Annotated in this window: 47 protein-coding genes, 2 tRNA genes, 1 pseudogene and 1 riboswitch (1 of these 51 running past the window's edge); of the genes and pseudogenes, 12 read left to right on the top strand and 38 right to left on the bottom strand. The window is 62.2% G+C overall.

What is annotated here, in order from left to right; all coding sequences use genetic code 11:
* A protein-coding gene (gene rnr, locus MJ643_RS14675) for a ribonuclease R (protein ID WP_013974421.1) crosses the window boundary here: on the bottom strand, nucleotides 1–1,440 show its 5' portion. Its footprint begins 1,137 nt before the window's first position; the window shows 1,440 of its 2,577 coding nt (coding positions 1–1,440); its start codon is at nucleotides 1,438–1,440; its stop codon lies beyond the left edge, outside the window.
* Between the two features lie 271 nt (nucleotides 1,441–1,711).
* Here rnr and MJ643_RS14670 point away from each other — a divergent pair.
* The 4 genes from MJ643_RS14670 to MJ643_RS14655 all read left to right on the top strand — a co-directional run bounded on the left by MJ643_RS14670 (nucleotide 1,712) and on the right by MJ643_RS14655 (nucleotide 4,827).
* Nucleotides 1,712–1,798, top strand: a tRNA-Leu gene (locus MJ643_RS14670).
* 88 nt (nucleotides 1,799–1,886) lie between these two features.
* Nucleotides 1,887–1,973: transfer RNA gene (locus tag MJ643_RS14665), tRNA-Leu, on the top strand.
* Between the two features lie 275 nt (nucleotides 1,974–2,248).
* Nucleotides 2,249–3,262: an extracellular solute-binding protein gene (locus MJ643_RS14660; protein WP_013974422.1), complete on the top strand. Its 1,014-nt coding sequence runs from the start codon at nucleotides 2,249–2,251 to the stop codon at nucleotides 3,260–3,262.
* Nucleotides 3,262–4,827 (top strand): iron ABC transporter permease, encoded by a 1,566-nt coding sequence (locus MJ643_RS14655; RefSeq protein ID WP_013974423.1) that lies wholly within the window; start codon nucleotides 3,262–3,264, stop codon nucleotides 4,825–4,827. The genes MJ643_RS14660 and MJ643_RS14655 overlap by 1 nt, the downstream gene beginning before the upstream one ends.
* A 50-nt stretch (nucleotides 4,828–4,877) precedes the next feature.
* On the opposite strand, the gene MJ643_RS14650 is transcribed toward MJ643_RS14655, so the two are convergent.
* From MJ643_RS14650 to MJ643_RS14565, 18 genes and pseudogenes are all read right to left on the bottom strand, one after another.
* The gene (locus tag MJ643_RS14650; RefSeq protein WP_208209322.1) at nucleotides 4,878–5,534 is read right to left on the bottom strand and encodes a Bax inhibitor-1 family protein; all 657 of its coding nucleotides are present in this window, start codon (nucleotides 5,532–5,534) and stop codon (nucleotides 4,878–4,880) included.
* Between the two features lie 227 nt (nucleotides 5,535–5,761).
* On the bottom strand, nucleotides 5,762–6,136 hold the full coding sequence (locus MJ643_RS14645) for a hypothetical protein (protein WP_013974425.1): 375 nt from the start codon (nucleotides 6,134–6,136) through the stop codon (nucleotides 5,762–5,764).
* 123 nt (nucleotides 6,137–6,259) lie between these two features.
* Nucleotides 6,260–6,682 (bottom strand): annotated as a pseudogene (locus MJ643_RS14640) (hypothetical protein); the annotation flags it as partial.
* A 22-nt stretch (nucleotides 6,683–6,704) separates the two neighbouring features.
* Nucleotides 6,705–7,082 carry a hypothetical protein gene (locus MJ643_RS14635; RefSeq protein WP_015271999.1) on the bottom strand — a complete coding sequence of 126 codons (378 nt, stop codon included), beginning with the start codon at nucleotides 7,080–7,082 and terminating at the stop codon, nucleotides 6,705–6,707.
* A complete protein-coding gene (locus tag MJ643_RS14630) occupies nucleotides 7,079–8,053 on the bottom strand; it encodes a hypothetical protein (protein ID WP_013974427.1) in 975 nt (324 codons plus the stop codon). Before MJ643_RS14630 ends, MJ643_RS14635 begins: the two co-directional genes overlap by 4 nt.
* A gap of 9 nt (nucleotides 8,054–8,062) precedes the next feature.
* Nucleotides 8,063–8,551, bottom strand: coding sequence for a type VI secretion system tube protein Hcp (locus tag MJ643_RS14625; protein WP_031324578.1), 489 nt, complete (start codon nucleotides 8,549–8,551; stop codon nucleotides 8,063–8,065).
* 491 nt (nucleotides 8,552–9,042) lie between these two features.
* A complete protein-coding gene (locus MJ643_RS14620; protein WP_023661521.1) occupies nucleotides 9,043–10,977 on the bottom strand; it encodes a methyl-accepting chemotaxis protein in 1,935 nt (644 codons plus the stop codon).
* A gap of 296 nt (nucleotides 10,978–11,273) precedes the next feature.
* On the bottom strand, nucleotides 11,274–12,566 hold the full coding sequence (locus MJ643_RS14615; RefSeq protein ID WP_013974430.1) for an adenylosuccinate synthase: 1,293 nt from the start codon (nucleotides 12,564–12,566) through the stop codon (nucleotides 11,274–11,276).
* 56 nt (nucleotides 12,567–12,622) lie between these two features.
* Nucleotides 12,623–13,810 carry an ATP phosphoribosyltransferase regulatory subunit gene (locus MJ643_RS14610; protein ID WP_013974431.1) on the bottom strand — a complete coding sequence of 396 codons (1,188 nt, stop codon included), beginning with the start codon at nucleotides 13,808–13,810 and terminating at the stop codon, nucleotides 12,623–12,625.
* A gap of 301 nt (nucleotides 13,811–14,111) precedes the next feature.
* Complete coding sequence (gene hflC / locus MJ643_RS14605; RefSeq protein WP_013974432.1) at nucleotides 14,112–14,981, bottom strand: protease modulator HflC; 870 nt, start codon at nucleotides 14,979–14,981, stop codon at nucleotides 14,112–14,114.
* The gene (gene hflK / locus MJ643_RS14600) at nucleotides 14,981–16,162 is read right to left on the bottom strand and encodes an FtsH protease activity modulator HflK (RefSeq protein ID WP_024087812.1); all 1,182 of its coding nucleotides are present in this window, start codon (nucleotides 16,160–16,162) and stop codon (nucleotides 14,981–14,983) included. Before hflK ends, hflC begins: the two co-directional genes overlap by 1 nt.
* Nucleotides 16,163–16,258: 96 nt before the next feature.
* Nucleotides 16,259–17,560, bottom strand: a complete 1,302-nt coding sequence (hflX, locus tag MJ643_RS14595) for a ribosome rescue GTPase HflX (RefSeq protein WP_169774652.1) — start codon at nucleotides 17,558–17,560, stop codon at nucleotides 16,259–16,261.
* Between the two features lie 12 nt (nucleotides 17,561–17,572).
* Nucleotides 17,573–17,833, bottom strand: coding sequence for an RNA chaperone Hfq (gene hfq / locus MJ643_RS14590; RefSeq protein ID WP_003258160.1), 261 nt, complete (start codon nucleotides 17,831–17,833; stop codon nucleotides 17,573–17,575).
* Between the two features lie 94 nt (nucleotides 17,834–17,927).
* A complete protein-coding gene (miaA, locus tag MJ643_RS14585; protein WP_013974436.1) occupies nucleotides 17,928–18,899 on the bottom strand; it encodes a tRNA (adenosine(37)-N6)-dimethylallyltransferase MiaA in 972 nt (323 codons plus the stop codon).
* Nucleotide 18,900: 1 nt separating this feature from the next.
* Nucleotides 18,901–20,796 carry a DNA mismatch repair endonuclease MutL gene (gene mutL, locus MJ643_RS14580; protein ID WP_013974437.1) on the bottom strand — a complete coding sequence of 632 codons (1,896 nt, stop codon included), beginning with the start codon at nucleotides 20,794–20,796 and terminating at the stop codon, nucleotides 18,901–18,903.
* Nucleotides 20,793–22,223 (bottom strand): N-acetylmuramoyl-L-alanine amidase, encoded by a 1,431-nt coding sequence (locus MJ643_RS14575; RefSeq protein ID WP_013974438.1) that lies wholly within the window; start codon nucleotides 22,221–22,223, stop codon nucleotides 20,793–20,795. The genes mutL and MJ643_RS14575 overlap by 4 nt, the downstream gene beginning before the upstream one ends.
* Before the next feature lie 11 nt (nucleotides 22,224–22,234).
* Nucleotides 22,235–22,708, bottom strand: a complete 474-nt coding sequence (gene tsaE / locus MJ643_RS14570; protein ID WP_013974439.1) for a tRNA (adenosine(37)-N6)-threonylcarbamoyltransferase complex ATPase subunit type 1 TsaE — start codon at nucleotides 22,706–22,708, stop codon at nucleotides 22,235–22,237.
* On the bottom strand, nucleotides 22,696–23,556 hold the full coding sequence (locus tag MJ643_RS14565; protein ID WP_024087813.1) for an NAD(P)H-hydrate dehydratase: 861 nt from the start codon (nucleotides 23,554–23,556) through the stop codon (nucleotides 22,696–22,698). Before MJ643_RS14565 ends, tsaE begins: the two co-directional genes overlap by 13 nt.
* A gap of 65 nt (nucleotides 23,557–23,621) precedes the next feature.
* On the opposite strand from MJ643_RS14565, the gene queG reads away from it, so the two are divergent.
* Nucleotides 23,622–24,686: a tRNA epoxyqueuosine(34) reductase QueG gene (queG, locus tag MJ643_RS14560; RefSeq protein WP_013974441.1), complete on the top strand. Its 1,065-nt coding sequence runs from the start codon at nucleotides 23,622–23,624 to the stop codon at nucleotides 24,684–24,686.
* Nucleotides 24,687–24,793: 107 nt separating this feature from the next.
* On the opposite strand, the gene MJ643_RS14555 is transcribed toward queG, so the two are convergent.
* Nucleotides 24,794–25,405, bottom strand: coding sequence for a trimeric intracellular cation channel family protein (locus MJ643_RS14555; protein ID WP_013974442.1), 612 nt, complete (start codon nucleotides 25,403–25,405; stop codon nucleotides 24,794–24,796).
* Between the two features lie 100 nt (nucleotides 25,406–25,505).
* A complete protein-coding gene (orn, locus tag MJ643_RS14550; RefSeq protein WP_013974443.1) occupies nucleotides 25,506–26,048 on the bottom strand; it encodes an oligoribonuclease in 543 nt (180 codons plus the stop codon).
* A 143-nt stretch (nucleotides 26,049–26,191) separates the two neighbouring features.
* Between orn and rsgA the strand changes: the two genes are divergently transcribed.
* Nucleotides 26,192–27,223 carry a small ribosomal subunit biogenesis GTPase RsgA gene (gene rsgA, locus MJ643_RS14545; protein ID WP_013974444.1) on the top strand — a complete coding sequence of 344 codons (1,032 nt, stop codon included), beginning with the start codon at nucleotides 26,192–26,194 and terminating at the stop codon, nucleotides 27,221–27,223.
* Between the two features lie 189 nt (nucleotides 27,224–27,412).
* Here rsgA and motB read toward each other — a convergent pair whose 3' ends face one another.
* Nucleotides 27,413–28,426 carry a flagellar motor protein MotB gene (gene motB, locus MJ643_RS14540; protein WP_013974445.1) on the bottom strand — a complete coding sequence of 338 codons (1,014 nt, stop codon included), beginning with the start codon at nucleotides 28,424–28,426 and terminating at the stop codon, nucleotides 27,413–27,415.
* A gap of 3 nt (nucleotides 28,427–28,429) precedes the next feature.
* The gene (gene motA / locus MJ643_RS14535; RefSeq protein WP_015272014.1) at nucleotides 28,430–29,281 is read right to left on the bottom strand and encodes a flagellar motor stator protein MotA; all 852 of its coding nucleotides are present in this window, start codon (nucleotides 29,279–29,281) and stop codon (nucleotides 28,430–28,432) included.
* A gap of 130 nt (nucleotides 29,282–29,411) precedes the next feature.
* On the opposite strand from motA, the gene MJ643_RS14530 reads away from it, so the two are divergent.
* The 3 genes from MJ643_RS14530 to asd are packed head-to-tail and all read left to right on the top strand — an operon-like array spanning nucleotide 29,412 to nucleotide 32,674.
* Nucleotides 29,412–30,947 (top strand): HDOD domain-containing protein, encoded by a 1,536-nt coding sequence (locus tag MJ643_RS14530; protein ID WP_024087814.1) that lies wholly within the window; start codon nucleotides 29,412–29,414, stop codon nucleotides 30,945–30,947.
* A gap of 44 nt (nucleotides 30,948–30,991) precedes the next feature.
* Entirely contained in the window at nucleotides 30,992–31,801 is an 810-nt protein-coding gene (locus MJ643_RS14525) for a rhodanese-like domain-containing protein (RefSeq protein WP_208209324.1), read from the top strand.
* 9 nt (nucleotides 31,802–31,810) lie between these two features.
* On the top strand, nucleotides 31,811–32,674 hold the full coding sequence (gene asd, locus MJ643_RS14520) for an archaetidylserine decarboxylase (RefSeq protein ID WP_013974449.1): 864 nt from the start codon (nucleotides 31,811–31,813) through the stop codon (nucleotides 32,672–32,674).
* A 131-nt stretch (nucleotides 32,675–32,805) separates the two neighbouring features.
* On the opposite strand, the gene serB is transcribed toward asd, so the two are convergent.
* Nucleotides 32,806–34,020, bottom strand: coding sequence for a phosphoserine phosphatase SerB (gene serB / locus MJ643_RS14515; protein ID WP_015272016.1), 1,215 nt, complete (start codon nucleotides 34,018–34,020; stop codon nucleotides 32,806–32,808).
* A 135-nt stretch (nucleotides 34,021–34,155) separates the two neighbouring features.
* Here serB and MJ643_RS14510 point away from each other — a divergent pair, with 135 nt between their 5' ends.
* Nucleotides 34,156–35,619, top strand: coding sequence for an AhpA/YtjB family protein (locus tag MJ643_RS14510; RefSeq protein WP_038410174.1), 1,464 nt, complete (start codon nucleotides 34,156–34,158; stop codon nucleotides 35,617–35,619).
* A gap of 158 nt (nucleotides 35,620–35,777) precedes the next feature.
* Here MJ643_RS14510 and MJ643_RS14505 read toward each other — a convergent pair whose 3' ends face one another.
* The 9 genes from MJ643_RS14505 to MJ643_RS14465 all read right to left on the bottom strand — a co-directional run bounded on the left by MJ643_RS14505 (nucleotide 35,778) and on the right by MJ643_RS14465 (nucleotide 45,164).
* The gene (locus MJ643_RS14505; RefSeq protein WP_031324184.1) at nucleotides 35,778–36,488 is read right to left on the bottom strand and encodes a PqiC family protein; all 711 of its coding nucleotides are present in this window, start codon (nucleotides 36,486–36,488) and stop codon (nucleotides 35,778–35,780) included.
* Between the two features lie 172 nt (nucleotides 36,489–36,660).
* Nucleotides 36,661–38,919 (bottom strand): DNA topoisomerase IV subunit A, encoded by a 2,259-nt coding sequence (parC, locus tag MJ643_RS14500; RefSeq protein WP_013974453.1) that lies wholly within the window; start codon nucleotides 38,917–38,919, stop codon nucleotides 36,661–36,663.
* Between the two features lie 10 nt (nucleotides 38,920–38,929).
* The gene (locus tag MJ643_RS14495) at nucleotides 38,930–39,448 is read right to left on the bottom strand and encodes a TIGR02281 family clan AA aspartic protease (RefSeq protein WP_024087816.1); all 519 of its coding nucleotides are present in this window, start codon (nucleotides 39,446–39,448) and stop codon (nucleotides 38,930–38,932) included.
* Complete coding sequence (locus tag MJ643_RS14490) at nucleotides 39,445–40,431, bottom strand: esterase-like activity of phytase family protein (protein ID WP_013974455.1); 987 nt, start codon at nucleotides 40,429–40,431, stop codon at nucleotides 39,445–39,447. The genes MJ643_RS14495 and MJ643_RS14490 overlap by 4 nt, the downstream gene beginning before the upstream one ends.
* On the bottom strand, nucleotides 40,428–42,332 hold the full coding sequence (gene parE, locus MJ643_RS14485; protein WP_015272020.1) for a DNA topoisomerase IV subunit B: 1,905 nt from the start codon (nucleotides 42,330–42,332) through the stop codon (nucleotides 40,428–40,430). The genes MJ643_RS14490 and parE overlap by 4 nt, the downstream gene beginning before the upstream one ends.
* A gap of 35 nt (nucleotides 42,333–42,367) precedes the next feature.
* The gene (locus tag MJ643_RS14480) at nucleotides 42,368–42,976 is read right to left on the bottom strand and encodes a YqiA/YcfP family alpha/beta fold hydrolase (protein ID WP_003258136.1); all 609 of its coding nucleotides are present in this window, start codon (nucleotides 42,974–42,976) and stop codon (nucleotides 42,368–42,370) included.
* Nucleotides 42,977–43,217: 241 nt separating this feature from the next.
* Nucleotides 43,218–44,018, bottom strand: coding sequence for a 3',5'-cyclic-AMP phosphodiesterase (gene cpdA, locus MJ643_RS14475; RefSeq protein ID WP_023660488.1), 801 nt, complete (start codon nucleotides 44,016–44,018; stop codon nucleotides 43,218–43,220).
* An 85-nt stretch (nucleotides 44,019–44,103) separates the two neighbouring features.
* Nucleotides 44,104–44,556 carry a DUF1249 domain-containing protein gene (locus MJ643_RS14470; protein ID WP_016501905.1) on the bottom strand — a complete coding sequence of 151 codons (453 nt, stop codon included), beginning with the start codon at nucleotides 44,554–44,556 and terminating at the stop codon, nucleotides 44,104–44,106.
* Nucleotides 44,547–45,164, bottom strand: a complete 618-nt coding sequence (locus tag MJ643_RS14465; protein WP_024087817.1) for an NUDIX domain-containing protein — start codon at nucleotides 45,162–45,164, stop codon at nucleotides 44,547–44,549. Before MJ643_RS14465 ends, MJ643_RS14470 begins: the two co-directional genes overlap by 10 nt.
* 185 nt (nucleotides 45,165–45,349) lie before the next feature.
* Here MJ643_RS14465 and MJ643_RS14460 point away from each other — a divergent pair, with 185 nt between their 5' ends.
* Nucleotides 45,350–46,096, top strand: coding sequence for an RsiV family protein (locus MJ643_RS14460; RefSeq protein ID WP_023660486.1), 747 nt, complete (start codon nucleotides 45,350–45,352; stop codon nucleotides 46,094–46,096).
* On the opposite strand, the gene cytX is transcribed toward MJ643_RS14460, so the two are convergent.
* Together cytX and thiC are read right to left on the bottom strand one after the other, a co-directional pair.
* Nucleotides 46,065–47,348, bottom strand: coding sequence for a putative hydroxymethylpyrimidine transporter CytX (gene cytX, locus MJ643_RS14455; RefSeq protein WP_038410175.1), 1,284 nt, complete (start codon nucleotides 47,346–47,348; stop codon nucleotides 46,065–46,067). The two genes, MJ643_RS14460 and cytX, sit on opposite strands and share 32 nt — an antisense overlap.
* A 165-nt stretch (nucleotides 47,349–47,513) precedes the next feature.
* On the bottom strand, nucleotides 47,514–49,394 hold the full coding sequence (thiC, locus tag MJ643_RS14450) for a phosphomethylpyrimidine synthase ThiC (RefSeq protein WP_015272025.1): 1,881 nt from the start codon (nucleotides 49,392–49,394) through the stop codon (nucleotides 47,514–47,516).
* Nucleotides 49,395–49,547: 153 nt separating this feature from the next.
* A riboswitch (TPP riboswitch) is annotated at nucleotides 49,548–49,654 on the bottom strand.
* A 160-nt stretch (nucleotides 49,655–49,814) separates the two neighbouring features.
* On the opposite strand from thiC, the gene MJ643_RS14445 reads away from it, so the two are divergent.
* Complete coding sequence (locus MJ643_RS14445; protein ID WP_003258125.1) at nucleotides 49,815–51,251, top strand: TolC family outer membrane protein; 1,437 nt, start codon at nucleotides 49,815–49,817, stop codon at nucleotides 51,249–51,251.
* 115 nt (nucleotides 51,252–51,366) lie between these two features.
* On the opposite strand, the gene MJ643_RS31575 is transcribed toward MJ643_RS14445, so the two are convergent.
* The 3 genes from MJ643_RS31575 to MJ643_RS14430 all read right to left on the bottom strand — a co-directional run.
* A complete protein-coding gene (locus tag MJ643_RS31575; protein WP_330142888.1) occupies nucleotides 51,367–54,654 on the bottom strand; it encodes a S8 family serine peptidase in 3,288 nt (1,095 codons plus the stop codon).
* On the bottom strand, nucleotides 54,600–56,783 hold the full coding sequence (locus tag MJ643_RS31570; RefSeq protein WP_330142885.1) for a calcium-binding protein: 2,184 nt from the start codon (nucleotides 56,781–56,783) through the stop codon (nucleotides 54,600–54,602). The genes MJ643_RS31575 and MJ643_RS31570 overlap by 55 nt, the downstream gene beginning before the upstream one ends.
* Nucleotides 56,780–57,671, bottom strand: an 892-nt coding sequence (locus tag MJ643_RS14430) for a hypothetical protein (protein WP_247726843.1), incomplete at its 5' end; no start/stop codon positions are given. The genes MJ643_RS31570 and MJ643_RS14430, both read right to left, overlap by 4 nt.

Raw genomic sequence — 57,671 nt, 5'->3', positions numbered from 1 at the left:
GGCCGCCAGCATGCATTCTTCGATCAGCTTGTGGGCGTCGTTGCGCACGGTCGGGCGGATTTCCGCGATCTTGCGCTCGTCACCGAAGATGATGCGGGTTTCCTGGGTCTCGAAGTCGATCGCGCCACGGGTGTGACGGGCCTCCACCAGCACCTTGTACAGGTTGTACAGGTTCTTCAGGTCCGGCACGACTGCCTTGTACTCCTCGCGCAGCGCCTTGCCCTCACGGGTGCGGGAGTGCTCGAGCATGCTGCTGACCTTGTTGTAGGTGAGGCGGGCGTGGGAGTGGATGACGCCTTCGTAGAACTGGTAGTCGACCATCTGGCCGGCTTTGTTCATGGTCATTTCGCAGACCATCGCCAGGCGATCGACATGCGGGTTCAGCGAGCACAGGCCGTTGGACAGCTCTTCGGGGAGCATCGGTACCACGCGCTCGGGGAAGTACACCGAGTTGCCGCGCTGCTGGGCCTCGACGTCCAGGGCCGAACCCAGGCGCACATAGCTGGACACGTCGGCAATGGCCACATACAGGCGCCAGCCACCGGAGAACAGGCGCAGCTTGCCCAGCGGCTCGCAATAGACGGCATCGTCGAAGTCGCGGGCGTCCTCGCCGTCGATGGTGACGAACGGCAGGTGGCGCAGGTCGACGCGCTTCTCCTTGTCCTTCTCTTCGACTTCGGAGCGGAACTTGCGCGCTTCCTTGATCACGTCTTTGGGCCAGACGTGCGGGATATCGTAGCTGCGCAGGGCAACGTCGATTTCCATGCCCGGCGCCATGTAGTTGCCGATGACCTCGACCACATCGCCTTGCGGCTGGAAGCGCGGGGTCGGCCAGTGGGTGATCTTGATCTCGACGAACTGGCCGATCTTGGCACCGCCGTTGCGCCCGGCAGTGACCAGCACTTCCTGCTGGATCTTCGGGTTGTCCGGGGTCACGTAGCCGATACCGCCTTCTTCGAAGTAACGGCCGACCACGCTTTCGTGGGCGCGGGAGATGATTTCGACCAGCACGCCTTCACGGCGGCCACGGCGGTCGACGCCAGAGACGCGGGCCAGGCCGCGGTCACCGTCGAACACCAGGCGCATTTGCGACGGGCTGAGGAACAGATCTTCGCTGCCGTCGTCCGGAATAAGGAAGCCGAAGCCGTCGCGGTGACCGGAGACGCGGCCGCAGATCAGGTCCAGCTTGTCTACCGGGGCATAAGTGCCGCGCCGGGTATAGATAAGCTGGCCATCGCGCTCCATTGCACGCAGGCGGCGGCGCAGGGCTTCGATCTGATCTTCATCGTACAGACCGAACTCGGCCGCCAGCTCCTCGCGTGCGGCCGGTTCGCCACGGTCGGCGAGGCGCTGCAGGATCAGCTCACGGCTGGGAATAGGGTTGTCGTATTTTTCCGCTTCGCGAGCGGCCTCGGGATCGAGGGATTGCCAATCGGCCATCAGAAGGGGTTCACCTTGGGGTATATAGATAGGAATTCTGGCATAGGCGTATTGAAACCGGAAATGTCAGCCTTGGACAGCCCCACCGGCGTGTCTGGCGAGGACGAATAGGACTGCGGAATCAACAAGTTGAATTTTTTGAAATTTTTTTTGCTTGGGGGGTTTACAGCCCCCCGGACCGTCCGTATAGTGCGCACCACAACGACGGACAACCCCGAAGTTGTAGTAGAGATGAGCGGCGCTGTAAAGCATCAAGTAATCTCGAATGTGTGCCCAGGTGGCGGAATTGGTAGACGCGCTGGTTTCAGGTATCAGTGGCTTAACGGCCGTGGAAGTTCGAGTCTTCTCCTGGGCACCAAATATTTTCAAGTAACAGATGACCAAGGATCTGTTACTACTGTGTGAAAGCGAACGATAGTCGCCTTCTCCAGATGATGTAAAGCTTTGCCCAGGTGGCGGAATTGGTAGACGCGCTGGTTTCAGGTATCAGTGACTTAACGGTCGTGGAAGTTCGAGTCTTCTCCTGGGCACCATACAAAAACCCACTAGCTTGCTAGTGGGTTTTTTCTTGCCTGCGATTTTTGTATCCCTCCTCTTTTCGGTCATAGGTGCAAACCTGTGCCGGCCTCTTCGCGGGCGCGCCCGCTCCCACAGAATCATCACAGGCCTTCCGGCTAGTGAAATACCTGACACCTTCAGACTCTTGCACCATGGTCTGACCATGAATTTCTCGTCACCCGGCCACTTGAGAAACGATTTCGTTTACCATTGTTTCCAAATATGTAGCCGTAAGCGAGGAAGTACCCGCATGACGATCCGCCCGCAACCGCTGATGCGTACCTTGGCCGCCGCCGTGCTGAGCCTGGCCATCGGCGCTCCGGCCGCCATGGCAGACGCACCGGTCACCCTGACCATGTACAACGGTCAGCACAAGGAAATCGGCGAGGCCATCGCCAAGGCCTACGAGGCCAAGACCGGCATCCACATCGATATCCGCAAGGGCAGCAGCAACCAGCTGGCCAGCCAGATCATCGAGGAAGGCGAACGCTCGCCGGCCGACATCATCTACACCGAAGAGTCCCCTCCCCTGAACAACCTGGGCGAACTGGGCCTGCTGGCGAAGATCGATGACGCCACCGCGAACATGATGCCCAAGGAGTACGTTGGCGCCAACGGCACCTGGATGGGCATTACCGCCCGTACGCGCATCGTCGTCTTCAACCCGAAGAAGGTCGACGAGAAAGACCTGCCGACCACAGTGATGGACTTTGCCAACCCCGAGTGGGAAGGCCGTGTCGGCTATGTACCCACCAGCGGCGCCTTCCAGGAACAGGCCGTGGCTATCCTGAAGATGCACGGGCGAGAAGCCACCGAAGAATGGCTGACCGGCCTGAAGGCATTCGGCAAGACCTACACCAACAACATGGTCGCCCTCAAAGCCGTGGAAAAAGGCGAAGTGGCTGCGGTACTGGTGAACAACTACTACTGGTATGCGCTGGAGCGCGAGCGCGGCAAGCTGGACACCAAGCTCTACTACCTGGCCGATGGCGATGCCGGCAACCTGGTCACCATTTCCGGCGCAGCCGTGGTCAAGGCCAGCAAGCACCCGAAAGAAGCCCAGGCCCTGCTCAACTGGATGGCCAGCGAAGAAGGCCAGCGCGTGATCACCCAGACCACCGCCGAGTACCCGCTGCACAAAGGCATGGTCTCCGACCGCGGCCTGAAGCCGTTCGAAGACCTGCGCCCACCGAAGATCTCACCAGCCGACCTGGGCAATGCCGAGGAAGCGATCGAGCTTGAGCGCGAGGTCGGCCTGCTCTGATGACTGCCGCCCTGTCCGAACCGGTGCCGGTTCGCTTCGTACCGCGCCGCAAGCGCCCCTCTGTCTGGGTGGTGCTGCCTGTGCTGTTCCTGGTAGCGATGAGCTTGCTGCCTTTGCTGTACGTTGCCATGAAAGCCTGGGAGGCCGGCTGGCGCGAAGCCTTGCATCTGCTGTGGCGGCCGTTTGTCTGGGGGCTGATGCGCAACACCCTGATGCTGATGGTCGGGGTGACGCTGACCTGCATGGTGGTCGGCCTGGCCCTGGCCTGGCTGCTGGAGCGCAGCAACCTGGCCGGCCGCCGGTTGTGGGGCGTGGTGCTGTGCCTGCCGTTCGCCGTGCCGTCGTTCGTCAGCAGCTTCACCTGGGTGTCGCTGAGCTCGGACTTCGAAGGGCTGGGCGGGGCGATCATGGTCATGGCCCTGTCCAAGTACCCGCTGGTGTTCCTGCCGGTGGCCGCGACCCTGCGCAACCTCGATACCTCGCTGGAGGAATCGGCACGTACGCTGGGCTGCAGCCGCTGGGGCGTATTCATCAAGGTCACCCTGCCGCTGCTGTGGCCATCGATGCTGGGCGGCGCGCTGCTGATCGCCCTGCACATGCTGGTGGAGTTCGGCGCCTTGTCGATCCTCGGCTTGCAAACCTTCACCACGGCGATTTACCAGCAGTTCGAACTGGAGTTCAGCAATGCCAACGCGGCCATGCTGTCCGCCGTACTGTTGGCGATGTGCCTGGTGATGCTGTGGCTTGAACTGCGGGTACGTGGCAAGGCCCGTCACGTGCGCATCGGCCAGGGTGTGGCGCGGCGAGCACAACCGGTGCGGCTGCGTGGCTGGGCAGTGCTGGCGCAACTGTTCTGCGTGGGCCTGGCGGTGTTGGGCAGCGGAATTCCGCTGGCCATGCTCGGCTACTGGTTGAGCGTGGGTTCATCGGCGGCATTCCCAGTGGCAGCCATTTCCAAGGCGCTGTTCACCTCGTTGTCGGTGTCGCTGGGCGGCGCCGGCTTCTGCGTGCTACTGGCCCTGCCAATCAGCTTCCTGGTGGTGCGCTACAAGGGCCGCCTGGCAATTTGGGCCGAGCGCCTGCCATACCTGTTGCACGCCCTGCCCGGCCTGGTGATTGCCCTGACCCTGGTGTTCTTCGCCCTGCATTACGTGCCGGCGCTGTACCAGACCACGGCACTGTTGCTGCTGGCCTATGCGCTGCTGTTCCTGCCGCTGGCGCAGTCGCCGGTGCGCACCGCACTGAACAAGGCTTCACCTACCCTGGAGGAAGCGGCACGGACCTTGGGCGCAAGCAGCTTTGCCGCGTTCTGCCGGGTGACCCTGCCGATCATCTTCCCGGCCATGGCGGCAGCTTTTGCCCTGGTGTTCCTGGATGCCATGAAGGAACTGACAGCTACCTTGCTGCTCAGCCCGACCGGCATGACCACCCTGGCCACCGAGGTATGGGCGCATACGGCCAACGTCGAGTTCGCGGCGGCGGCGCCTTATGCGGCATTGTTGATTGTGGTTTCGGGGTTGCCGGTTTATCTGCTGACTACGCGGATGTATTTGAACAAGGCTTGAAAGCTTGCCCAGGCCGCCATGCGGCCTGGGCATTAAGCCACCTGGGCAACTCACTTCTTGGACATGATCCGCAAGACCCGCAGAAACAGATTGATAATGTCTAGATACAGCGATGCAGCGCTGTCTATTGCATTATCCACGGTAGGCTCAATCTGGTTCGCACGCCCCCAATCAACCCCGATATAGCCACAGAAGATCAGTGCAGTGATCCAATCCATTACCCCGAGATGGATACCGAATAACCAAACCTGCGCCAATTCAACGAAGATCACAGCTATCAAAGCTATGCATAATGACGCCTTGATGCGCTTGAAGAAGCGGGGGAATACAGACCCCAGCAACATCATGGTAACGGTTAGCAAGACGGTCGCCTGCAAGGCATTCACGATGTTTTCATGTGAGTACTTTGGGAGGACGATGACAAGCAGCAACCCGACCGGAATCACGATCAGGTTGTAGCCGAGGAAACTGTACAACGGCTTTTCAGATTTGAAGATGATCGCGACACCCGCTAGCGCGGTGATCAAGTAGCCAACCAGGAACAGCATCATGGGGATGGACCGAACAATATCGGGCGGCACCGTGATTACCAGATACCAGTTGACGAAGAAGCCCCACAGCAGTACTGCGCCGAGGATCAGATTGTAGATGCACGCCGATATTTTATGATTGGTTCCGAGTCGATTGAAGGTTTCGTTCTCCAGCATGTCTGTTATGCCCCCTGGCGTCTATGCTTGTAAATACTGCCCGCGATAACGTGCGCTCAACGCCACCCCGCTAAGCAACTGCTGTTTCGCGGCGGCGGAGCCTTATGCGGCGTTGTTGATCGTGGCATCGGGTTAGCGGTGTATTTGCTGACTATACGGATGTATTTGAATAAGGCGGAGAACGGGTCCAGACTGGTGACCAACCCGATTTCATTAATATACACCCGTCATCTCAGAAACCTTATCCAAACACAGAACATAGCCAGCAAGACAAAAAGCAGCACGTGAGCATGCCATAACCAAACCAGTAGTTTTTTAAGGCTTTGAGGGGCATTGCGGACATCTTCACTGTCCAACATACCTTTGCGAATGCAAAAACCCTTCATTGATAGCATCGCGGAAACTGACCCCAAACGCATAATCTGCCCAAGCATACCAGCACGGGCATACATTGCTTTGTTTCCCACAACCATGGGACTATTTGAGAAGCTTGCCTCGACCTTATCAAGGAAGCGGTATGCAATTACAATCCACGTTCCAAACATTAAAAATGGTGATGCAAACAAACACACTCCGAGCACCGCGACCTGCACATTGGTCATTACAGCACCTCATATAAAACTTCTCCAAGAAACTCGCCACCCATTTCTCCTAACGCCCCACCTACACTACCTCCAGCCACCCCGCCGAGCACCACGCAAGCGACAGCCCCTGCACCTGCTGTGATGCAGTTGATCAATCTCCTCTAGCGTTTTCTTGATAGCCTCAAGATGCTTGTTCCAGGCATCACTGGCTGCACCTGCACCTATAGACGCACGGGTCAACAAGCTCTGCAACAGATCATAGTTCTCTAGGAAGAATCCATCGATTCCCCCTCCGTTCAACTCGATATCAAGGTGTATCCCAGCCGCCTTACCCATGAGAAAAGCTTCATGACTAGTGCAGGAGGAGGGGGTGCTTGGTTCACCCACGATCACGAGTTCGCCAGGGAAAACGACGCTATTGGCAATATGCGCATTCAACACATCAAACTTGGCCCGCTGATTGGATGACATCGGCGTGCCGGCCTTCAGCGACTCATACGATTGCGCCTGAAGATTGCACTTGCTCCACCGCCGCCGGCACCGTGCTGCCGGCGATCGGCGCAAACTCGCCTACCCACACCCCAAATTAATAGCCTTCCAATTTCAACCAACTCCAAAGACCTATGAGCGACAAAAAAATAGCGACATGAACAAACCACAAGCCCACAAGCATACGGCGCAAACCACCAGGAAATTTCTTTACATCCTGAAGATCCAAAAGGCCTTTACGAATGCAAATCGCCCTCATCGACAACATTACGGATGCGGAGCCGGTACGCATCACTTTACCCAGCAAACCCGCCTGACCAAAAATCTTTTTATTACCAGAAACCATTGAACTATTAGAAAGCAACGACTCTATGTAACTCACATAGCGAACTGAAATATAAACCCATATAAATATGACCATGAACATAGCCATCATTAAAGGAAGACCTAACCACCTGGCGTCGAAGCCAATCATTGCGTCACCTCATATAACAACTCACCAAACATCTCACCGATATCACCTACGACCGAACCGCCTGCAGCACCACCCACGGCGCCTCCAATGACAGTACACGCGAGGGCCCCCGGACCGCCTGTCGTCACTCCGAGGAAAAGTACGCATCCAGTTCCCCCTAGAAATCCACCAATCGACCCGCCCGCGATCGAGCCCCCCGTACTGCCGACCAGAGAGACTCCTTCCACATACTTGGCCTTTCTGCAATCTTCAGAGCGTCCAAAGGTACATGCATGATGGATACTCAGCCCTGTTGAAGCCACGTCGAGCCCCAAGCCGATATAAGTGCCCTTCTTTATCAGACTTGCCGCTTTCGAGACGCCAGCAATCTTTTCGGCATATCCAGCAATCTCACCTGTATGTAGGTAGCTCTTGGTAGATATCTCGAGCGCTCTTTTCACCGATCCCTTATTTTGCAGGCCCGAACCATACGCAGCCATGTTGTTCAACTGCCCTTCCAACTTCATAAACAATGCCATTCTCTTGGCATAAAATTCGTCACGCGCTTTTAGCGTGCCGTTTTTCAAATACTCCCGATGTAATATCTCGATTTCTTCCAACGTCCTCTTGATCGCATCGAGGTATCTGCTCCAACCATCGCTCACAACGCCTGCCCCCATGGAGGTATGAGAGAGCAAGCCTTTCAACATCTCATAGTTATCCAGAAAGAAGTCATCCACCCCAGCGCCATTGATCTCAAGCTGATGGTGTATCCCCGCCGCCTCTGCCATCAAATATGCTTCATGGCTCGTACACGATGGTGTACTGGGATCTCCAACAATCACCAGCTCCCCTCCGACAACCACGCTATTGACGATATGCGCATTCAACACATCAAACTTGGCCCGCTGATTGGCCGACATCGGCGTGCCGGCCTTCAACGACTCATAGGATTGTGCCTGGGGATTGATGAAGCTACGTGCCTCGGACATAGTCGCACCTCACGCATATTTCTTGTTGCTGATGCGATCCCAGCCGCCGGTCACATTGCCGCCGGCACTGCCGTCGAGGCGCTTCTGCCGCGTGTAGGTGGTCTTGATGCGGCCATAGTTGAGCTGCACTACTTCCACCGGCACGCCAGCATTGGCGCTTTGGGCGTAGTCGGCGATGATCACTTCTTCGAGAACGACTTCGTAGTACTTGAGCTTTTCGGTACCGGCCCGGCACACCACCAGCTTCACTTCCTTCAGGTGCTGGCCGGCACAGCTGGCTTCGAGCAGCTTGCAGCTGGCGCTGTCCAGGTACTTGGTGAAGGTGAAGTTGGTGAGCGTGGTACGCCCGGAAGATGCGCCACCTGCAGAGCTTGCGGTGGCAGAAGTGCTCTGGTTGGCACCGAACTTGTAGCCGATGATTTCGATCCAGTTGGCGTACTGCTCGTCCAGTGCTTCGCCAGTGATTTCCGCGATTTGAATATAAGCATCGAAAGCCATGCTTACCTCTCCTTGGTAAAAATTGGGCTGATAACGACGGTGTTCGGACATCGCCGCCTTGAGGTTGTTCCCGAAGGCGAATGGCGGATTGCATTGCGTGCCTTCAGGTGCGATTGACACTAGCTCCCCATGCCTGGCGCGACAATAGAATGCGGACAAACAAGGTTAATTTGGGAAATTGCCTACAAATTTACCGATGAAGTCAGCTTGATCGGTGTGGAAGCAGGCTTGGCCGCGAAGTAGAAACCGCGGGGCTGGCACGGGCTTCGCCCGTGTTCGCGGGTGAGCCCGCTCCCACAGTGATCTGAGCGTAGACTTTTAGATTTTGGGGTGAGGGCTACCAGGTGCTTGTCGTGGGTTCTGAGGTGGTGCGCAAATCGAGCGCCGCCCGCGCGGCGCTCGATCTCATAGGCGCTGAAAATACTGCGGCCAACACCTCCCAGCCCAGAAGCTTTCTCAAAAGGCACCTACACAAAAGCGCATCTACATGATCAAGCTCTGAACTGGCCCAGGCTGGCGCGCAACTGAGCCGCCAGATCATCCAGCACCTTGCTACTGGCCGTGGTCTGCATCACCACTTCAGCCGAGCGCTCAGCCTGAGCATGGATAGTCTCCACCCGCCCACGCACAGCTTGCGCCCCATTCGCCTGCTGCTCGGCCGCGCGGGTGGCCAGGCCGATGGCTGCATGCACCTGCTCCACCGCCGCCTGCACCGACTGCTGGCGACGCTCGTTGTCACGCAGCACCAGCAACCCTTCGCTAGCCTTGAGCCCGGCCTGGCTGATAGTTGCCACAGCTTCCTTGGCGCCCTTTTGCAGCGCGGCGATATGCGCCTGGATATCTCCCGTGGAACTTTGCGTCTTGCTCGCCAGCGCCCGCACCTCATCGGCCACCACGGCAAACCCGCGCCCGGTTTCGCCAGCACGGGCGGCTTCGATGGCCGCGTTCAAGGCCAGCAGGTTGGTCTGTTCGGCGATGCCGTGGATAACCGTCAGCACCACTTCGATCTGCTCGCTCTGCTTGGCCAGGCGCTCGATCACCTGGGAGCCGGCCTCCACCTGCCCGGCCAGGTTCTCGATCAAACCGGCTAGCTGGGTTGATGTGCGGCTGTTCTCGTCAGTTGCCTGGCGGATATCCACCACCTGCTGCAGGGCTGCCTGCATCGCGTGGCTTTCAGCCTGGGCCTCGTCGGCCATGCTTGACAGGTCGCGCAGGCTGGCCGCCACTTCATCGCGTTGCAGCGCAGCGGCAGCATCGGCGCCGGCATTGCGCTGGGCCATTGCGCCAATCTCAACGCCGGTACGCTGCGCCACCTCGCCGGCCTCGCGCACGATGGGCTGCAGCTTGTCGACAAAGCGGTTCACCGCCGAGGCCATGTCGCCGATTTCATCGCGGCTGTCGAGCAGCACGCGCTTGGTCAGGTCGCCTTCACCGGCAGCGAGATCGTCGAGTGCAGCGATCAGCAGGCGCAGCTTGCTCAACACCCGCCGGCCAAGCACCACGGCTACCACCAGCAGCACCCCTAGGCCGACCAGCACCAGCCCCAGGCCGATGCGCCAACGCAGCTCTGCAGCCGCATCGCGAACCGTCTGCGCTGTATTGGCCTGCATCGCGGCGGCGCTGCCCTGGGCCTTTTCCAAACGCTCGCGCAGGGTGTTGCCACTCTCGGCCGCAGCACCGACCAGGCTGTCACCGACCAGTTGCTCGCCACTGGTGATAAGGGCGGCGAAGCGCTGGTCGAGCGCCTTGAGCTCCTGGTCGATGCCAGCCGTGGAAACACCCATCACCACCTTGCCGATTTCCGCACCATTGGGGCTGATCGAGGCCTCGACGAAGTACACCGCCGGGTCCCGCCGTGCCGCGTCGATCACCTTGTCCAGCGCACGCTCGCCCTGACCTTTTTCCATCAACGCCTGGTTGATCGGGTTCTGCCGGTTCAGGTAGCGGGTAAGGTGCTGGCCCTGAGCGTCGTCGTAAACCACAAACAGCACGTTGGGGTTGCGCTGGGCGCGGCGCGCGAAGTCGGAGAGCACCGGCACGTCGTTGTCCCATATCGCCCGCGGTGCGACCGACGCCAGCAGCTCGGCCATATCGTTGGCGGAGTCCTTGAGGTTCTTCTCCAGCGTGCTGCGCAGCTGCTGCTGCTCGCTTTGCAGGCGTGCCGACAAACCTGCACTCAGGCGCTGGCGGGTGCTGCTGGAGAGGCCGTCGAGGCCTGAGCGCACATCTTGCCCGGCTTGCTCCAACTCACTGGCGAGTTGGCGGCTGTCATTGCCCAGGCGTTCACCCAGGTCGGCTTCCAGGGCGGTGACCGTGCTTCGGGTAAGCGCAACGGCGACCAGCACCTGCACCAAAAGAGCGATACCAAGGGCAACAAACACAGGCCGCAAAAGGCGGCTTCGTAACAGTGAGAGGATGGCAGACACGGTGTAACCCTCGTGTTTTCTGGCGCCACTATTTTGATGGCATCTTCAGAAACTTCTTACAGCAAGGGTTGTGCCGGCGGCAGCAGGGAAATGTGCCAAGGTCTAGCAATGAGGTTGCCCGCACGGGCCTCTTCGCGGGTGAACCCGCTCCCACATGGACCGCGCAGGTCCTGAGGACTGTGCAGGACCTGTGGGAGCGGGTTTACCCGCGAAAGGGCCGGGACAGGCAGACCCCACAAATGAAAACGCCGCAGCCCCTTTCAGGGCCACGGCGTCAGATCAGCCTGGAAGGCAGATCAGGCGAACGGATGACGCAGAACGATGGTCTCGTTGCGGTCCGGGCCGGTGGAGATGATGTCGATCGGCGCGCCGATCAGCTCTTCGATGCGCTTGATGTAGGCGCGAGCGTTGGCTGGCAGTTCTTCCAGGGTTTTCACGCCCAGGGTCGACTCGCTCCAGCCTGGCATCTCTTCGTACACCGGCTCCAGGCCGATGTAGCTGTCGGCATCGGAAGGCGCGTCGATGACGGCACCGTTCTCGTTCTTGTAGCCAACGCAGATGTTGATGGTTTCCAGGCCATCCAGTACGTCCAGCTTGGTCAGGCAGATGCCCGAGATGCTGTTGACGTCGATGGCACGACGCAGGATCACGGCATCGAACCAGCCGCAACGGCGCGCACGGCCGGTGGTGGAGCCGAACTCATGGCCACGCTTGGCCAGGGTAGCGCCAGTCTCGTCGAACAGTTCGGTCGGGAACGGACCGGAACCTACGCGAGTGGTGTAGGCCTTGGTGATACCCAGGATGTAGTCCAGGTACATCGGGCCAACGCCAGAACCAGTGGAGATACCGCCAGCGGTGGTGTTGGAGCTGGTGACGTACGGGTAGGTACCGTGGTCGATGTCCAGCAGCGAGCCCTGGGCACCTTCGAACATGATGTCCTTGCCAGCGCGACGCAGGTTGTGCAGCTCGGCGGTGACGTCGAGCATCATCGGCTTGAGCTGTTCGGCGTAGGCCATGCATTCGTCCAGGGTCTGCTGGAAGTCGATGGCCGGCTCTTTGTAGTAGTTCACCAGCTGGAAGTTGTGGTAGTCCAGCAGCTCACCCAGCTTGGCGGCGAAACGCTCGCGGTGGAACAGGTCGCCCACGCGCAGGCCGCGGCGTGCGACCTTGTCTTCGTAGGCTGGGCCGATACCGCGGCCGGTAGTACCGATCTTGGCTTCGCCGCGAGCTTTTTCGCGGGCCTGGTCCAGGGCAACGTGGTACGACAGGATCAGCGGTGCAGCCGGGCTGATGCGCAGACGCTCGCGCACCGGTACGCCCTTCTCTTCCAGCTTGGTGATTTCACGCATCAGGGCATCCGGGGCAACGACCACGCCGTTGCCGATCAGGCACTGTACGCCTTCACGTAGGATACCGGACGGAATCAGGTGCAGAACGGTCTTTTCACCGTTGATCACCAGGGTGTGACCCGCGTTGTGGCCACCCTGGTAGCGCACTACGGCGGCAGCATGTTCGGTCAGCAGATCGACGATCTTGCCTTTGCCCTCATCACCCCACTGGGTGCCCAGGACGACGACATTCTTACCCATTACATTGGTCCTCATTCACGCAAACTTGGTTGCCGGCCTACTGCCGGCGCAGAAACTCACTGGGCCAGCGGCAGAACCTGCCAGCGCCCGTCTTGCTGAATCAATTGCCGATCACAATCCGCCTCGAGAGCAGCACTCAACGGCTGGCCAGGCAGGGCCTGGACCACACGCTGGCCCTCGTTGCGCAACTGGCAGACTTGCTGCCAGAGGGCCGCGTCGCCACTGTCCGGCATCCAGATGCCGCCAGTTGGCAATACGACCTCCGCTCGCCCCAGTGTGACCAGGGTCTTCAAATCCGTGGAGAAACCGGTGGCCGGGCGGGCCCGGCCGAAATCGGCGCCGATGTCGTCATAGCGCCCGCCCTGGGCGATCGATTGGCCTTCGCCCGGCACGAACACGGCGAACACCACGCCTGTGTGATAGTGGTAACCGCGCAGCTCGCCGAGGTCGAAGTACAGCGGCAGGTCCGGGAAGCGTGACGCCAGGCGATCGGCGATCGCCAGCAGGTCGTCCAGCGCCGCCAGCACGCTGGCCGGGGCACGGCCCAGGCGCACGCGAGCTTCGGCCAGCACTTCGCGGCCACCGCACAGTTCCACCAGCGCGCGCAGCATGTTGCCCAGGTCCTTCGGCAGGTCGGCGGTCAGCACCTGAACCTCATCCACGGCCTTGCGCTGCAGGGCGTCGAACAGCTGCTGCTCGACCGCGCCGGACAGGCCGGCAGCACGGGCCAGGCCGCGGTAGATACCGACGTGGCCCAGGTCCATGTGCACATCCGGCACATCGGTCAGCTGCAGCGTGGCGAGCATCAGGCTGATGACTTCGACATCGCTGGTGGGGCTGGCATCACCGTACAGCTCGGCACCCAGCTGGATCGGGCTGCGCGAGGTGGACAGGGCACGCGGCTGGGCGTGCAGCACGCTGCCGGCATAGCACAGGCGGCTCGGGCCTTCACGGCGCAGGGTGTGGGCGTCAATGCGCGCCACCTGCGGGGTGAAGTCGGCGCGGAAGCCCATCAGGCGACCGGACTGCGGGTCTACTACCTTGAAGGTGCGCTGATCCAGGTCCTGGCCGGCGCCGGTGAGCAGCGACTCCAGGTACTCGATATGCGGGGTGACGACCAGCTCGTAGCCCCAACTCTGGAACAGGTCCAACACCTGGCGGCGCGCGATCTCGATGCGCGCGGCCTCAGGTGGCAGTACTTCCTCGATGCCATCTGGCAGCAGCCAGCGGTCTACCGTTGCCATTACGCCATTTCCCCTCTGGTCCGGGCGGCTTGCCAGCAGGCGAGCCGTCAGTAAAGCCGGTATCGCGCACAGCAGCGGGCAGCACTGATCCCAGCGCAGCCACCGTACCCGACACCCTCGAATTGCCTTGCGACCTGACCAATCCGCCAACTGGCGGTTTGCCAATCAACCTTGCAGACGCAAAAAAGCCGGGAAATTTCCCGGCTGCCTCATCATACACCCCTTTTCATTCAGGATGCACCCCGCCTGGCGTTTTAGCTGCCAGGCGGGGCGCCGCCGCATGAAAATCAGGGCCTGAGCATCACGGCCTGCTCTTGTCCAGGAAGCGGAAGAACTCGTTCTTCGGATCCAGGACCAGCACGTCGCTCTTGCTCGAGAAGCTCTCGCGGTACGCCTGCAGACTACGGTAGAACGCATAGAAATCAGCGTCCTGGGTGTAGGCCTTGGCGTAGATGGCGGCCGCCTGGGCGTCGCCGTCACCGCGGGTTTCCTCTGCTTCGCGATAGGCCTCAGCCAGCAGTACGCGGCGCTGACGATCGGCATCGGCACGGATACCTTCAGCCAGCTCGTTACCCTTGGCGCGGTGCTCACGGGCTTCACGTTCACGCTCGGTGCTCATGCGGTCGAACACGCTGCGGTTAACTTCCTTCGGCAGGTCGATGGCCTTGACGCGCACGTCGACCACCTCGATACCCAGCTCCTTGGCGGCCATGCGGTTCAGCGAAGCAGTGATGTCAGCCATCAGCGCGTCACGTTCACCGGAAACCACTTCATGCAGGGTACGTTTACCGAACTGGTCACGCAGGCCGCTTTCCAGACGACGCGACAGACGCTCGTCGGCGATCTGTTTCATGCCGGATGTGGCGGTGTAGAAACGTTCGGCGTCCTTGACGCGCCACTTGGCGTAGGCGTCGACCATCACCGCTTTCTTCTCCAGAGTCAGGAACCGCTGGGTCGGGGCGTCGAGGGTCATCAGGCGGGCGTCGAACTTGCGCACCTGGTTCACGTACGGAATCTTCACGTGCATGCCCGGCTGTACATCCGCCTGGACTACCTTACCGAAGCGCAGCAATACCGCACGCTCGGTCTGGGACACGATGTAGAAGCTGTTCCAGGCCACGATGGCCAGGACCACGGCGGCGATCAGGGCGATCAGCGATCTGTTGCTCATCAGCGGCTCTCCCTAGTGCGCAGCGGCTGCTGTTGCTGTTGCAGGTCCTGCGCCGCACGGGCGGCCGCATCGTTGACCGATGGCGACACGCTGGTGGTCGGCGCGGACGGGTTGCGGCTGCCTTCGACCATCTTGTCCAGCGGCAGGTAGAGCAGGTTGTTCTGCCCGTCCTTGGTTGCCACCATAACCTTGCTCGAATTGCTGTAGACCTCTTGCATGGTCTCCAGGTACAGGCGCTGACGGGTCACGTCAGGTGCCTTGCGGTACTCGGCGACCAGCTTGGTGAAGCGGTCGGCCTCACCCTTGGCGCGGGCAATGACTTCGTCGCGGTAACCGTTGGCGTCCTCGATGATGCGCTGGGCCTGACCACGGGCTTCCGGTACCACGCCATTGGCGTAGGACTCGGCCTGGTTGCGGGCACGCTGCTCGTCTTCACGGGCTCGGATCACGTCGTCGAAGGCTTCCTGCACTTCACGCGGGGCAGCCGCGCTCTGTACGTTGACCTGGGTGACAGTGATACCGGTACGGTAGGTGTCGAGGAAACGCTGCAGGCGCTCGCGGATATCCACGGCCATCTGCTCACGACCTTCGGTCAGCACCTGGTCCATCGAGGTGGAGCCCACCACATGGCGCAGGGCACTCTCGGTCGCGTGCTGCAGGCTGACCTCAGGCTGGTCGACGTTGAGCACGAAGTCCTGCAGGTTGCTGATCTTGTACTGGACGGTCAGCGGTACCTCGACGATGTTCTCGTCTTCGGTCAGCATCTGGCCCTGCTTGGTATAGGCACGCTCGCGCGTGACGTTCTCCATGTACTTGCGATCGATCGGCGGGAAGTAGATGTTCAGGCCGGGGCCGACCGTCTCATAGTACTTGCCGAAGCGCAGCACCACGGCCTGCTCCTGCTCGTCCACCACGTACACGGCGCTGTACAGCCAGATAGCAGCCAGCACCGCCAGGCCGATGCCCAGCAGGCCCAGGCCACCGCCCTTGCCGACATTGCGGCCACCGCCGCCACGTTTCTTGCCACTGCCGAACATGCCGTTCAGGCTGTCCTGCAATTTGCGGAAGGCCTCGTCCAGGTCCGGTGGACCTTTCTTGTCACCACCGCCGCCACCGCCATTCCGGCGACCGCCCCAGGGATCCTGATTGTTCGAGTTGCCACCCGGCTCGTTCCAAGCCATAGCGCTCTCCATCTGATAAAGCAAAGACGCGCCCACGGCGCGCCGTCCAATGCTACAGAATGCCTGTCACTGCTGCCCGGCGACCTCGACGAGCATTTATTGCAAAGTGTGTTGCTCGACAAACACTTGCGGCTCCATGCCTTCGCGGCTGACCAGGCGATTCAGTTCGACCATGGGCAGTCGCACGCTCAGCAGGCTGCGCCCTTCTTCATCATGCTCTTCACTCTGCACGGCACCCAAGGCAAAGAATTGCGCGCGCAAGCGGGCAAAACGCTGCTCCAGACACAGGGTACCGACAAACAGATCATCCCCCAGCAACTCGGCAATCGCCTGGCCGACCAACGCCAGGCCACGCCCATCGCGTGCCGATACCCAGACCCGTTCCGGCTTGCCATCGGCATTGCGCTGGATCTGCGGCTCGACATCTTCGAGCAAGTCGAGTTTGTTATACACCTCGAGGATCGGCAACCCTTCGGCGCCAATCTCGCCCAACACCGCCAGCACCTGCTCGATCTGCTCCATGCGCTCCGGCTCATGGGCGTCGATCACATGCAGCAACAAGTCGGAGTTGCTCGACTCTTCGAGCGTAGCCCGAAATGCCTCGACCAGCTTGTGCGGCAGGTGGCGAATGAAGCCCACGGTGTCGGCCAGCACGATCGGCCCCAGGTCGGTCAGTTCGAGCCGGCGCAGGGTCGGGTCGAGGGTGGCGAACAGCTGGTCCGCGGCATACACCTCGGATTCTGTCAGGGCGTTGAACAGCGTGGACTTGCCGGCGTTGGTATAACCCACCAGCGATACCGACGGAATGTCCGCACGCTTGCGCCCGCGGCGTGCCTGCTCGCGCTGGCTGCGCACCTTCTCCAGGCGTGACTTGATCTGGCGAATGCGCACCCGCAACAGGCGGCGGTCGGTTTCCAGCTGGGTTTCACCCGGGCCGCGCAGGCCGATACCACCCTTCTGTCGCTCAAGGTGGGTCCAGCCGCGCACCAGCCGCGTGCTCATGTGCTCGAGCTGGGCCAGTTCGACCTGCAGCTTGCCTTCATGGGTGCGCGCCCGTTGGGCGAAGATATCGAGGATCAGCCCGGTACGGTCGAGCACACGACACTCGAACACACGCTCGAGGTTGCGCTCCTGACTGGGCGTGAGGGTGTGATTGAAAATCACCAGGTCTACCTGTTCGGCATGGACCAGGTCGTGCAACTCTTCGACCTTGCCACTGCCAATCAGGTATTTGGCGGAAGGCTGATGCCTTGCCACCGTGACCAGCGAGACGATGTCGGCACCGGCCGACAATGCCAGTTCCTGAAACTCCTGCGGGTCTTCGCGCGCCTCAGGGTTCTGACCTTCCAAGTGAACGAGCAACGCCCGCTCACCACCACCGTGGCGCTCAAAGAACAATGCAGGCTCCTATCAGGCGTTGCCTGGCTCGCTGTCGCCATGTTCGGAATCGGACGGGCTTGGCAGACGAACCGGACGGGCAGGAACCACGGTCGAGATGGCGTGCTTGTAGACCATCTGGCTGACGGTGTTCTTCAGCAGTACCACGAACTGGTCGAAGGACTCGATCGAACCCTGCAGTTTGATGCCGTTGACCAGATAGATGGATACCGGGACCTTTTCTTTTCTCAAGGTGTTCAAGTAAGGGTCTTGTAGCGAATGCCCTTTTGACATATGCCGCACTCCTGTAAGGATAAATAATAGAAAATCAAGAAAATCGATAAATTAGGCCGCCCCTTCGCAAGAATAGACGGCAATCAGCAGGGACTCAGCTCAATATGGAGATGGCCCCAAGGTATTTCAAGGTGCGGGACAGATTGTCGCAGGCCAGGCTGTCAAGCCAGTGTACTTCAGGCCAGCCACGCAACCAGGTGAACTGCCGCTTGGCCAGCTGCCTGGTGGCAATGATACCGCGTTCACGCATCTCATTCTCAGTCAGCTTGCCGTCCAGGTAATCCCAGACCTGCCGATACCCCACTGCCCGTATAGACGGCAGCCCGGCGTGCAAGTCACTTCTGGCTCGCAGCGATCGGACCTCGTCGACGAAGCCCTGTTCCAGCATCTGTGAAAATCGTAACGCAATTCGCTGATGCAAAATGTGACGATCTGTAGGAGCAATCGCCAAACTCGCGACAGTATAGGGCAAATGTCCGCCAGCGCCTGCGTCTGCGCCGCGACTTTCCGCGAATTGACGCTGTCGATGTGCCGTCATGCTCTCGCCACTCACCCGGTAAACCTCCAACGCCCTGATCAATCGCTGCGGGTCGTTGGGGTGGATACGCGCCGCCGACTCAGGGTCAACCTCGGCCAACTGGCGGTGCAACTCGGCCAGCCCCAGCGCTTCGGCCTGGGCTTCCAGCTCGGCACGCACCGCGGCATCGGCCGCCGGCATATCGGCCAGGCCATCGATCAACGCCTTGTAATAGAGCATGGTGCCGCCCACCAGCAACGGGATCTTGCCGCGTGCGGTGATCTCGGCCATGGCTTCCAGGGCATCGGCACGGAACTGCGCAGCCGAATAGCTTTCGGCCGGGTCGCGAATGTCGATCAGCCGGTGCGGGTGGGCGGCGAGGATTTCTTTGGAGGGCTTGGCCGAACCGATGTCCATGCCGCGGTAGACCAGCGCCGAATCGACGCTGATCAGCTCGCACGGCAGTACTTTGGTCAGCTCGATGGCCAGGTCGGTCTTGCCGGCCGCCGTCGGGCCCATCAGGAATATTGCAGGGGGCTTGCCGCTCATTTCATCGACCGCGCAGGAAGAGTTTGTCCAGGTCGTCCAGGCCCATCTGGGTCCAGGTGGGGCGACCATGGTTGCACTGGCCGCTGCGCTCGGTGTTTTCCATGTCACGCAGCAGGGCGTTCATCTCGGGGATCGCCAGGCGCCGGTTGGCGCGCACGGCACCGTGACAGGCCATGGTACCGAGCAGCTCGTTGAGGTGCGCCTGGATACGGTCGCTGGTGCCGTATTCCATCAGGTCGGCGAGTACATCCTGCACCAGGCGGTTGGCCTCAGCCTGCTTGAGCAAAGCCGGGATCTGGCGGATAGCCAAGGTCTCGGGGCCCAGACGCTGCAGTTCGAAACCCAGCCGTTGGAACCACTGCGCGTGCTCTTCGGCGCAGTCTGCTTCACGCTGGCTCAGGGCCAGGGTCTCGGGCACCAGCAGCGGCTGGCCGCTGAGGCCTTCGCTGGCCATGGCCACCTTGAGGCGCTCGTACATGATGCGCTCGTGAGCGGCGTGCATGTCTACCAGCACCAGGCCAATGGCATTCTCGGCCAGGATGTAGATACCCTTGAGCTGCGCCAACGCGTAGCCCAGCGGTGGAATATCGCCCTGGCTTTCAGGCAGCGTCGTCGGCACCGCGCCGTCATCCAGCGGTTTGTAGAACTCGCGATACACCGCCTGTGCCTCGGCGGCCGGCAGCGGCTGCGAGGGGCGCGGCGTGTACTGATACTGGTAACCCGCACCACTACCACCGCTGGAGAATGACTGCTGCGGGCCACGCGGCTGCTCGAGCACCGGCGAGGCCAGGCGCATTTCGCCCTGGGGGCCGAACTCACCGGCCTGCTGGCCCGTGGCGCGGACCACTTCGGGTACGGCAGCTGGCGCCGCCAACTGGTCTTCAGGGCGCACATCGGCCAGGGCGCGATGCAGGGTGCCATACAAGAAGTCGTGAACCGAGCGCCCCTCGCGGAAACGCACTTCGTGCTTGGTCGGGTGCACGTTGACGTCGACGCCGTTGGGCTCCAACTCCAGGAACAGCACAAAAGTCGGGTGCCGACCATTGAACAGCACGTCGCGGTAGGCCTGGCGCACGGCGTGGGCGACCAGCTTGTCGCGCACCGCACGGCCGTTGACGAAGAAATACTGCAGGTCTGCCTGGCTGCGCGAGAACGTCGGCAGGCCGACCCAGCCCCAAAGGCGCAGGCCGTTGCGTTCCACGTCGATCGGCAGCGCCTGCTCCATGAAGCCCGGGCCGCAGATGGCGCCCACCCGCCGCGCACGGGCGGTTTCATCGTGGGCCTCATGCAGGCTGAGGATGCTCTTGCCGTTGTGGCGCAGGTGGAAGCCGACATCGAAGCGCGCCAGCGCCAGGCGCCGTATCACTTCCTGCAGGTGATCGAATTCGGTTTTCTCGGCCTTGAGGAACTTGCGCCGGGCCGGGGTATTGAAGAACAGGTCGCGCACTTCCACCGAAGTACCCACCGGATGCGCCGCCGGCTGCACCCGCGGTGTCATGTCCCGGCCTTCGGTTTCCACCTGCCAGGCCTCGGTAGCGCTGGCGGTACGCGAGGTCAGGGTCAGGCGCGCCACCGAGCTGATCGAGGCCAGGGCCTCACCACGAAAGCCCAGGCTCAAGACCCCTTCCAGGTCCTCCAACTCACGGATCTTGCTGGTGGCGTGACGGGCCAGGGCCAGCGGCAGGTCGTCGGCGGAGATGCCGCTGCCATCGTCTCGCACTCGCAGCAGCTTGACGCCGCCCTGCTCAACTTCCACGTCGATACGCCGGGCGCCGGAGTCCAGGCTGTTCTCCAGCAACTCTTTGGCGACAGAGGCCGGCCGCTCGACAACCTCGCCGGCGGCAATCTGGTTGGCCAGACGCGGGCTGAGCAGCTGGATGCGCGAACCGCCACTCATTGCGAGGCCAACGTGGTAGCAGGGATATCGAGGCGCTGGCCGACCTTCAGCTCATCGGTCTTGAGGCTGTTGGTGCTGCGCAGGCTGGTGACGCTGACCTGGTAGCGAACGGCAAGCATCGCCAGGGTCTCTCCTGGGCGCACCGTGTGCTCACGCGGGCCAGCGGCGATCTTGCCGGTGTCGCGCAGCCAGGCGATGTAGGTGCCCGGCGGCGGGTTCTGCTGGAAATACTGGCGCACACCGGTATGGATCGAACGGGCCAGGGCCTGCTGATGGCTGGCGGTGGCCAGCTTGGCGGCTTCGTTGTTGTTCGAGATGAACCCGGTTTCAACGAGGATCGACGGGATATCCGGCGACTTCAGCACCATGAAACCGGCCTGTTCCACCCGCTGCTTGTGCAGGGAGGTAATGCGGCCCATGTTGCCCAGCACCTTCTGCCCGACATTGAGGCTGGAGCTGAGCGTGGCGGTCATCGACAAGTCGAGCAGCACGCCGGCCAGCATACGGTCCTTGTCGTCGAGGCTGACGTTACCGGCACCACCGATCAGGTCGGAACGGTTTTCCGTGTCGGCCAGCCAGCGCGCAGTCTCGGAGGTAGCGCCGCGGTCGGACAGGGCGAACACCGAGGCGCCAAAGGCGGCGCGGGACGGCGCGGCGTCGGCGTGGATCGAGATGAACAGGTCGGCGCCCTTCTTGCGGGCGATTTCCGTGCGCTTGCGCAGTGGGATGAAGTAGTCGCCGGTACGGGTCAGCTCGGCCCGGAAGCCTTTTTCGCTGTTGATCTGGCGCTGCAGTTCCTTGGCGATCTGCAGCACGATGTCTTTTTCATGCTGGCCACGCGAGCCGGATGCCCCCGGGTCTTCGCCGCCGTGACCGGCGTCGATGGCAACCACGATGTCACGCTTGCCGTTGGGAACCGGCGGCAGCTTGATGGCAGGCTGAGCCGGGGTCACCGGTACTGCTGGCGTGGTTGCAGGCGTTGGTGCCGGAGTCGGGGCCGGAGTCGGCGCGCTGGCCGCGATGGCGTCAGCCTCCTGGTCGTACAGGTCGACCACCAGGCGGTTGCCGTACTGGGCATTGGGCGCCAGGGTGAAGCTTTTTGGGGTGACCGACTTTTTCAGGTCGACCACCACACGCAGATCGGTCGGTGTGCGCTGGGCCGAACGCACGCTGCTGATCGGCGTATTGGAGGTAGCCACGTTCAGTGGCGCGGCCAAGGTCGCGCCATTGATGTCGATAACCAGGCGATCAGGTGCGCTCAGGGTGAAGACGCTATGCTGCACGGGGCCAGACAGGTCGAAGACCAGCCGCGTGTTGTCCGGCGCGCGCCACAGGCGCATGCTCTTGACTTGAGTGACGGCCAGAGCGTCAACGGTCACCGTTGTCAGCAGCAGCCCAACGATGGCGACCAGTGCGCGTATGCGCATACCTACCCCACTTACTGTTTATAGTGTTCGGCCAGTGCCACGCACCAGGCCTCGCCGCGAGCCCCCTGCGGCGAAAGGTTCAGCGAGCGTCCGCCCGCTTGGGGGCTTATGGTAATGGTCAGGTCGGGCTTTGGCAAAACGCCCGCACCCTTTTGTGGCCACTCGAACAGGCACAGCGGGTCGCCCTCGAAATAGTCACGAATGCCCATGAACTCCAGCTCTTCCGGATCGACCAGGCGATACAGGTCGAAATGGAACGCCCGCACCTCACCGATCTCGTAAGGCTCGACTACGGTGAAGGTCGGACTTTTCACTGCACCAGTATGGCCCAGGCCACGAATCAGGCCACGCGACAGCGTGGTTTTGCCCGCGCCCAGGTCACCTTCCAGAAAAATCACGCCGTGACCGCCGGTCACCTCGGCCAGTTGTGCGCCGAATTTGACCGTGGCCGCTTCATCGGCCAGAAACAGGTTTAAGCCAGACACGCAGAATGCTCCTCCAACAACTCACGAATGACCGGCGCCAGATCGCTGGCAGCCAGGCCTCTACCTTTTACGCCCAGACGCTCGCCGGCACAGGCGTGCAGCCATACCCCCAGCCCCGCGGCGTGCCAGGCATCCAGGCCTTGGGCCAACAGCGCCGCCAGCACGCCGGTCAGCACATCGCCCAGGCCGGCACCGGCCATGGCCGGGTGGCCACGTTCGCACAACAGCAGTTGCCCGGCCGGGTCGGCTACCAGAGTGCCAGCCCCCTTGAGCACGCAGACGCTGTTGTAACGCCGCGCCAACTTGCGTGCAGCGCCCGGGCGATCCGCCTGTACAGCCTCGGTGGAAATGCCCAGCAGCCGCGCTGCCTCCCCTGGGTGCGGGGTAAGGATGCTGCCACTGGGCAGGGCCAGCGGGGTGCGCGCCAGCAAGTTCAGGGCATCGGCGTCCCACACCTGTGGGCGTTCGGCATTGGCCACCGCCGACAGCAGGCTGCGACCCCAGGCCGCCTGACCCAGGCCTGGACCGACCACCAGCACCGAAGCGCGCTCCAGCACGCCCATCAGCTGGTTGGCCGAACTGGCGCCCAGGCACATGACCTCCGGCAGGCGCGCCAGGCTGGCAGTCACGTGTTCGGGCCGGGTCGCCACACTGACCAGCCCCGCGCCACAGCGCAGGGCGGCTTCGGCACTGAGCAGCACAGCGCCGCCGGTACCAAGGTCGCCACCGACCACCAGTACATGGCCGAAGTCGCCTTTGTGGGCATGCGCATGACGTGCCGGCAGATGCGAGACAGTCACGCTGCTGAGCAATTGAGGGGTATGGCTGGGGTGTTTGGTCTGCGGCATGGGGTCAAAGGCTCCAATGTCTGGCAGAATTATACGCACCTGAGCCCGTATTGCCTTGCCCATCCATGTCCGTCTGTACGCCTGACCTCGCCCAACTGGCCCAATCCATCAAGATTTGGGGCCAAGAACTCGGTTTTGCCCATGTTGGCATCGCCGGGGTAGACCTTGGCGAACACGAACACCACCTGCAGCGCTGGCTCGACGCCGGCTACCAGGGCGAGATGGATTACCTGGATGCCCACGGCAGCAAGCGTGCACACCCAGAGCAACTGATCCCTGGCACGGTACGCGTGGTATCGCTGCGCATGGATTACCTGCCGGGCGACACACAGATGGCGCAGCGCCTGGCACAGCCCGAAAAAGCCTACGTATCGCGCTACGCCCTGGGCCGGGATTACCACAAGCTGGTGCGCAAGCGCGTGCAGTTCCTGGCCGATCGCATTCAGGAAGCCATCGGCCCGTTCGGCTACCGCGCCTTCGTCGACAGCGCTCCGGTGCTGGAAAAGGCCCTGGCCGAGCAGGCCGGGCTGGGCTGGATCGGCAAGAACACCCTGCTGCTCAACCGCAAGGCGGGCAGTTATTTCTTCCTCGCCGAGCTGTTCGTCGACCTGCCGCTGCCGGTGGACGAAGCCACCACCAGCGAACATTGCGGGCGCTGCCAGGCCTGCCTGGACATCTGCCCGACCCAGGCCTTCGTCGGGCCGTACGTACTGGATGCTCGGCGCTGCATCTCCTACCTGACCATCGAACTGCGGGGGCCGATCCCCGTCGAGTTGCGTTCGAAGATGGGCAACCGGGTGTTCGGTTGCGATGACTGCCAGATCGTCTGCCCGTGGAACCGCTTTGCCAGGCACAGCCAAGAGCAGGATTTCCAGCCACGGCACGGGCTGGAGAATGCCGAGTTGGCGGAGATGTTCCTGTGGGATGAAAGGACCTTCCTGCGCAAGACCGAAGGCGGGCCATTGCGCCGGGCCGGGTATGAGCGCTGGTTGCGCAACCTGGCGGTGGGGCTTGGCAATGCGCCATCGACAATCCCGGTGATCGAAGCGCTGAAGGCGCGGCGCGAGGATGCCTCGGAGCTGGTGAGGGAGCATGTGGAGTGGGCGCTGGCGCAGCACGGCATTTCGTAGCCCCCTGTGGGAGCGGGTTTACCCGCGAAGAAGCCACCGCGGAGGATGGCACGGGCTGCGCCCGTGTTCGCGGGTGAACCCGCTCCCACAGGGGGCGCATGTCAAAGCTACTGCTGGTCGTTGTAGTGGAACTTGGGCATTTCCCAATGGAACCGAATCGCCAGCAGCCGCACCAGGAACCCGCCAAACAAGGTCAGCAGCATCGCCTGCTCCGCCGGCACCTTGAAATACACGCACCCCAGGTAGAACCACGCCGCGGCAAACGACACGCTGGCGTACAGCTCGCGGCGGAACACCAAGGGAATATCGTTGCAGAAGATATCCCGCAAGATCCCGCCGAATACCCCGGTGATCACCCCGCTGATCGACGCCACCAGCATGCCCTGCCCCATCTCCAGCGCGGTCATGCAGCCGATCAGGGTAAAGGCCACCAGCCCCAGGGCATCGAGCACCAGGAACAGCGAGCGCAGGCGGCGCATCATCGGCGCGATGAAAATGGTCAGCAGCGCCGCACAGCTGGTCAGCACCAGATATTCAGGATGCTTCACCCAGGTCAGCGGGTAATGCCCGAGAAGCACGTCACGCACCGAGCCGCCACCCAGGGCAGTGACGCAGGCAATCAGCACCACGCCGAACCAGTCCATGCCGCGGCGGCCTGCAGACAATGCGCCGGTCATGGCTTCGGCGGTGATGGCGATGAGGTAGAGCATCAACAACATGGTGCGGGGTCCGTGCGGGCGTGCGAGAAAGGCGCGCAGTCTAACCAGTTGCCCATGGCACCAAAAGAGGGCGCAGATACAATATCTGCGCCTTTTCGGCTCACACCTTGATGAAGTGCTCGCGATAGTGGCGCAGTTCGGCGATCGATTCGCGGATGTCGTCCAGCGCCAGGTGGGTGTTGCCCTTCTTGAAGCTATCACGCACATCAGGTGCCCAGCGTGCAGCCAGCTCCTTCAGGGTCGAGACATCCAGGTTGCGGTAGTGGAAGTAGTTTTCCAGGTTGCGCATGTGCCGGTAGAGGAAGCGGCGGTCCTGGCAGATGCTGTTGCCGCAGATCGGCGACTTGCCTTTCGGTACCCACTGCTCGAGGAAGGCAATGGTCTGCGCCTCGGCTTCGGCCATGTCGACCTTGCTCTCGCGAACGCGCTGGGTCAGGCCCGAAGCGCCATGGGTGCGGGTGTTCCACTCGTCCATGCGCGCCAGCACTTCGTCACTGTGGTGGATGGCGATCACCGGCCCTTCGGCCAGGGTGTTCAGTTCGCTGTCGGTGACGATGGTGGCCATCTCGATGATGACGTCGCTGTCCGGATCCAGGCCGGTCATTTCCAGGTCGATCCAGATCAGGTTCTGTGGGTTTTGCATGCGGGGGCTCCTCGTATAGGCCGTCATAGTAGCGTAGTGGCCAAGGCACGCCCATTCACGGTGCGAAGGTAAGCCAAATGGTCCGGCGCCTGGCGTGCTAAACTGCCTGCCGTTTTCAACCTGCCCCCACGCACGGAACCTTCATGGCCAAACGCCAGCTCAATCGCCGCCAGAACTGGCGCATCGAAAAAATCCAGAACGAGCGCGCCGCGCGTGCGGCCAAACGCGAACAGCACGTGCTGCAGGAACTGGAGGGTGGCGACCTTGGGCCAGAGCAGTTGGGCCTGGTGATTGCGCACTTCGGTGTGCAGGTAGAAGTGGAAGCCCAGGACGGCGAAGCCGCGGGCCAGGTGTTCCGTTGCCACTTGCGCGCCAACCTGCCGGCGCTGGTTACCGGCGACCGCGTGGTATGGCGGGCGGGCAACCAGGGAATTGGCGTGATCGTCGCGCAGATGCCGCGCAGCACCGAGCTGTGCCGGCCTAACAACCACGGCCAGCTGAAGCCGGTGGCGGCCAACGTCGACCTGATCGTGATCGTCTTTGCCCCCGCGCCCGAACCGCACCCCAACCTGATCGACCGTTACCTGGTGGCCGCGGAGCACGCTGGCATTCGCCCGCTGCTGCTGCTGAACAAGGCCGACCTGATCAACGAAGAGAACGGCCCGGGCCTGCATGCGCTGCTGGAGGTTTACCGCGAGCTCGGCTACCCGCTGCTCGAGGTCTCGGCACATCACGGTGACGGCATGCAACGCCTGCAGCAGATGCTCGACGGCCACATCAGCGTGTTCGTCGGCCAGTCGGGGGTGGGCAAGTCGTCGCTGGTCAACAGCCTGCTGCCGGAGGCCGGCACCCGTGTCGGCGACCTGTCGGAATGGTCTGGCCAGGGTACCCACACCACCACCACCGCGCGGCTGTACCACTTCCCCAATGGTGGCGACCTGATCGACTCACCGGGCATCCGCGAGTTCGGCCTGGGTCACGTCAGCCGCAGTGATGTGGAGGATGGTTTCATCGAGTTCCGCGACCTGTTCGGCACCTGCCGCTTCCGCGACTGCAAGCATGATCGCGAACCGGGCTGCGCGCTGCTCAAGGCGCTGGACGAGGGGCGTATCAAGCAGCAACGGATGAACAGCTACCGCTCGATCATTGCCAGTTTGCCGGAAGACGCTTACTGACCGCTTGCTCCACGGGTTCTGCGCCGGCTTCAGCCGCGGCGCGATCCTGTGGGAGCGGCCTTGTGTCGCGAATGGGGCGCGCAGCGGCCCCAGATATCAGCATTAATGCAAATATTGCCGGGGCCGCGTTGCGGCCCTTTCGCGACACAAGGCCGCCCCCACAAGGGACCACGCAAGACGAAAAAGGGTTTACTGGTCCTTGGCCTCATCCATCTTCAGCGTCCCCTCTTCGAAGATGTTCAGCTTCTGGCGCAATTCACGCGGCTGCATGGGGGCCTGCCCGGCCTCCCCTGGCGCCGCCGGTGCCGCAGCGGCCGGCGGCGCGGGCTCGGCAGCCGGTGCTTCCGGCGCGCCCTGCTCGCCTTCGATATTGCGCTGGGCTTTTTTGGTCAGCACGATGATGTCGATGCGGCGGTTGACCGGGTTGAACGGGTCCTTGCGGTCGAACAGCGACGACGAGGCATAACCCACCACCCGCGCCACCTGGCCATCCGGGTAGCCGCCGGCCACCAGTGCACGGCGCGCGGCGTTGGCGCGGTTGGCCGACAATTCCCAGTTGCCGAACTCGCCACTGCCGGCATAGGGCTTGGCGTCGGTGTGGCCACTGATGCTGATCTTGTTCGGCACCGCCTTGATGGTGTCTGCCATCGCCAGCAGGATGTCCTCGAAGTACGGCTGCAGGCGCGCGCTGCCAATGTCGAACATCGGCCGGTTCTCGGCGTCCATGATCTGGATGCGCAGGCCGTCCTGGGTGATCTCGAACAGGATCTGGTCCTTGAACTTCTGCAGTTGCGGGTTCTCTTCCACCTTGTTCTGCAGTTCCTGCAGCAGCAACTCCAGACGCTCACGCTCGACCTGCTCGGCCATGGTCTCCACCTGGTCCTTGTCCAGCTGAATGCTGGTATCAGGCGTCGGCTCCGACTTGGCTTCGGGGTTGATGGTCTTTTCCGGCGCCAGCTGAGGCGAGCCGCCCAGGTCGATGACGTAGGGCGTTCCGCTTTCCGAGAAGCCGATCGGGTCCTTGAAGTAGCCGGCAATGGCGATCTTCTGTTCCGGGGTGGCCGTGGACAACAGCCACAGCACCAGGAAGAACGCCATCATCGCCGTGGCGAAGTCGGCGAAGGCGATTTTCCAGGCGCCGCCGTGGTGGCCGCCGCCAAAGCGCTTGACGCGCTTGACGATGATGGGCTGATTGTTCTCCATGACTCAGCGACCGCGAACCGCTTGTTCCAGTTCGGCGAAGCTTGGGCGGTGCTTGGGGTACAGCACCTTGCGCCCGAACTCGACCGCCAGCGAAGGCGGCATGCCCGAGGCCGAGGCCACCAGCGAAGCCTTGATCGATTCGTAGAGGTTCAGCTCTTCCTTGGCATCGTGCTCCAGGCACTTGGCCAACGGGCCGAAGAAGCCGTAGGCCGCCAGAATACCGAAGAAGGTACCCACCAGCGCCGCACCCACATGGAGGCCGATGGAGGCCTGGTCACCATCGCCGAGCGAGGCCATGGTCACCACGATACCCAGTACCGCCGCAACGATACCGAAGCCGGGCATGCCGTCGGCGATGCCGGTCACCGCATGGGACGGGTGCTCCAGTTCTTCCTTCATGCTCAGCAGTTCCATGTCGAACAGGCCCTCGAGTTCGTGCGGGGCCATGTTGCCGGTGGACATGATGCGCAGATAGTCGCAGACGAACGCGGTCATGCGCTCATCGGCCAGCACCGTCGGGTACTTGGCGAAGATCGGGCTGGCGGCGGCATCCTCGATATCGGCCTCGATGGCCATCATGCCTTCGCGCCGGCTCTTGTTGAGAATTTCGTACACCAGGCCCAGCACTTCCAGGTAGAAGGCGTGAGTGAAGCGCGAGCCGAACATCTTCATCGACTTCTTGATGACGTGCATGGTCATGTGGCCAGGGTTGGCCTGCAGGAATGCACCAAAGGCCGCACCGCCGATGATCAGTACTTCGAACGGCTGGATCAGTGCCGCGATCTTGCCGTGGGAAAGCACGTATCCGCCGAGCACGCTCGCGAATACGACGATGATGCCGATAATTTTAGCCATAGGTTCAAAGCACTTGCTGTCGTGGTCAGGGGAAGAGACGGGAGCTTTAAAACTCTTCTTCTACTTATCGGCAGAACTGCGCCAGACTATAGCCACTCAATGCGAAAAGCCAGTTCGGACTGATGTCAAAATGCCAATTGAAACCAAGGTGCCCGCTCAGGCTCCACGTACGCTAGAGGCCTGGGTAAAGCTGCTCGAGAGTGTTCGCATCCCCGTGCCGAAGCACAGCTACGACCGGGTCATGGCCGCCATCCACGATAACCGCCGCTCACTGCGCGATATCGCCGAACTGATGCAAGATAGCCCGGCGCTGGTGCTGTCGGTGATGCGCGAAGCCAATCACCCCACCAATGCCAGCCTGGCAGAGCCCGCCGAAAGCCTGGAAGTCGCCCTCAACCGCCTGGGCCTGGAGCGCAGCGAACAGCTGCTCAAGCGCCTGCCAGCAGTGCCCGTCGAAGAGATTCCGCCGGTACTGTGCCAGTTCCAGCTGATCAGCCAGCACGCCTCGCAGCAGGCCAGCGGCCTGTTCGCAAGCCGCCTGGCACGGCTGTGGCAGGAAATCCACTGGGGCAGCCTGTTGTTCCTGTCGCCACTCTGGCCGCTGGCGCTGGCCTACCCCAAGCTGCTCGATACCTGGGAGCTGCGGGTTATCCACAAGGGCGAAGACGCCGCCCATGTCGAGGAAGAACTGTTTGGCGTGCGCATCATGGAGCTGTGCCAGACCATGGCGGAGTACTGGCGCCTGCCACAATGGGTGACCCAGGGTTACCGCCTGCTGCTGGAAGAGCGCGAACAACTGGCCCAGGTGCTCAGTATCGCCCGCGACCCGGACCTGCTCAGCCAGCAACACCGCCTGGACGCCGAGCCTGGCCTGCGCCGCTGGTTCAACCAGCCGGCCAACACCGTGCTGCTGGCAAACAACCTGGCCCTGGCGGCACAAGTGGGCTGGGACAACCCGCACCTGTTGCGCTGGCAGCTGCTGACCGCACTGTACCTGCAGACCTCGCTGGACGACGTGCAGCAGCAGGTGCACCAGCAGGCTGCGGCCAGCGCCCGCCGCCATGCCCAGCATGCCTTGTTCCACCCGGCCGAAGCGCTGATCTGGCCCTGGCACCAGCGCCGTCCGCACCCAGACATGCTGGCTCCGCCACCTCCCACAAGCGACGAACTGGCGCGCTGGCGCAAGCTGTGCCAAGACCTTCTGGCCCAGCCCAGCCCGTTCACCAACAGCGTGCACCTGGCCACGCAGGTTATCGAGGCCCTTCTGGCCTCTGGCATGCAGCGGATACTGCTGCTGAGCCTGGACAAGGCCAACGACCAGCTGCGCGTGCAGCAGATGGCCGGCCTGCCCAAGGAAGCCGGGGCGCTGGTACTGCCGGTGGCGCAGAACAAACTGCTGCAAAAGCTGCTGGCCAAGGCCGGGCAATTGCGTATCACCCCGGAAAACCACAGCCAGTTCTCGGCCCTGCTGCCGGCCCCGCTGCGTGCCTTGTTCCGCAGCGAGCACGTGCTGCTACGCTCGCTGGCGGTGACGGACCAGGTGCTGATGCTGATGGTGGCAGACCAGGGCTGCCGGCCGCTGGCCGATATCAGCGTGCAAGCCTTCGGCAAGACCGCACAGTGCACCGAACGGGCGCTGTCGGTGTTTGCCAACCGCAAGGCCTGAGCCTTGCGCTACAATCGCCCCTCTTTCCACACTGGAGACCGTGGATGACTGACTTTTCCGGCCTGCCCCTGGTGATCGAAGCCGCGGACCTGCTGCCGCGCCTGGATTCGCCACAGCTGATCCTGATCGACCTGAGCAGCGCCAACCGCTATGTCAGCGGGCATATCCCCGGCGCACGCTTTGTCGAAGGCAAGCGTACCCAGCTCGGCCAGCCCCCCGCGCCCGGCCTGCTGCCGGCCCTGGGCGAACTGGAAAAACTGTTCAGCGAACTCGGCCACCGTGACGATGCCGTGTATGTGGTGTATGACGATGAGGGCGGCGGCTGGGCCGGGCGCTTCATCTGGTTGCTCGACGTGATCGGCCATAAGCGTTACCACTATCTCAATGGCGGCATCCAGGCCTGGCCCGCCGACAAGCTCTCCACAGAAGTGCCCGCCAGCGGCAATGCGCCGGTGCACCTGCGCATCGACACTTCGCCAACCGCCACCCGCGAGTACCTGCAAAGCCGCCTGGGCGCCGACGACCTGGTCATCTGGGACGCCCGTGGCCCGCAGGAATTCAGCGGCGAGAAAGTACTGGCAGCCAAGGGCGGCCACATCCCCGGCGCGATCAACTTCGAGTGGACCGCCGGCATGGACCTCAACGACCACCTGCGCATTCGCCAGGACATCGCCGAAGTCCTGAACAACCTGGGCATCACCCCCGACAAGGAAGTGATCACCCACTGCCAGACCCACCGCCGCTCCGGTTTCACCTACCTGGTGGCCAAGGCCCTTGGATACCCGCGCGTCAAGGCCTACGCCGGCTCGTGGAGCGAATGGGGCAACCACCCGGACACGCCTGTAGAAGTCTAAGGAACCTGCATGAAATCCCGTTTGTTCATCATCAGCCAGTACCTGCTGCCGCACCACTTACTGTCGCGGCTGGCCGGCTGCATAGCCGAGTGCCGCGTGCGCTGGTTCAAGAACGCCTTCACCGCCTGGTTCGCCAAGCGTTACCAGGTCAACATGAGCGAAGCGCTGGTCGAGGACCTGAGCGCATACGAGCACTTCAATGCATTCTTCACCCGTGCCCTGAAGCCGGGTGCCCGCCCGCTGGACGAGACCCCGGGCGCCATCCTTTGCCCGGCCGACGGTGCCGTCAGCCAGCTTGGCCCGATCGAGCACGGCCGCATCTTCCAGGCCAAGGGCCACGGTTTCAGCGCGCAGGAGCTGCTTGGCGGTGACCCGGCCATGGCCGCGCCGTTCATGGGCGGCGAGTTCGCCACCATCTACCTGTCGCCCAAGGACTACCACCGCGTGCACATGCCGCTGGCCGGTACCCTGCGTGAAATGGTCTACGTGCCGGGCCGCCTGTTCTCGGTCAACCAGACCACCGCAGAGAACGTCCCCGAGCTGTTCGCCCGCAACGAGCGCGTGGTCTGCCTGTTCGATACCGAGCGCGGGCCGATGGCCGTGGTGCTGGTGGGCGCGATGATCGTCGCTTCGATCGAAACCGTGTGGGCCGGGCTGGTGACGCCACCCAAGCGTGAACTGAAGACCTTCCGCTACGACGAAGCCAGCCGCGCGCCGATCCACCTGGAGAAAGGTGCCGAACTAGGCCGCTTCAAGCTGGGGTCGACTGCCATCGTGCTGTTCGGGCCGGAGCAGGTGAAGTGGGCGGAGAACCTGGGTGCGGGTTCAGCGGTGCGCATGGGGCAGCAGTTGGCGGCGCCTGTGCAGGCTTGATTGCCTGATGGAACCTGGGGCCGCTTTGCGGCCCTTTCGCGACACAAGTCCGCTCCTACAGGAGATATGCGATTCCCTGTAGGAGCGGCCTTGTGTCGCGATGGGCTGCGAAGCAGCCCCGGATTGTCGAGTCAGCCGCGCGCGTCGCGGTCGCGCAGGCCCAGCAGATACAACACTCCATCCAATCCCAGGGTAGAAATCGCCTGCTTGGCCGACTGGCGCACCAGCGGCTTGGCGCGGAACGCCACACCCAGGCCGGCCAGCGACAGCATCGGTAGGTCGTTGGCACCGTCACCCACGGCAATGGTCTGCTCCAGCTGCAAGCCTTCTTCGCTGGCCAGCTTCTGCAGCAGCTCGGCCTTGCGCTGGGCATCAACGATCGGCTCCACAGCCACGCCGGTCACCTTGCCATCGACCACTTCCAGCTCGTTGGCGAACACATAGTCGATGCCCAGACGCGCCTGCACCTGGCGAGCAAAGTAAGTGAAGCCACCGGACAGGATCGCGGTCTTGTAACCCAGGCGCTTGAGCTCGGCAAACAGGTTCTCGGCACCTTCGGTCAGACGCAGCGACGCCCCGATCTCATCCAACACGCCCACATCCAGGCCCTTGAGCAGCGCCATGCGCTCCTTGAAGCTGGCGCGGAAGTCCAGCTCGCCGCGCATGGCGCGCTCGGTGATGGCGGCAACCTGCTCACCCACGCCAGCGGCCTTTGCCAGTTCGTCAATGACCTCGGCTTCGATCAGCGTCGAATCCATGTCGAAGACCGCCAGGCGACGGTTGCGGCGGAACAGGTCGTCCTTCTGGAAGGCAATGTCGATGCTCAGCTCTTCGGCCAGGGCGAAGAAGTCGGCACGCAGAGCCTCGGCATCGCTCGGCACGCCGCGCACAGAGATCTCGATGGCCGCCTTGCCCTTGTCGGTCTCGGCATCCAGCGCCACACGGGCCGACAGGCGCTCGATGCGCTCGATGGTCAGGCCGTACCGGCTGATCACCGCACTCACCCGCTGCAGTTGCTCTGGAGTGATCTTGCGGCTGAGCAAGGTGACGATGTGGCGCGCCTCGCCCTGGCCATCGGCCCAGTGCTGGTAGTCCGCCTCGGAAATCGGCGTGTAGCGGGCCTGCAGGTTCAGCTCGTGGGCCTTGGCCTGCACGCTCTGCAGCAGGGAGGTGGCCACTTCGTTGTCCGGGATATCGACCAGGATGCCGAACGACAAGGTACCGTGCATGACTGCCAGGCCAATGTCGAGGATGCTCACACCGCCCTGCAGCAGGACGCCGGTGATAGCCGCAGTGAGACCGGGACGGTCCTCACCGGTGATGTTGATCAGGACGATTTCGCGCACAACCTGGCTCCGACTTCGATGAAAAATGCGCATTCTACCGATTTTCCGTGACCGTCGGGCGCCAACGATACTTTGCCGACAAAACCCGGCTCGCTATACTGCCCCACACTTTCATGCCATTAAGAGCCGAGCTCAGTGAACCGGCCCACGCCCGTCAAAGCAGACAACTTCTTCCTGATGATCTATCGCGCCCTGAGTCAACGTCGCGTGCCGCTGGCACTACGCATCGCCTGCACCAACATTTTCCTGGTGGCGCTGGCGTTGGTGATCTACGCCTGCGTGATGGGCCTGCAGTTCAAGCAGGCCATGCACGAGCAGGCCGATGCTCTGGGCCAGAGCCTGACCACCCAGACCGCCACCTCGGCGACCGAGTTGCTGGTGGCCAACGACATCCTCAGCCTCAACGTTCTGCTCGGCAACCTGGTGAAAAACCCACTGGTGGCCCATGCGGCGATCTACAGCGTGGACAACCGCATCCTCGCGGAAGCCGGCCAGCGCCCGCGCAACAGCCTGCTGGGCGAGGCCGAAGGCCTGTACCAGACCAAGATCACCTTCCAGGACGTGACCGCCGGGCAACTGCGCATCAGCCTGGACATGAGCCAGTTCCAGCAGCCGATGCTGATCAGTCTGCAGAGCATGGGCATCCTTGCCGCCATCCTGCTGGTGTTGGCGCTGACCCTGAGCCTGCGCCAGGGCCGCTTCATCACCCTGCCGCTGCTGCAGCTGCGGGTGTGGCTGCGCGACCCGCAACCCTATACCCCGGCCACCGACCGCCAGGACGAGATCGGCGACATCGCCCGCCAGCTGCACGCGCGCCTGGCCCCGCCGCCGCCACCTGAGCCGGAGCCCGAAGAAGAAGAAGAAGAAGACGAGCAGTTCGACGACCTGCACGACTCTGCCCCGGCAGCCAAAGTCGCACCGCGCGCCAAGCTTGCCGCCCAGGCGGACGAGGATGACGATGAAGCCTTCGCCGGCCTGCTGGACGACGAAAGCGCGCCCAAGGCCGCCGTGGTCGAATCCGACGAGCCGCAGTACAGCGCCGTGCTTGCCGTGCAACTGGGCTCGCAGGAGCAGCTGCGTCGCCTGCCGCGCACGCGCCTGACCGAACTGACCGAGCGCTACCGCGATTGCCTGGAACATGCAGCCTCACTCTACGACGGTGAAACTCACACGCTCAACGACGGCAGCACCTTGGTGCTGTTCCACAGCCGCGACTGCGGCGAGGACTACCTGACCAACGCCATCTGCTGCGGCGAGTTGTTGCGCGCCTTGGGCCATGCCCTGCAGATCGAGGTAGCGGACAGCGGCATTACCCTGCAGCTGCAGCTGGGCCTTGCTCTGGGTAACGACCTGCAAGGGCTGGAGCTGGTAGACCTGCTGATGGCCGAAAAGGCCCAGGACGCTCTGGCACTGTCGCAGCACAGTCGCAACTTGTTGCTGGTAGAACGGCAGATCAGCGATGACACGCTGATTCGCCAGCGCGCCCGCATTCGCCCGATTGCCAGCCCCGAGGGTGCCTGCTGCGTGGAGCGCCTGATGGAACCCTACCCGTCGATGCTGGAGCGTCAGCTGGCGCGGATGCACGAACGCCGGGCCTGATACCGGGCTGGCTTCTTCGCGGGTAAACCCGCTCCCACAGGGCCTGCACCAACCTGTGGGAGCGGGTTCACCCGCGAGAGACCAGCACATACAGTACAAAAACTGCAGATACGAAAAAGCCCGCAATGATGCGGGCTTTTTCGTATCTGGCAGTTAGATCAGAACCGGTAGACTTCCATATCGGTTCGAATCGGCGCAGCCATCGGGATCTTGGATTTCTCAGGCGTCTTCTTCACCTGCACCGGAGCAGCCGATTTTTTAGGCGACTCTTCGGCAATCGCCGGCTGGTTAGCCAGAGGCTTGACCGCTGTGCTCAGCTGTTCGGCCAGTTTCTGAAGCAACTGGCCCTGGGCCTGCACCTGCGACGCCTCGCTGCCCGCGTGTGGCTGTTCGAGGTGAACGATGCGGTTGTCACGCACATGGCCACGGCGGTCCAACAGGCGCCACTGGGCATCCAGGACGGCCGGCTGGTCCTTGCCCGAGTCCAGGCGAGTGATCGACAGCAGCACTTGTACATCCGGGTTGAACCCGGCAGCCGCCGGGGCCAGCACCACGCGCTGGCTGTCCAGGCGCCAGGCGAGCTGGCGCACCAGCAGCTGGTCGATATCCGACGAAAGGCTGCCGGCCCAACGACCGTCGGTCGCCGAACTCAGGCTGCCATCGGCCTGACGCTGCAGGAACGTCTCACGTTGCAGGTAATCGGCAACCGATACCGGACCGAGCACCACGGCCATGCCCGCACTCTGCGAAGGCTGGCCAGGATCACCACTGTCGAGCTGGTACAGGGCAACCGGCTGATGCATGGTGCACCCGCCAAGGCCCAGCAGGCCAGTCATCAACAGCGCAAATGGAAGGCGCAGAAATTTCATCATCCCATCCAGGCGGTCGCCAAAAGGCCAACCGCAGTGATACACATAAATTCAAACGGGCACACGGCCACGCCGGCACCGCAAGGGCCATATCATCCGCGAAATAACCGTCCGACTCCAGCATTTCTGCCCGGAACGACGCTGAAATTGCCGCTCCAGACATTTCAACCGCTTACGCCGGCACTTCCACCTGCAACCCATCGACCCGCTGGAACCCGCGTGGCAGTTTGCTGCCGCGCCGTCCGCGCTCGCCCTTGTAATGCTCCAGGTCGTCCGCTTTCAGAGATAGGGTACGCTTGCCGGCTTGCAATACAAGCGTCGCGCCATCTGCTATCACGGCCAGATCGGTAACAAATTCTTCACGGCTCGCCACCCGGTCGCCCGGCACCCCGATAATCTTGTTGCCCTTGCCTTTGCCCAACTGAGGCAGGTCGCTGACCTTGAATACCAGCAGACGGCCTTCGGTGGTAACCGCCGCCAGCCAGTCCTGCTCGCGGTTGGCCACCGGGCGCGGGGTCATGACCTTGGCACCGTTGGGCAGGCTGAGCAAGCCCTTGCCGGCCTTGTTCTTGGCCTGCAGGTCTTCACCCTTGACCACGAAGCCATAGCCAGCGTCCGAAGCCACCACGTACAGTGCATCGTCGTCCGGCAACAGCACACACTCGAAGGTGGCCCCCGGTGGTGGCGTCAGGCGGCCGGTCAGTGGTTCGCCCTGACCACGCGCCGACGGCAGGCTGTGGGCGGCTAGCGAGTAACTGCGGCCAGTAGAATCGATGAGCACGGCAAACTGGTTTGAGCGCCCGGCAGCAGCGGCCTTGAAGCCATCGCCGGCCTTGTACGACAGGCCGGTGGCATCAATGTCGTGACCCTTGGCGCAGCGCACCCAGCCCTTCTCCGAGAGCACCACGGTGACCGGCTCGGTCGGCATCAGCTCGTTTTCCGACAGCGCCTTGGCCTCGGCACGCTCGACGATCGGCGAGCGGCGGTCGTCGCCATAGGTTTCAGCATCCTTGATCAGCTCGCTGCGTACCAGCTTGCGCAGCTTGGCATCGCTGCCCAGCAGGGCGAGCAGCTTGGCCTGCTCCTTCAGCAATTCATCCTGCTCGCCGCGGATCTTCATCTCTTCCAGGCGTGCCAGCTGCCGCAGGCGGGTCTCGAGAATGTAGTCGGCCTGGATTTCGGTCAGGTCGAAACGGGCGATCAGGGCCTGCTTGGGCTGGTCTTCGGTACGGATGATGTGGATAACTTCATCCAGGTTGAGGAACGCGGTCAGCAAGCCTTCCAACAGGTGCAGGCGCTTCTCCACCTTGTCCAGGCGGTGCTGCAGGCGACGACGGACGGTAGCGGTACGGAACTCCAGCCATTCCAGCAGCAGCGCTCGCAGGTTCTTCAGCTGTGGCCGGCCGTCCAGGCCGATGATATTGACGTTGACCCGGTAGCTGCTCTCCAGGTCGGTCGTGGCAAACAGGTGCTGCATCAGCTCATCGGCATCCACACGGTTGGAGCGCGGGATGATGACGATGCGGCACGGGTTCTCGTGGTCCGACTCGTCACGCAGGTCGGCGACCATGGGCAGCTTCTTGGCCTGCATCTGCGCAGCGATCTGCTCCAGCACCTTGGCCCCGGAGACCTGGTGCGGCAGCGCGGTGACGACAATGTCGCCATCCTCGACGCGGTAGACGGCGCGCATACGGATGGAGCCGCGGCCGCTTTCGTACATCTTGAGGATTTCTGACCGCGGCGTGACGATCTCGGCCTCGGTCGGGTAGTCCGGCCCCTGGATGTGCTCGCACAGCTGCTCGATGGTGGCCTTGGGCTCGTCGAGCAGGCGCACACAGGCCGTGGCCACTTCACGCAGGTTGTGCGGCGGTACGTCAGTGGCCATGCCAACGGCGATACCAGTGGTGCCGTTGAGCAGGATGTTGGGCAGGCGCGCAGGCAGCACGGCCGGCTCCTGCAGGGTGCCGTCGAAGTTTGGCACCCAGTCCACGGTGCCCTGGCCGACTTCGCTGAGCAGCACTTCGGCGTAGCGCGAAAGACGCGCTTCGGTATAACGCATGGCGGCGAACGACTTCGGATCGTCTGGCGCACCCCAGTTGCCCTGGCCGTCGACCAGGGTATAGCGGTAGCTGAACGGCTGGGCCATCAGCACCATGGCCTCGTAGCAGGCCGAGTCGCCGTGGGGGTGGAACTTGCCGAGCACGTCACCGACGGTACGCGCCGACTTCTTGTGCTTGGCATCGGCATCGAGCCCCAACTCGCTCATGGCGTAGACGATGCGTCGCTGCACCGGCTTCAGGCCATCGCCGATGTGCGGCAAGGCGCGGTCCATGATCACGTACATGGAGTAGTTGAGATAGGCCTGTTCGGTGAAGTCAGCCAGCGAGCGGCGTTCTACGCCATCCAGGCTGAGTTCCAGTGAGTCGCTCATGCGGGCCTCGTCATTTCAGGTTCTGGCGCAGCAGCATGGTGCCGCCGCGCTGGGTAAATTCAAGTTGTTTCAGGGCACTCATGCCCAGCAATACGGTCTGCCCGTCCAGGCCCGGCACCACGATGGCGCGCACGTCCTGCAGGCGGATATCCCCCAGCTGCAGGCTGGTCAGGCGCGTGCGGTAGCCTTCGGTACGGCCGTTGGCGGTACTGAGCTGCACCGGGCTGCCACGCTCCAGGCCCAGCTCGCGGCCCAGCGCCTCGGGGATGGCCACGTCGGTAGCACCTGTGTCGAGCATGAAATGCACCACCTGGCCGTTGATTGCGCCATCCATCACGAAGTGGCCCTGGCCGTTGCCCAGCAGGCGCACCTCGATAAAGCCTTCGCCATGCGCCGACTGCACCTGGGCATTGGGGTTGCGCTGGCTGTCTTCCCATTGGCCGAAAAAACGCGTGGCAAGGAACAGCGCCGCCGCCCAGGCGACGATCATCAATACCTTGCCAGCCCGCTTGCCCGGTGCCTGGCTCATGGCTTGGCGCTCCATCCGCCTTCCGGCGCATCGAAGCGCCAGACGATCGGGCGTGCTTCGCCATCGGCGCGGGCGCCGTTGTTGTTGTCCACGCCTATCCAGGCGCCCTTGGCATCGATCACCAGGGCCTCGGCCAGACCGAACGGCTGCTGGTAGCGACGCGACTCGACCAGGGCATCGGCAGCGAACGACCAGCAGCGCTCGACCATGCCGCTGTCGGTATCCCGACGACAGACGCGGTAGGCATTGCGTTCGAGAGTGAACAGCTTGCCTTCGAACCAGGCCAGGTCGGCGAAGTCGCGCGACAGTGCCTGGGCATTGGGCATCTGTGCCGGTTGCATTTCGACCCCGGCCTCGCTCAGCAACACGCAGCTGCGGCCGCAGGTCCACACCGACTGCTGGCGCTCGATAGCCACCAGGCCACGGCGCTCGCGCTCGGCGGCCAGCCACAGGCGGTCACCTGCCGGGTTGATCGCCAGACCTTCGAACAAGGCGTTGAAGTTCAGCAGCATGCCGCTGGCCCGGGCCTGACGAACCATGGCCGGGTCGATCTTCAACCAGTCCGCCTCGCCTTCCAGCGGCAGTTGCAGCACAGCGGCATGAGCTTCGCTGACCAGGTACAGGTTGCCCGCCTGGTCACAGCTGATACCTTCGAAATCCAGCTCGCCACCACGAATATACGACGCCGCCCAGTTGCGCGACTTAAGGCCCCACGGCAGGCCACTTTCCGGCACCGCTGGCGGGGTGAAAGTGAGCGGCTGCGCGCGCCAGGTCGGGTTTTGCTGGTCGAAGCGGTAGATGCGGTCGTCGTCGCGGTCGGATACGCCCCACAGCCCGCCCCGGCATTCCACCAGGCCAGACAGGTTGCCACCGCGCATGCCTTCGATCGGGTGCTCGGCGCTCAGCTTCAACTCTGGCCAGTTGCCCGCCAGGCTCGGCAGGGCAACCAGCGCCAGGCAGGCAGCCAGAAGCCGCCGAATCAAACCATGACCTCGGCCAGGTTGCCCTTGGTTTCCAGCCAGCTCTTGCGGTCGCCCGCGCGCTTCTTGGCCAGCAGCTTGTCCATCAGCTCGCAGGTGGCCTGCACGTCGTCCAGGGTCAGTTGCACCAGGCGCCGGGTATTCGGGTCCATGGTGGTCTCGCGCAGCTGTGGCGGGTTCATCTCGCCCAAGCCCTTGAAGCGGGTGACCTGTGGCTTGCCGCGCTTCTTCTCGGCCACCAGGCGATCGAGGATACCGTCACGCTCGGCCTCGTCGAGTGCGTAGTAGATTTCCTTGCCCAGGTCGATGCGGTACAGCGGCGGCATGGCCACGTACACATGCCCGGCCTCGACCAGGGCGCGGAAGTGCTGGACAAACAGTGCGCACAGCAACGTGGCGATGTGCAGGCCGTCGGAGTCGGCGTCGGCGAGGATGCAGATCTTGCCGTAGCGCAGCTGCGCAAGGTCGGTGGCCCCCGGGTCGACGCCAATGGCCACGGCGATGTTGTGCACTTCCTGGCTGGCCAGGACTTCGCCACCGTCCACTTCCCAAGTGTTGAGGATCTTGCCACGCAGCGGCAGGATCGCCTGGAATTCCTTGTCGCGAGCCTGCTTGGCCGAGCCACCGGCCGAGTCACCCTCGACCAGGAACAGTTCGGCGCGCATCGGGTCCTGGCCGGCGCAATCGGCCAGTTTGCCGGGAAGTGCCGGGCCCTGGGTTATGCGTTTGCGCTCGACCTTCTTGCTGGCCTTCAGGCGGCGCCCGGCGTTGCTGATGGCCAGCTCCGCCAGTTGCATGCCCAGCTCGGGGTGGGCGTTGAGCCACAGGCTGAACGCGTCCTTGACCACGCCGGAAACGAAGGCAGCCGCCTCGCGCGACGACAGGCGCTCTTTGGTCTGCCCGGAGAACTGCGGGTCCTGCATCTTCATCGACAGCACGAAGGTGATGCGCTCCCAGACGTCTTCCGGCGCCAGCTTCACACCGCGCGGCAGCAGGTTGCGGAACTCGCAGAATTCACGCATGGCATCCAGCAGGCCCTGGCGCAGGCCGTTGACATGGGTACCGCCCTGGGCGGTAGGGATCAGGTTGACGTAGCTTTCCTGGATGCTGTCGCCGCCTTCTGGCAGCCACAGCAAGGCCCAGTCCACCGCTTCCTTGTTACCGGCCAGGCTGCCGCAGAACGGCTCGTCGGGCAGGCGCTGGAACTCATTGACGGAATCGACCAGGTAGGAACGCAGGCCATCCTCATAGTGCCATTCGACTTTCTCGCCGCTGGCCTTGTCCTCGAAGCTGACCAGCAGGCCCGGGCACAGCACGGCCTTGGCCTTGAGCACATGCTTGAGGCGGCTGATGGAGAATTTCGGCGAATCGAAGTACTTGGGGTCGGGGCTGAAGTACACGCTGGTACCGGTGTTACGCTTGCCGACCGAGCCGACCACTTCCAGCTCGCTGGCCTTGAAGCCATCGGCGAAAGTCATCTGGTATTCGTTGCCGTCACGTTTTACGCGCACGCGCACCTGGGTCGACAGGGCGTTGACCACAGAGATGCCCACGCCGTGAAGGCCACCGGAGAACTGATAGTTCTTGTTGGAGAACTTGCCGCCGGCGTGCAGCTTGGTGAGGATCAGCTCGACCCCGGACACGCCCTCTTCCGGGTGGATGTCCACCGGCATGCCGCGGCCATCGTCGCTGACTTCCAGCGAGTGGTCGGCATGGAGTATGACCTGTACCGAACGGGCATGACCGGCCAGGGCTTCGTCGACACTGTTGTCGATGACTTCCTGGGCCAGGTGGTTGGGGCGGCTGGTATCGGTGTACATGCCCGGCCGCTTGCGGACCGGGTCAAGGCCCGAGAGGACTTCGATGGCGTCTGCGTTATAGGCGCTAGCGCTGGGAGTGGCCATAGGGTCTCGTCGTCAGTCTGGTGAATGCAAAAAAGTCAAAATACAGAAAAATCGAGCGCTGCGTACTGCCCACGGGCAATGCCGGCGAAGGCCAGCAGTGCCGGCAGGCGCTCGGCGAAGCCCTGGAAGCTGTGGTCGCCACCGGCCTGGATGCGCAGGGCACAAGCACGGTAATAGCGCTCGGCATGGCGATAGTCCAGGGTTTCATCGGCGGTCTGCAGCCACACTTGATAGCGGCTGGCATCCACCGGGGCTGGTACCTCAAGCTCGGCCAGGGCCTGCACATGATCGTGGGTCAGCTCCCACGCTTCACCGGTGTAGTGATTGTGCTGGGTGCCCAGGTAGCCGTCGAAATGCTTGTGCGGTGTTACCGCCGGGTTCACCAGCAAGGCCTTGAGGCCGTGGCGCTCGGCCAGATAGGTGGCATAGTAGCCGCCGAGCGAACTACCTACCAACAATGGTGCGCCCAGTTCGGCGATGGCCGCTTCGAGCTGGGCGATGGCCTGCCGTGGGTGGTGGTGCAAGGCGGGCACCCGCAGTTGGGCCGACAGGCCCAGTTGCTGCATCACGGCCTCGAGTTGGCGCGCCTTGGTCGAAAGTGGCGAGCTGTTGAAGCCATGGATATAGAGGATGGAACCCGACATGCTGCCCCCGGAATCTGTGGCTTCGCGCCCGGTGATATGGGCGCAGGGACGCGCAGTGTAGCGCGTTCGCCGGGTTTTGGCGCCGCACAGGGGTTTTAGCAACAAATTCTTCAACAGCTTTGAGAGTGCCGGGGGCGCTTTGCGCCCCTATCGCGACACAAGGCCGCTCCCACAGGAGATCGCGTACCCCTGTGGGAGCGGCCTTGTGTCGCGATAGGGCTGCGCAGCGGCCCCAAAACCCTCAATAACCAGGGCTATCGAAGTCGAGCTTCACTTCGAAGTCCAGCGCCCGCTCCACCCCGGTCTCCAACCGCCCGTCGGCGTGGAGGAGCAGCCAGCGGTATCCAGGCTGCTCCTCGCTCACCTTGAAATCCTCGCTGCGCGCCGCGAACTGGATGCAGGTCGACGGAGTGGCCAGCAGGCGACGACCGTCGCGCACTTCATCCCATTCCTGGTGCACATGCCCCCACAGCAGCGCCCGTACCTGTGGGTACCCCTCGACGATATCGAACAGCGCCTGGGCATTGCGCAAGCCGATCGGCGCAATCCAGGCACAGCCGATATCCACCGGCTGATGGTGGAAGCACACCAGGCAATGCCGTTCACCCGCCTCTCGCAAGGCCGTTTCCAGCACTGCCAGCTGGTCATCCTCCAGCAGCCCATGCGTCGCCCCGGGTACGGCCGTGTTGAGCATGACGATGCGCCACGCACCGATATCGGTCACCGCCTGTACCAACTCCGGTGCCACTTGCGCCATGACTCGGGCCTCGTCATGGTTGCCAGGCAACCAGCGGGTGGGCGCGGCAAACGGTGCGGTCAGCTCACGGAACGCTTCATAGGACGCCACGCTGGCGTCCTGGGACAGGTCGCCAGTGCACAGCAGCAGGTCGACAAGCGGTTGCTCCCGCCGCATCTGGGCCACTACATGGCGCAGGCTGTCACGGGTCTTGAGGCCCAGCATGCTGCCGGCCGGGTCGGCGAACAGGTGGGCATCGGTCAGTTGCACCACATGCACGGGGCGCGATTGGTCTGGCTGCGGCAACGGCCGTCTCCTCGAACGGATTCAGCGCGAATTATGGCTGTACAACGGGTGCGAGCAAACACCCGTACCCAAACCACGTCACAATTCAGCGAACGCTTGCCAGCTCGTGGCCACAGGCCAGGCAATGGCTCAGCCATTCACCGAGAAACAGGTTGAGCTGGGCCTTTTCGTCCGGCTGGTGCATGGCCTCGTTCGGATACGGGTAGATGCTGCGCAGGCGCCGGGTGTGTTCGGCACTGACCACTTCGGCCATGCGCGCATCGTGGTACACCTGCACTTCCAGGTGCGGTACCGGCAACCACGGCAGGCTGTGCTCCTGGCGCACGTGCAGGGTGGTGGTGTACGGGCAGGCCAGCACCACGTCGAGCACCAGCACGCCGAGCATCTGGTCGCCCTGGGTCATGCCGATGCGGCGCGAGCTCTGGGTGGTGCGCATGTCGGGCAACAGGCGCATCAGCCGGGCGTAGTTGGCCTCGCAGGCTGCCTGCAGCCCGACCAGGTCGACCCGATAACGCTCGCGCAGCAGGTTCACTTCCACATACCTCGTACTTCATCACGGTTCAGCGCCAGCCATTGCAGGCCGATGATGGTCGCCGCGTTGCAGATGCGCCCGTCGCGCACCGCCTGCATGGCATCCTCGAACGACCACACGCGCACGCGAATGTCCTCGCCCTCTTCTTCCAGGCCATGCAGGCCGCCCGCCCCTTCACTGCTGCAACGGCCGAGGAACAGGTGAACGTACTCGTCACTGCCACCGGGCGACGGGAAGTAACGGGTCATCGGCCACAGGGCGCTAAAGGCCAGGCCGGCTTCTTCTTCGGCTTCGCGGTGGGCGACTTCCTCGGGTTGCTCGTCCTTGTCGATCAGCCCGGCCACCATCTCGATCAGCCAGGGGTTGTCGACCTTGCCCAGTGCACCAACGCGGAACTGCTCGATCAGCACCACTTCATCGCGCAACGGGTCGTACGGCAGCACGCACACCGCATCATGGCGCACGAACAGTTCACGGCTGATCTCGCGGCCCATGCCCCCGGCAAACAACTCGTGGCGCAGGCGTAGCTTGTCGAGCTTGTAAAAGCCCTGGAAGCAGTTGGCCCGCTCAATGATTTCGAAGCCCTTGGGCACTGAGTTCAACGCGTCTGACATGGAAATCCTCATTACCTCGAATACCGCATCGCGCCATCCTACTCTGCACGCCTGCCGGTTTCACCCCTTTCCGGCAACCGTTCGCGCACTCGGGACAGCGCGCCTTCTCTCTGTTAGCTTAGTGGCGAACTGAAGGCCGCGCAGACGGTCAAAGGCCGACTTTTCCCTGTTCTGCAAGGATCCTCATGACACTTGTCAAACTGACTTCCGTGGCTGTGCTGGCCCTGGCCCTGGGTGCCTGCCAAAGCCTGTTCACGCCTAACTACCGGGCGCCGCTCGAGGTCAAGCGTGATGCCTGGGAGCATGTCAAACCCGGCTGCAGCGAAAGCGACTGCCCGCTGGTGAACATCGACATGATCCACTTCCCGGCCTTGCCCAAGCTCGATGGCATCGTCGAGAAACGCCTGCTGCAACTGACCGAAGACAACCAGCGCGGCAACGCACCGACCACCCTGCAAGCCTACGAGCAGCAGTACCTGGCCAGTGCCGACAAGCGCAACAGCAGCTACCTGCAGGCCAAGGTACGCGAGCAGCATGACGGACTGGTGATCATCGAATTGTCCAGCTACCTGGACAGCGGCGGCGCTCATGGCATGCCCGGGCGTGGTTTCATCAACTATTCGCGCAAGCTGGACAAGGTGCTGACCCTGCAGGACATGCTGGTGCCCGGCCAGGAAGACACCTTCTGGAAAACCGTCGAGGAATCGCACCACGCCTGGCTGATCAGCGTAGGCATGGACAAGGATGCCGAGTTCATCAAGACCTGGCCGTTCAAGCAGTCGCCGCACGTCGCCCTGACGTACGGCGCGGTGGTGGTCAAGTACGAGGTCTATTCCATCGCGCCCTACTCCATGGGCCACGTGGAGTTGAAGATCCCGTACCCACGCCTGAATGGCGTGCTCAAGCCCGAGCTGTTTCCCGGCCGCGGCTGAAGCTCAGCAGCCCGTGCAGTAGCCCTGCCAGCAGCAATGCCGGCAGGGTCGCGCCCAGGTTCGGCGCTTGCGCGGCGATCAGATGGTACGTGGCAACGCCCACCGCCCAGGCCAGCAGTGCCTGCCAGTGCAAGCCATGCACCTGTGCTGGCAAGCGGCGGCGACGGATCACGTAATGGTCCATCAATACCACACCGAACAGCGGTGCAAACACCGAGCCGATCAGCAGCAGGAAGTTCTCGTACTGTGCCAGTGGCGCCAGCAAGGCGATCAGTGTGCACAGCACGCCAATGGCCAGCGCCAGGTGCTCGACCTTCAGGCGCACCAGCACGCCGGTGGAAACGGCTGCCGAGTGAATGTCGGCAAAAGCCTTTTCCGACTCGTCCAGCAGAATCAGCAGCAGTGGAATGCCCATGCCGGCGCCCGCGAGGGCCAGCAGCAGGGCGTTGGCTTCGCCACTGCCGGCGAAGGCCAAGGTGTAGCCCACGCCCAGGCTCATCAGCCAGGTGTTGCCGATGAAGTAGCCCACCACCGTACCGCCGAATACATGTTTGCCGTTACGGGCAAAGCGCGAGTAATCCGCGATCAGCGGCAACCAGGACAGCGGCATGGCGATGGCGATGTCGAAACCCACAGCCAGCGACATCGATCCGTCGCCGGCCCGGTTCCACAGTGCCGCAAGGTCGGCCTTGGCGAACAGGTTCCAGGTCAGCCAAAGGCAAGCGCCCAGCAGCAGCCAGATACCCCAAGTGCGTAGCACCTTGCGCACGAACGCCAGCGGCCCACCGACTGCGAGCAAGGTGGCCAGGGCGCCGAAGCATAGGGTCCAGAGCACAGGGCTGTTCCAGGCGCTGGCTTCGCCGAACGCCCGCGCACCCAGCAGGCTGGCGGCATCGCGCATCACGATGATCTCGAACGCGCCCCAGCCCACCAGTTGCAACAGGTTGAGCAGCGCCGGCAAGCGAGCGCCATGGCCACCCAGGCTCAGTTTCAGCGTGCCCATGGCCGACAGGCCGGTATCGCTGCCGATGACACCGGCAGCCCCCAGCAGCAGCACACCCACACCGGTGCCCAGGGCGATAGCCAGCACCGCGCCGGCAAGGCCCAGGCCAGGGGCCAGCATGGCGCCGACCTGCAGCACCATCAGGCCGATGCCGAGGGAGAACCATAGCGAGAACAGGTCGCGGGCGCCGAAGATGCGCTGGGCGGTGGGGACCGGGTGGTCGGGGGAAAATTGGCTGGGTGATGTCATGGTTGGCGCTCGCCGGCAATGTTGTTGGTGTTCCTGGCGAGGACTGCGTCCTCGTATCGCGACACAAGGCCGCTCCCACAAAAACCGCGCTGGCCTCAAGCCTTGCGCGGTCCCTGTGGGAGCGGCCTTGCGTCGCGAAAGGGCCGCAAAGCGGCCCCAGCGGTCTTAGACTTTGTGATACAGCTGGCTGCCTTCCTGGCGGAACCGCTCGGCCTGCTCACGCATGCCTTGCTCGACCGTCACATCCACGGTTTCGATCTTGGCGGCGTATTCACGCACTTCCTGGGTGATCTTCATCGAGCAGAACTTCGGCCCGCACATCGAGCAGAAGTGCGCGACCTTGGCGGATTCCTTAGGCAGGGTCTCGTCGTGGTAGGCACGGGCAGTGTCTGGGTCCAGGCCGAGGTTGAACTGGTCTTCCCAACGGAACTCGAAGCGTGCCTTGGACAAGGCGTTGTCACGAATCTGCGCACCCGGGTGGCCCTTGGCAAGGTCGGCGGCATGAGCGGCGATCTTGTAGGTGATGATGCCGGTCTTCACGTCATCCTTGTTTGGTAGGCCCAGGTGTTCCTTGGGCGTGACGTAGCAGAGCATTGCGCAACCGAACCAGCCGATCATAGCCGCACCAATGCCCGAGGTGATGTGATCGTAGCCAGGAGCGATATCGGTGGTCAGCGGGCCGAGGGTGTAGAACGGCGCCTCGTCGCAGCATTCCAGCTGCTTGTCCATGTTCTCCTTGATCAGTTGCATCGGCACGTGGCCGGGGCCTTCGATCATGCACTGCACGTCGTGCTTCCAGGCGATCTTGGTCAGCTCGCCAAGGGTCTCCAGTTCACCGAACTGCGCGGCATCGTTGGCGTCGGCAATCGAGCCGGGGCGCAGGCCGTCGCCCAGCGAGAAGCTGACGTCGTAGGCCTTCATGATTTCGCAGATTTCTTCGAAGTGGGTGTACAGGAAGTTTTCCTTGTGGTGTGCCAGGCACCACTTGGCCATGATCGAGCCACCACGGCTGACGATACCGGTGACACGCTTGGCAGTCAGCGGCACATAACGCAGCAGTACGCCGGCATGGATGGTGAAGTAGTCCACGCCCTGCTCGGCCTGCTCGATCAGGGTGTCACGGAACAGCTCCCAGGTCAGGTCCTCGGCCACGCCGTTGACTTTTTCCAGGGCCTGGTAGATCGGCACGGTACCAATCGGCACCGGCGAGTTGCGGATGATCCACTCACGGGTTTCGTGAATGTGCTTGCCGGTGGACAGGTCCATGACCGTGTCCGAACCCCAGCGGATGCCCCAGGTCAGCTTGGCCACTTCTTCCTCGATCGAGGAACCCAGGGCGCTATTGCCGATGTTGCCGTTGATCTTCACCAGGAAGTTGCGGCCGATGATCATCGGTTCCACTTCCGGGTGGTTGATGTTGGCTGGGATGATCGCGCGGCCACGGGCGATTTCCTGGCGGACGAACTCAGGAGTGATTTCTTTCGGGATGTTGGCCCCGAAGCTGTGGCCGGCGTGCTGCTCGTCAAGCAGACCAGCGGCACGTGCCTCTTGCAGCTTCATGTTTTCGCGGATGGCCACGTACTCCATCTCGGCAGTGATGATGCCTTGGCGGGCATAGTGCATCTGCGAGACGTTGGCACCAGCCTTGGCCCGACGCGGGTTGCGCACGTGGGCGAAACGCAGCTTGGCCAGTTCGGCATCGTTCAGGCGCTGCTGGCCGAAGTCGGAGCTCAGGCCGGCCAGGCGCTCGGTGTCACCGCGTGCCTCGATCCACGCCGAACGCACGTCGGCCAAGCCCTTGCGCACGTCGATGACAACGTTAGGGTCGGTGTACGGGCCGGAAGTATCGTAGACCAGCACCGGGGCATTGGACTCGCCACCGAAATCGGTCGGGGTGTCGTCCAGGCTGATTTCACGCATGGGCACGCGGATGTCCGGGCGCGAGCCTTCGACATACACCTTGCGCGAACGCGGAAACGGTTGCACGGACTGCTGATCGACTTGTGCCGATTCGCTGAGGTTGATCGCTTTTTCTTGTTTGGTCATCACAGGCTCTCCAGACGGCTTCCTAGCAGTGGAATGTCGGGGTGAACCTGAAAGGCGCGGACGCACCCTTGATGGGTGCAGTGCCGGATTTGGGGTGCCTGAAGCTGCATGCAGCTGCGACATTCCCGGACCTGGCACAAGAGGCTCCCCGGGAAGGCGAGCAATCTTGTTCCCTACGCAGGCGCTAACCTGATCAGGTTCAACGGGATCCGCAACTTTGCGATCTCAGCCTTTGCTTCAAGGCACCCCGACAAGAACATGCGCAGTCTAGACTGGAGTGGTCGGCAAAGCCAAGCAGGTAAATGCGCGGATGATGAAAGGCACCCCGAGCGATTGTTGCCGGGTGCGCATGGCACTACACTGGCCCGTCGCTCGATACTCAACAGTTCAGTAATTAAATTTCGTACAAGGATTGCCTCTATGCTGCGCAAACTCTCACTGGCAATAGCCGTGTCTTGTGCGTCCAACGGAGTGGTCTGGGCAGCGGACGTGCCCACTACAGTGAAAACCGACCTGGTCAGCGTCTATCAGGAGGCGGTCGACAACAACGCTGACCTGGCTGCGGCCCGCGCCGATTACGGCGCCCGCCGCGAAGTGGTACCGCAGGCTCGCGCCGGGTTGCTGCCTAACCTGTCGGCCGGTGCCGAAATGCTGAACACCCGCACCAAGCTGGACGAACCATCGGCCACCAGCAACCGCAGCGGCAACACCTGGAGCGCAACCCTGGCGCAACCTATATTCCGCGCTGATCGCTGGTTCCAGTTGCAGGCAGCCGAAGCGGTCAACGAACAGGCGGCGCTGGAGCTGTCGGCGACCGAGCAGAACCTGATCCTGCAAACCGCGCAGAATTACTTCGCCGTGCTCCGTGCCCAGGATAACCTGGCCGCGACCAAGGCCGAGGAAGCGGCCTTCAAGCGCCAGCTGGACCAGTCCAACGAACGATTCGACGTCGGCCTCTCCGACAAGACCGACGTGCTGCAATCCCAGGCCAGCTACGACACGGCGCGGGCCAACCGAATCATTGCCGAGCGCCAGGTACAGGATGCCTTCGAGGCCCTGGTGACCCTGACCAACCGGGAATACACGTCGATTCAAGGCGTGGTCCATACCTTGCCAGTGCAGGTGCCTACGCCCAACGACGCCAAGGCCTGGGTCGAAACCGCCGGGCGCCAGAACCTCAACCTGCTGGCCACCAACCACGCGGTCGTCGCTGCCGAGGAAACCCTGCGCCAGCGCAAGGCCGGCCACGCGCCGACCCTGGACGCAGTTGCCAAGTATCAGAAGGGTGACAACGACAACTTCGGTTTCACCAACCCCGCACCGGCCCCCGTTACGCGCTATAGCGGCGACGTCGAGCAGACCAGCATCGGCCTGCAGTTGAACATCCCGATCTACAGCGGCGGCCTGACCAGTTCGCAGGTGCGCGAGGCCTACCAGCGCCTGAGCCAGACCGAGCAGCAGCGTGAAAGCCTGCGCCGCCAGGTGGTGGAAAACACCCGCAACCTGCACCGCGCAGTGAATACCGACGTGGAACAGGTGCAGGCGCGCAAGCAGTCGATCATCTCCAACCAGAGCGCGCTGGAAGCCACCGAGATCGGCTACCAGGTGGGTACCCGCAACATCGTCGACGTGCTTGACGCCCAGCGTCAGCTGTACACCTCGGTGCGCGACTACAACAACAGCCGCTATGACTACATCCTCGACAACCTGAGCCTGAAACAGGCAGCCGGCACCTTGAGCCCGCAGGACCTGCAGGACCTCAAGCGGTACCTCAAACCGGACTACAACCCGGACAAGGACTTCCTGCCGCCGGACCTGGCGGCTGCAGCGGCGAAGAACTTCGAGCGCAGGCCTTGAGATAGGTGTTGGACCAGTCGCTGGCAAGCCCGCTCCCACCGCGGGGTAACCTGGGGGAGTTGGCGTGCCGGCGATAGGGCCATCAAATATCACTCCAGCCGCTACAGGACAGCGACTAGGCCGCTACGGCGATCGTCGAGTCGATGCGTTGAACCGACATATCCCCGATCAGCGCAGAGCCAGCCGGCTCAGGGGCAAACGCAGCCATTGCATCAACAAGATTTCCCAGGCTCGGCAGCGAGTGCTCGACAGCAAACAGAGATGCCCCCGCTGAAAGGGCCGAGGCCTCAGGCATGGCAACCATTTCAGAGGTGACTATTGCCGGCTGCGCAAAGATGAAGTCCTCCGCTGTCACTTGCGCAACTTCGAGCGCATCCAGGTACAGTATATTCACGATACCTTCCTGCCCCGGCACTGCCTGGGTATCAACGGCCACACCATGAATCTGCGCAAAGTCATTGAGCATGAAGCGCTCGACTTTGCTGACCTGCAGATCCTCGAAGCGACTGATGCCTACCTGGCTGAGGTCAATCTTGTCGATACCGTGCCGGAACCCCCGCAAGGTGTTCCTGTAATCGCCCACGCCTTCTTGTTTTGTCACCAGGAACACGCTGGGCGCAACCGTTGGCGGGGCATAGATCGTGCCTGCCAGAGAAGCCACCAACTGCCCCGATTCGTCGCTTGTAAGCGACACGCCATCTGCACCACCGGTAAGCAGAACATTCGCGTTGACAGGCGGGGGCGCCTGCACTTCAGGGCTGCCCTCGAAGTAACCTGGCGCAGCAGTGAATGCGTCAAGGAAGCGGAAGTTCGCTGGCTGCAGTTCGGCGATCGGTTTGCCCGCAAGCGTCAGCTTCTGCCCATCGCCAAGGTCTAGCACAGCCGCATTGCCGTCCTGTCGCATCTGCAGGTCAGCAAACCCTAAACCACCAAAACCGACCAGATCGATCACTTCACGCGAAGTTTCGAATTGCTCGAGTACATCGTTTCCGGCTGCACGCCTGTGGATAACATAGCGGTCAGTACCCTCTCCGCCCTTAAGCAGGTTGTATCCACGGCCACCATCCAGTAATGCCCCGGCGGGCCCAGCGATCAAGGTATCGTCGCCGTCGCCACTGATGAGGTTCTGCACCGAACCAGAGGCTATGGTCAGCGCCGCTCCGGCGATATTGGCACTGCCGCTGGCCAAATCCACCGAAATACTGCGACTTACCGCAGCCGCATTCAACGTATTACGCCCGCCAGCGGTGCCCCTGATTGCGTCGTCAAGCACCGCTCGCCCGGCGTTTTCTGCCACCAGGTTCGCATAGTCATCGGTGAAGTAATAAGTATCATCGATGGTGCCGGGGCTGCCAACGAGGCGCAACGTCCAGCGATCGAGTGTCAACGGCAAACCAGCATCGGCATTGCGCACCTCGAGTTTCCACTCCCCTGCTGAGCGCTCTGCGCGATGATGGGTCGACATGAACCCATATTTGAACGCTCCTGAGCGCGAATCGCCCAGATCGTCATCACCGGAGCCCGGTGCCTTGCCCGTGCGATCGAGCAGCACGCTCCTCGTGCCGCCAGGCGACACCAGCGTGAGCGTCATGTCACCAAGACGGCCCACCATCGAATGGATATCGACCTCCACATGCTCCACCAGCACATCAGCCGGCAGGGTCAAGGACAAAGTCGCGACCTGCCCCGCCGCAACCTGGTGGGCAAGCGGCTCACTGGCAGCGGTCAGCACCCGTTCATTGGCCTTGGTCGCCTGGCTACCCCATGACTCGGCAAGACGCACAGCCGCACGGGCATCGACCATACCAAAACCGTAGTCGTGACTGGTGTGCATGCCACCGCCATTCCAGTTGCGCCCTGCGTTGTAGGCCCATTGGGTGGAAGCGTCATCTACCTTGCGCGCAGACAGTGCGAGGATCTGCTGGACGTCCCGATAACCGAGCCCCGGATTGGCCTGCAGCATCAACGCCACCACGCCTGATACAATCGGCGCAGCGAAACTGGTGCCCTGGGTCGTGCTATAGGCGCTGCCCACCGATGCACCGCGCTCCGCTTCAAGGCTGACGCCAGTGGACAACACATGGCTTCCTGGTGCGGCGACCAGCAAGCTGGAACCTGGGTTGGAAAAGGGTGCAGTGGCAGCTTGCAGCACCGAGAGGTCTGCCTTTGCATTGATGGCCGCTACTTCGATGGCGTGGCGGTTGTTGTTGGTCAGCGAGCCCTGGGCACTACCACCTTTGTCGCGCTGGTTGCCGCCAGAGGCGACGACGATGGTGCCAAGCCCGCCACGACCATTGGTGGCCGCAAGTGTAGTACTGAAAGCGAGCGCCAGAGCGGTATCGACCTTGCCTTCCGGAACATTCCCCAATGCGAAGTCCTTTTTGAACCCCCAACTGTTGTTGGCAATGTCGTAGTTGACCATTTGCCCCAAGTTGGTCAGGTCGTCGCCTTTGTTGGCCAGGTAGTGCCCGCCGATCTTCGCATCGTATGCAATGCCGATTCCCCCTTGATCATTGCGCGCTCCAACCATGACACCCGCCACTTGGGTGGCGTGATTGGACGCCAGGGCAGCCAGCGTGCCATTGGTACGTTGGGTTTGCAGCCAGATGGGGTCGATATTCGGCTTGAGATCGGGGTGTTCGATATCGAAGATTTCCGGCGCGACGGCAAATTCACCGCCAGGCTCGAACTGCCCGATCCTCACGCCCTTGCCCGTGAAGTCACGCCATACTGGCGCGACATCGATCTCGTCCAGATACCACTGCCGCCCAGAGAGCGGGTCACCAGGCGATTGCTCATGGCGCAACGTTACCGTCGCGCGCAAGGGCGCCGATGCACCGCTGCCCACCTCGGTAACACTCATGGAGGCGTTGCCCGCCGCATCGACCAAGTCGTAGCGGAAACTGACATCACCGTCATGGCCAGGTAACGGCGTGACCTCCACATCACCCTGTTCGTTCAGCCGCACTGTAGCGCCCTTGCCAGCACTGACCGACGCGATGCGCAACGGCCCACTGCTGTTGAATGGCTGGTCGTTGGCCAGCAGCACCGTCGCAGGGACTATCAGCGCGGCGTCAGTGCTGGTGAAAGTAGCCAGTTGCTCAGGCGACAGCCTGTCGCCGATTGGCATGGCGCCCGCGCCGAGAAGATCGATAGCGGCAATATCGGCGAAGCTGAGCTTCTGGATGTTGCTCAGGGTCAGGCGGCCGTCTCGCCCCGCCACGGTGTCGGTGATCTGGTGACCCGATTCGGTACGCGTGATCAGGTACTCGTCGTGTGCACCATGCAAGCTGACCAAGTTGGTTCCCGCGCCTCCATCAATCGTGGCATCGCCCCGACCGGCTTCGATCACGTCATCGGCCGCCCCACCCGCAATCCGATCCGCGCCACCACCAGCGTAAATAATGCTGCCGCCCGCCGAGGCCTGGATGCGATCCCCATTTGGGCCTGCGTAGATAACGGACTTGCCGGTACCACCAATGATGTCGTTGCGGCCGCTGCCACCGACGAGCACATCGTTGCCACCGCCACCGATAGCAAGCTATCGCCCGAGCCGCCCTTGATGAAAACTCCGCGTTGACCGCCGCTGGCGATGATGTCCCTACCCCTCCCTCCTTGCGCGATGGTCAACCCGGCCTTGGCCATGTTCAGCCCAACGCCCTGCTCCCCCACGATCAGCACCGTGTCACGCCCGCCATTGCCGTGCATGTTCGCCCAGTCGTCACTGGCACTGATCACGAATACATCATCGCCCGCCCCGCCGTGATAGGTATTGCTGCCAGCGCCGCCAACCAGCCAGCTGCCGCCCGGGGCTGCGGTCAAGACATCATCGCCTGCGGCGCCGTAAAGCGTGTCCACGCCGAGCGCGGCGGCGTCCAGAGTGCTGCCTTGAGGACTCTGGCTGATGTAAGCCCGCCGGGAAGTGGGCCCGCTTGATGAAGTCAGTACCGTACTGCCACCTTGAGCCTCGATCCGATTGCCGACGGTATCAGCGAGGAACCTCACCGCCAGTACTTCCCGGTCCTCGCCATTGATGGTGAATGCACTGCGGGAGATGACCTGGTTACCCTGACGTGCTTCCCCCACCGGTTCGACCTGACCGAGCTTGATTTGGCTGATGCCATGCTCCTGCAATGCCTTCAATTCTCCGGCATCGGCACGCCCGTCGTGGTTGCCATCGACCCACACCTTCAATTGTGCCCAGACAGCATCTTCAACGTTGATACTGCCATCGGCGTTGGCGTCCACGCTTGCCAGGGCGGCGAAGCCATCTTTGAACGGTGTTTCGCCGGAACTGCCATCACTACCGGCTTTGCCTGCGTAGTATTCGGAAAACAGTTGGCTGATGTTGCTCACCTGCCCGGTGCCGTTGTCATGTACCAGCATCCCGGTCACACGATCTGCCCAGCCTGTACGACGTAACGTACCGCTGTTATCGACATCGAACAGCACGCCGTCCTCGATACCGGCCAAGCCCACACCTTGTCCGCTCAGATCGAGTAACAGAGGGTCGACGAAGGTGTTCACCGTTGTCATCGCCGCCAGCCCGTTGAGCACCACTGCGTTACGCAGGCTGAAGTCCGGCTGTTCGCTACCCTCCCGATAGAACTGGGCCAGGTGCTGGTTCGGCCGCACGTTGGGGTCGAGCTGGATCTCGCCGGGACGGATACCACCGGTGGCCAGGCTGCCCAACTGGGCGGAGGTGAAGTCGGTGTTGTCGAGGGTTTTGTCGGTGAAGGCGATACTGTGGGTCAAGCGACGGTCAACGTAGCCATTGGAGACGTCGTTGCGGATGTCGTCTTGGCCTTGGAGGTCGCGACGGGACTCGGTTGCGGGGGTGATTTCGATTTTGAGCGTTTCATTTGGAATAGGCTCAGAGACCATCAAAGCTGAGAGGCTGGCCTCGATGGAATTGAAAACCGCATTGGCCGTAGCGTTTATCAAGTCAGGGACCGCCGAGGGTGACTCGACTCGGGAGATCCACTCTTTCGCAAGTAAGCGATTCTCGGCATCTGTAATTACTGATGCCATTGCCATCATTCGATGAGTACGTAAAGAAAGCAGCCCTTCGTCTATAAGATCACCTGACGAAGAAAGCACGATCCGCCAATAGTCTTCTTTGCTAGCATCCGCCATTACCTTGAATACTGGGTGCAAGGTCCAAGCCTTCTCGGGGTAGCCCAGAGAAGTGAAGGTTTCAGCGTGAAAAGCTGACACTTCACTTTGCCGAACCTGCTCAACTATAGGACCATCAGCAACCTTATCCGCTAGTATCCTTAAGTACCCCCGCGCCATTGCGACTCTAATCGCATCCACATCACTATCTGACATTGGCCGCCCTGCATCAGCAGCCACCATTTTCATATAGTTTATTGCCGCAACACCTGCAACTGAATCACCACGAGCAACGCCATTTGCGAGAACTGCATATTTATCTCCCTTAGCAGCCAACAGGTCGTACATCGCTGACGGCCCCTTACTCTCAAGAGCGACACTCGCCTCTTCAATATCTGCAACCTCGAGCCTGATCATTTACCTTCTCCTTGTTTTACACTTCGCTTTAGAAATCCCTCAACTCTATTTACCACACTCCTCCACTCACCTAGCTTACCCCGCAGAAACCTAACACTCACAAGAGCATCCCCACCAGAAAGCACAAACTTCAAATCGCAGTAGGAATTATATTCATCATATGCCCTTACACAATAAACTATGTATTGCATGCACCCATTCTTTTCCAGCCAGAAAAAGTCCTGCTTATCTTCAGGGAAAACTCTACTGACACCCTCTACATATGTCATTCCAATGCTTGGCTCGTAAGTTGCCTGTTCAACCGCTGTTATCGGGGTTGCCCGAAGATAACTTTTGAGTCTTTTTTTTAACCCGGTAGCCCCATGAACCCAGGGCTCGACGGCAACGGTCAGGCCACCAAAACTGAAAGATGTCGCCTCACCGTAAGGGACAGGCTGCATCTCCGGCCAACTCATTGCCATATAGAGCGAGACCAGATACGCACCACAGCCTTTTTTGTTGTTTACGAAACCCGGCTCCCAGGAACTCTCACCTTCATATTCCGGCCAGTAGATTACATATTTCCTAGGAAGCTCATAAACAACACCTGAAATCCTTCCACACACCATTGGATTAGGGGTAGTGAATTTATTAGGTGGCCAAGGCGAGATAGTAACAACGGCAACCAACAGCCAGACCATACTTAGAAATAACAATAGCTTGCTGAGGCGCCACAACACACGACCAAAAAATCTGCCCATCGCACTCAGCTTCCCGAGCAGCACCTTCAAAAAAAACAAAAAATATTTGAACGTAACCATTACCCCCCCTAGAGCCAGCCTACCTATATCAGGCACTAGGGAAATCCTGAAAAAGACTTCCTGATTTGGCAAAATCCCCGGACACCAA

This window comes from Pseudomonas sp. PNPG3 (assembly GCF_023093815.1).
Lineage (GTDB): Bacteria > Pseudomonadota > Gammaproteobacteria > Pseudomonadales > Pseudomonadaceae > Aquipseudomonas > Aquipseudomonas asiatica.
The sequence above is the reverse complement of the archived record's forward strand: the minus strand, read 5'-3'. Positions and strand labels throughout refer to the sequence as shown.

What these genes read in the sequence shown, in the direction of transcription:
- MJ643_RS14465 (WP_024087817.1), bottom strand. Translation starts at nt 45,164, where the DNA reads ATGTCAGACGCGTTGAACTCAGTGCCCAAGGGCTTCGAAATCATTGAG.
- MJ643_RS14650 (WP_208209322.1), bottom strand. Translation starts at nt 5,534, where the DNA reads ATGCTGGAGAACGAAACCTTCAATCGACTCGGAACCAATCATAAAATA.
- MJ643_RS14530 (WP_024087814.1), top strand. Translation starts at nt 29,412, where the DNA reads ATGCCAATTGAAACCAAGGTGCCCGCTCAGGCTCCACGTACGCTAGAG.
- hfq (WP_003258160.1), bottom strand. Translation starts at nt 17,833, where the DNA reads ATGTCAAAAGGGCATTCGCTACAAGACCCTTACTTGAACACCTTGAGA.
- queG (WP_013974441.1), top strand. Translation starts at nt 23,622, where the DNA reads ATGTCCGTCTGTACGCCTGACCTCGCCCAACTGGCCCAATCCATCAAG.
- MJ643_RS14460 (WP_023660486.1), top strand. Translation starts at nt 45,350, where the DNA reads ATGACACTTGTCAAACTGACTTCCGTGGCTGTGCTGGCCCTGGCCCTG.
- MJ643_RS14635 (WP_015271999.1), bottom strand. Translation starts at nt 7,082, where the DNA reads ATGATTGGCTTCGACGCCAGGTGGTTAGGTCTTCCTTTAATGATGGCT.
- MJ643_RS14645 (WP_013974425.1), bottom strand. Translation starts at nt 6,136, where the DNA reads ATGACCAATGTGCAGGTCGCGGTGCTCGGAGTGTGTTTGTTTGCATCA.
- MJ643_RS14615 (WP_013974430.1), bottom strand. Translation starts at nt 12,566, where the DNA reads ATGGGTAAGAATGTCGTCGTCCTGGGCACCCAGTGGGGTGATGAGGGC.
- hflC (WP_013974432.1), bottom strand. Translation starts at nt 14,981, where the DNA reads ATGAGCAACAGATCGCTGATCGCCCTGATCGCCGCCGTGGTCCTGGCC.
- MJ643_RS14505 (WP_031324184.1), bottom strand. Translation starts at nt 36,488, where the DNA reads ATGAAATTTCTGCGCCTTCCATTTGCGCTGTTGATGACTGGCCTGCTG.
- motB (WP_013974445.1), bottom strand. Translation starts at nt 28,426, where the DNA reads ATGGAGAACAATCAGCCCATCATCGTCAAGCGCGTCAAGCGCTTTGGC.
- MJ643_RS14625 (WP_031324578.1), bottom strand. Translation starts at nt 8,551, where the DNA reads ATGGCTTTCGATGCTTATATTCAAATCGCGGAAATCACTGGCGAAGCA.
- MJ643_RS14555 (WP_013974442.1), bottom strand. Translation starts at nt 25,405, where the DNA reads ATGTTGTTGATGCTCTACCTCATCGCCATCACCGCCGAAGCCATGACC.
- asd (WP_013974449.1), top strand. Translation starts at nt 31,811, where the DNA reads ATGAAATCCCGTTTGTTCATCATCAGCCAGTACCTGCTGCCGCACCAC.
- MJ643_RS31570 (WP_330142885.1), bottom strand. Translation starts at nt 56,783, where the DNA reads ATGATCAGGCTCGAGGTTGCAGATATTGAAGAGGCGAGTGTCGCTCTT.
- mutL (WP_013974437.1), bottom strand. Translation starts at nt 20,796, where the DNA reads ATGAGTGGCGGTTCGCGCATCCAGCTGCTCAGCCCGCGTCTGGCCAAC.
- MJ643_RS14495 (WP_024087816.1), bottom strand. Translation starts at nt 39,448, where the DNA reads ATGAGCCAGGCACCGGGCAAGCGGGCTGGCAAGGTATTGATGATCGTC.
- parC (WP_013974453.1), bottom strand. Translation starts at nt 38,919, where the DNA reads ATGAGCGACTCACTGGAACTCAGCCTGGATGGCGTAGAACGCCGCTCG.
- MJ643_RS14445 (WP_003258125.1), top strand. Translation starts at nt 49,815, where the DNA reads ATGCTGCGCAAACTCTCACTGGCAATAGCCGTGTCTTGTGCGTCCAAC.
- MJ643_RS14630 (WP_013974427.1), bottom strand. Translation starts at nt 8,053, where the DNA reads ATGTCCGAGGCACGTAGCTTCATCAATCCCCAGGCACAATCCTATGAG.
- MJ643_RS14660 (WP_013974422.1), top strand. Translation starts at nt 2,249, where the DNA reads ATGACGATCCGCCCGCAACCGCTGATGCGTACCTTGGCCGCCGCCGTG.
- MJ643_RS14575 (WP_013974438.1), bottom strand. Translation starts at nt 22,223, where the DNA reads ATGCGCATACGCGCACTGGTCGCCATCGTTGGGCTGCTGCTGACAACG.
- motA (WP_015272014.1), bottom strand. Translation starts at nt 29,281, where the DNA reads ATGGCTAAAATTATCGGCATCATCGTCGTATTCGCGAGCGTGCTCGGC.
- MJ643_RS14480 (WP_003258136.1), bottom strand. Translation starts at nt 42,976, where the DNA reads ATGTCGGGTTCCATCCTCTATATCCATGGCTTCAACAGCTCGCCACTT.
- MJ643_RS14655 (WP_013974423.1), top strand. Translation starts at nt 3,262, where the DNA reads ATGACTGCCGCCCTGTCCGAACCGGTGCCGGTTCGCTTCGTACCGCGC.
- orn (WP_013974443.1), bottom strand. Translation starts at nt 26,048, where the DNA reads ATGCAAAACCCACAGAACCTGATCTGGATCGACCTGGAAATGACCGGC.
- rsgA (WP_013974444.1), top strand. Translation starts at nt 26,192, where the DNA reads ATGGCCAAACGCCAGCTCAATCGCCGCCAGAACTGGCGCATCGAAAAA.
- cytX (WP_038410175.1), bottom strand. Translation starts at nt 47,348, where the DNA reads ATGACATCACCCAGCCAATTTTCCCCCGACCACCCGGTCCCCACCGCC.
- MJ643_RS14610 (WP_013974431.1), bottom strand. Translation starts at nt 13,810, where the DNA reads ATGGCAACGGTAGACCGCTGGCTGCTGCCAGATGGCATCGAGGAAGTA.
- thiC (WP_015272025.1), bottom strand. Translation starts at nt 49,394, where the DNA reads ATGACCAAACAAGAAAAAGCGATCAACCTCAGCGAATCGGCACAAGTC.
- parE (WP_015272020.1), bottom strand. Translation starts at nt 42,332, where the DNA reads ATGGCCACTCCCAGCGCTAGCGCCTATAACGCAGACGCCATCGAAGTC.
- MJ643_RS14525 (WP_208209324.1), top strand. Translation starts at nt 30,992, where the DNA reads ATGACTGACTTTTCCGGCCTGCCCCTGGTGATCGAAGCCGCGGACCTG.
- miaA (WP_013974436.1), bottom strand. Translation starts at nt 18,899, where the DNA reads ATGAGCGGCAAGCCCCCTGCAATATTCCTGATGGGCCCGACGGCGGCC.
- hflK (WP_024087812.1), bottom strand. Translation starts at nt 16,162, where the DNA reads ATGGCTTGGAACGAGCCGGGTGGCAACTCGAACAATCAGGATCCCTGG.
- MJ643_RS14565 (WP_024087813.1), bottom strand. Translation starts at nt 23,556, where the DNA reads ATGCCGCAGACCAAACACCCCAGCCATACCCCTCAATTGCTCAGCAGC.